The sequence below is a fragment of the Hafnia psychrotolerans genome (assembly GCF_014639435.1).
GTDB lineage: Bacteria > Pseudomonadota > Gammaproteobacteria > Enterobacterales > Enterobacteriaceae > Ewingella > Ewingella psychrotolerans.
In genome coordinates this window covers 115,343-173,013 of the sequence record NZ_BMFZ01000010.1, presented here as the reverse complement: position 1 = coordinate 173,013, position 57,671 = coordinate 115,343, and the positions used below count along the sequence as shown (strand labels likewise).

Annotated in this window: 49 protein-coding genes and 5 pseudogenes (2 of these 54 running past the window's edge); 24 read left to right on the top strand and 30 right to left on the bottom strand. The window is 49.3% G+C overall.

Annotation, left to right across the window (positions count from 1 at the left end; all coding sequences use genetic code 11):
- On the top strand, positions 1 to 294 hold the 3' end of the coding sequence (locus IEV89_RS17570; RefSeq protein ID WP_188474811.1) for an RNase A-like domain-containing protein. 582 nt of this gene lie to the left of the window's left edge; 294 of the gene's 876 nt are visible here — the last part of the coding sequence; its start codon lies off the left edge, out of view; its stop codon occupies positions 292 to 294.
- Positions 291 to 587 carry a contact-dependent growth inhibition system immunity protein gene (locus tag IEV89_RS17565; RefSeq protein WP_229746521.1) on the top strand — a complete coding sequence of 99 codons (297 nt, stop codon included), beginning with the start codon at positions 291 to 293 and terminating at the stop codon, positions 585 to 587. Before IEV89_RS17570 ends, IEV89_RS17565 begins: the two co-directional genes overlap by 4 nt.
- 34 nt (positions 588 to 621) lie before the next feature.
- Here the strand turns inward: IEV89_RS17565 and IEV89_RS17560 are convergent, their stop codons facing one another.
- Positions 622 to 966, bottom strand: a complete 345-nt coding sequence (locus IEV89_RS17560) for a SymE family type I addiction module toxin (RefSeq protein WP_188474810.1) — start codon at positions 964 to 966, stop codon at positions 622 to 624.
- 73 nt (positions 967 to 1,039) lie between these two features.
- Here IEV89_RS17560 and IEV89_RS17555 point away from each other — a divergent pair.
- Positions 1,040 to 3,226 (top strand): annotated as a pseudogene (locus tag IEV89_RS17555) (hemagglutinin repeat-containing protein); the annotation flags it as partial.
- On the top strand, positions 3,223 to 3,603 hold the full coding sequence (locus IEV89_RS17550) for a contact-dependent growth inhibition system immunity protein (protein WP_188474809.1): 381 nt from the start codon (positions 3,223 to 3,225) through the stop codon (positions 3,601 to 3,603). The pseudogene IEV89_RS17555 and the gene IEV89_RS17550, both read left to right, overlap by 4 nt.
- Positions 3,604 to 3,648: 45 nt before the next feature.
- On the opposite strand, the pseudogene IEV89_RS17545 reads toward IEV89_RS17550, so the two are convergent.
- From IEV89_RS17545 to IEV89_RS17510, 8 genes and pseudogenes are all read right to left on the bottom strand, one after another.
- Positions 3,649 to 3,816, bottom strand: a pseudogene (locus IEV89_RS17545) (SymE family type I addiction module toxin); the annotation flags it as partial.
- A gap of 91 nt (positions 3,817 to 3,907) precedes the next feature.
- Positions 3,908 to 5,935, bottom strand: a complete 2,028-nt coding sequence (locus IEV89_RS17540) for an acyltransferase family protein (RefSeq protein WP_188474808.1) — start codon at positions 5,933 to 5,935, stop codon at positions 3,908 to 3,910.
- Between the two features lie 576 nt (positions 5,936 to 6,511).
- Positions 6,512 to 8,014 carry a mannitol dehydrogenase family protein gene (locus IEV89_RS17535; protein WP_188474807.1) on the bottom strand — a complete coding sequence of 501 codons (1,503 nt, stop codon included), beginning with the start codon at positions 8,012 to 8,014 and terminating at the stop codon, positions 6,512 to 6,514.
- Between the two features lie 8 nt (positions 8,015 to 8,022).
- The gene (locus tag IEV89_RS17530; RefSeq protein ID WP_188474806.1) at positions 8,023 to 8,493 is read right to left on the bottom strand and encodes a NanQ anomerase/TabA/YiaL family protein; all 471 of its coding nucleotides are present in this window, start codon (positions 8,491 to 8,493) and stop codon (positions 8,023 to 8,025) included.
- Positions 8,490 to 9,515, bottom strand: a complete 1,026-nt coding sequence (yiaK, locus tag IEV89_RS17525; RefSeq protein ID WP_188474805.1) for a 3-dehydro-L-gulonate 2-dehydrogenase — start codon at positions 9,513 to 9,515, stop codon at positions 8,490 to 8,492. Before yiaK ends, IEV89_RS17530 begins: the two co-directional genes overlap by 4 nt.
- A gap of 10 nt (positions 9,516 to 9,525) precedes the next feature.
- Positions 9,526 to 11,058: an MFS transporter gene (locus IEV89_RS17520; RefSeq protein ID WP_229746520.1), complete on the bottom strand. Its 1,533-nt coding sequence runs from the start codon at positions 11,056 to 11,058 to the stop codon at positions 9,526 to 9,528.
- 231 nt (positions 11,059 to 11,289) lie between these two features.
- Positions 11,290 to 11,478 (bottom strand): annotated as a pseudogene (locus IEV89_RS17515) (bifunctional D-altronate/D-mannonate dehydratase); the annotation flags it as partial.
- 271 nt (positions 11,479 to 11,749) lie between these two features.
- Positions 11,750 to 12,637, bottom strand: coding sequence for a LysR family transcriptional regulator (locus tag IEV89_RS17510; RefSeq protein ID WP_188474803.1), 888 nt, complete (start codon positions 12,635 to 12,637; stop codon positions 11,750 to 11,752).
- 105 nt (positions 12,638 to 12,742) lie between these two features.
- Between IEV89_RS17510 and IEV89_RS17505 the strand changes: the two genes are divergently transcribed.
- Complete coding sequence (locus IEV89_RS17505) at positions 12,743 to 13,381, top strand: NADPH-dependent F420 reductase (protein ID WP_188474802.1); 639 nt, start codon at positions 12,743 to 12,745, stop codon at positions 13,379 to 13,381.
- A 259-nt stretch (positions 13,382 to 13,640) separates the two neighbouring features.
- Here IEV89_RS17505 and IEV89_RS17500 read toward each other — a convergent pair whose 3' ends face one another.
- The gene (locus IEV89_RS17500; protein ID WP_373283410.1) at positions 13,641 to 14,195 is read right to left on the bottom strand and encodes a GNAT family N-acetyltransferase; all 555 of its coding nucleotides are present in this window, start codon (positions 14,193 to 14,195) and stop codon (positions 13,641 to 13,643) included.
- Between the two features lie 178 nt (positions 14,196 to 14,373).
- On the opposite strand from IEV89_RS17500, the gene IEV89_RS17495 reads away from it, so the two are divergent.
- Complete coding sequence (locus IEV89_RS17495) at positions 14,374 to 14,799, top strand: bifunctional diaminohydroxyphosphoribosylaminopyrimidine deaminase/5-amino-6-(5-phosphoribosylamino)uracil reductase RibD (RefSeq protein WP_188474800.1); 426 nt, start codon at positions 14,374 to 14,376, stop codon at positions 14,797 to 14,799.
- A gap of 204 nt (positions 14,800 to 15,003) precedes the next feature.
- A pseudogene (locus IEV89_RS21970) lies at positions 15,004 to 16,921 on the top strand (methyl-accepting chemotaxis protein).
- Between the two features lie 69 nt (positions 16,922 to 16,990).
- Here IEV89_RS21970 and IEV89_RS17485 read toward each other — a convergent pair.
- On the bottom strand, positions 16,991 to 17,770 hold the full coding sequence (locus IEV89_RS17485; protein ID WP_188474799.1) for an L-threonylcarbamoyladenylate synthase: 780 nt from the start codon (positions 17,768 to 17,770) through the stop codon (positions 16,991 to 16,993).
- 519 nt (positions 17,771 to 18,289) lie between these two features.
- On the bottom strand, positions 18,290 to 18,514 hold the full coding sequence (locus IEV89_RS17480) for a YgdI/YgdR family lipoprotein (protein WP_188474798.1): 225 nt from the start codon (positions 18,512 to 18,514) through the stop codon (positions 18,290 to 18,292).
- 235 nt (positions 18,515 to 18,749) lie between these two features.
- Here IEV89_RS17480 and IEV89_RS17475 point away from each other — a divergent pair, with 235 nt between their 5' ends.
- A complete protein-coding gene (locus IEV89_RS17475) occupies positions 18,750 to 19,859 on the top strand; it encodes an AI-2E family transporter (RefSeq protein ID WP_188474797.1) in 1,110 nt (369 codons plus the stop codon).
- A gap of 98 nt (positions 19,860 to 19,957) precedes the next feature.
- Positions 19,958 to 20,284 (top strand): annotated as a pseudogene (locus IEV89_RS17470) (MFS transporter); the annotation flags it as partial.
- A gap of 157 nt (positions 20,285 to 20,441) precedes the next feature.
- Here IEV89_RS17470 and IEV89_RS17465 read toward each other — a convergent pair.
- Entirely contained in the window at positions 20,442 to 21,545 is a 1,104-nt protein-coding gene (locus tag IEV89_RS17465) for an ABC transporter ATP-binding protein (protein WP_188474796.1), read from the bottom strand.
- Positions 21,546 to 21,821: 276 nt separating this feature from the next.
- On the opposite strand from IEV89_RS17465, the gene IEV89_RS17460 reads away from it, so the two are divergent.
- The 6 genes from IEV89_RS17460 (at position 21,822) to IEV89_RS17435 (ending at position 29,075) form a co-directional block, all read left to right on the top strand.
- Positions 21,822 to 23,048, top strand: a complete 1,227-nt coding sequence (locus tag IEV89_RS17460; RefSeq protein WP_188474795.1) for an extracellular solute-binding protein — start codon at positions 21,822 to 21,824, stop codon at positions 23,046 to 23,048.
- A 166-nt stretch (positions 23,049 to 23,214) separates the two neighbouring features.
- Entirely contained in the window at positions 23,215 to 24,462 is a 1,248-nt protein-coding gene (locus IEV89_RS17455; protein ID WP_188474825.1) for a carbohydrate ABC transporter permease, read from the top strand.
- Between the two features lie 14 nt (positions 24,463 to 24,476).
- A complete protein-coding gene (locus IEV89_RS17450; RefSeq protein ID WP_188474794.1) occupies positions 24,477 to 25,328 on the top strand; it encodes a sugar ABC transporter permease in 852 nt (283 codons plus the stop codon).
- A gap of 5 nt (positions 25,329 to 25,333) precedes the next feature.
- A complete protein-coding gene (locus IEV89_RS17445) occupies positions 25,334 to 26,545 on the top strand; it encodes a glycoside hydrolase family 53 protein (protein WP_188474793.1) in 1,212 nt (403 codons plus the stop codon).
- Positions 26,546 to 26,612: 67 nt separating this feature from the next.
- Complete coding sequence (locus IEV89_RS17440; protein WP_188474792.1) at positions 26,613 to 28,685, top strand: beta-galactosidase; 2,073 nt, start codon at positions 26,613 to 26,615, stop codon at positions 28,683 to 28,685.
- A gap of 72 nt (positions 28,686 to 28,757) precedes the next feature.
- Positions 28,758 to 29,075 carry a PTS sugar transporter subunit IIB gene (locus tag IEV89_RS17435; protein WP_188474791.1) on the top strand — a complete coding sequence of 106 codons (318 nt, stop codon included), beginning with the start codon at positions 28,758 to 28,760 and terminating at the stop codon, positions 29,073 to 29,075.
- 271 nt (positions 29,076 to 29,346) lie between these two features.
- Here the strand turns inward: IEV89_RS17435 and IEV89_RS17430 are convergent, their stop codons facing one another.
- Positions 29,347 to 30,603, bottom strand: coding sequence for a maltoporin (locus tag IEV89_RS17430; RefSeq protein ID WP_188474790.1), 1,257 nt, complete (start codon positions 30,601 to 30,603; stop codon positions 29,347 to 29,349).
- A 280-nt stretch (positions 30,604 to 30,883) separates the two neighbouring features.
- On the opposite strand from IEV89_RS17430, the gene IEV89_RS17425 reads away from it, so the two are divergent.
- Positions 30,884 to 31,954 (top strand): LacI family DNA-binding transcriptional regulator, encoded by a 1,071-nt coding sequence (locus IEV89_RS17425; RefSeq protein WP_188474789.1) that lies wholly within the window; start codon positions 30,884 to 30,886, stop codon positions 31,952 to 31,954.
- 101 nt (positions 31,955 to 32,055) lie between these two features.
- Here IEV89_RS17425 and IEV89_RS17420 read toward each other — a convergent pair whose 3' ends face one another.
- Together IEV89_RS17420 and IEV89_RS17415 are read right to left on the bottom strand one after the other, a co-directional pair.
- Positions 32,056 to 32,883 carry a universal stress protein gene (locus tag IEV89_RS17420; protein ID WP_188474788.1) on the bottom strand — a complete coding sequence of 276 codons (828 nt, stop codon included), beginning with the start codon at positions 32,881 to 32,883 and terminating at the stop codon, positions 32,056 to 32,058.
- 18 nt (positions 32,884 to 32,901) lie between these two features.
- On the bottom strand, positions 32,902 to 34,380 hold the full coding sequence (locus IEV89_RS17415; RefSeq protein ID WP_188474787.1) for a SulP family inorganic anion transporter: 1,479 nt from the start codon (positions 34,378 to 34,380) through the stop codon (positions 32,902 to 32,904).
- Between the two features lie 651 nt (positions 34,381 to 35,031).
- Between IEV89_RS17415 and IEV89_RS17410 the strand changes: the two genes are divergently transcribed.
- Complete coding sequence (locus IEV89_RS17410) at positions 35,032 to 36,594, top strand: putative bifunctional diguanylate cyclase/phosphodiesterase (protein WP_188474786.1); 1,563 nt, start codon at positions 35,032 to 35,034, stop codon at positions 36,592 to 36,594.
- Positions 36,595 to 36,687: 93 nt separating this feature from the next.
- Here IEV89_RS17410 and IEV89_RS17405 read toward each other — a convergent pair whose 3' ends face one another.
- The 5 genes from IEV89_RS17405 to IEV89_RS17385 are packed head-to-tail and all read right to left on the bottom strand — an operon-like array spanning position 36,688 to position 40,776.
- Complete coding sequence (locus tag IEV89_RS17405; protein WP_188474785.1) at positions 36,688 to 37,278, bottom strand: PqiC family protein; 591 nt, start codon at positions 37,276 to 37,278, stop codon at positions 36,688 to 36,690.
- The gene (locus tag IEV89_RS17400; protein ID WP_188474784.1) at positions 37,275 to 38,870 is read right to left on the bottom strand and encodes a PqiB family protein; all 1,596 of its coding nucleotides are present in this window, start codon (positions 38,868 to 38,870) and stop codon (positions 37,275 to 37,277) included. Before IEV89_RS17400 ends, IEV89_RS17405 begins: the two co-directional genes overlap by 4 nt.
- Entirely contained in the window at positions 38,863 to 39,486 is a 624-nt protein-coding gene (locus tag IEV89_RS17395; RefSeq protein ID WP_188474783.1) for a paraquat-inducible protein A, read from the bottom strand. Before IEV89_RS17395 ends, IEV89_RS17400 begins: the two co-directional genes overlap by 8 nt.
- Positions 39,483 to 40,100 (bottom strand): paraquat-inducible protein A, encoded by a 618-nt coding sequence (locus tag IEV89_RS17390; RefSeq protein WP_188474782.1) that lies wholly within the window; start codon positions 40,098 to 40,100, stop codon positions 39,483 to 39,485. The genes IEV89_RS17395 and IEV89_RS17390 overlap by 4 nt, the downstream gene beginning before the upstream one ends.
- A gap of 13 nt (positions 40,101 to 40,113) precedes the next feature.
- The gene (locus IEV89_RS17385; RefSeq protein WP_188474781.1) at positions 40,114 to 40,776 is read right to left on the bottom strand and encodes a DUF3313 domain-containing protein; all 663 of its coding nucleotides are present in this window, start codon (positions 40,774 to 40,776) and stop codon (positions 40,114 to 40,116) included.
- 320 nt (positions 40,777 to 41,096) lie between these two features.
- Between IEV89_RS17385 and IEV89_RS17380 the strand changes: the two genes are divergently transcribed.
- Positions 41,097 to 41,708 carry a TetR/AcrR family transcriptional regulator gene (locus IEV89_RS17380; RefSeq protein ID WP_188474780.1) on the top strand — a complete coding sequence of 204 codons (612 nt, stop codon included), beginning with the start codon at positions 41,097 to 41,099 and terminating at the stop codon, positions 41,706 to 41,708.
- 90 nt (positions 41,709 to 41,798) lie between these two features.
- The gene (locus IEV89_RS17375) at positions 41,799 to 42,611 is read left to right on the top strand and encodes a siderophore-interacting protein (RefSeq protein WP_188474779.1); all 813 of its coding nucleotides are present in this window, start codon (positions 41,799 to 41,801) and stop codon (positions 42,609 to 42,611) included.
- Positions 42,612 to 42,823: 212 nt separating this feature from the next.
- On the opposite strand, the gene ytfE is transcribed toward IEV89_RS17375, so the two are convergent.
- The 6 genes from ytfE to IEV89_RS17345 form a co-directional block, all read right to left on the bottom strand.
- A complete protein-coding gene (gene ytfE / locus IEV89_RS17370) occupies positions 42,824 to 43,489 on the bottom strand; it encodes an iron-sulfur cluster repair protein YtfE (protein WP_188474778.1) in 666 nt (221 codons plus the stop codon).
- A 129-nt stretch (positions 43,490 to 43,618) separates the two neighbouring features.
- The gene (gene mtr / locus IEV89_RS17365; protein WP_373283409.1) at positions 43,619 to 44,857 is read right to left on the bottom strand and encodes a tryptophan permease; all 1,239 of its coding nucleotides are present in this window, start codon (positions 44,855 to 44,857) and stop codon (positions 43,619 to 43,621) included.
- A 393-nt stretch (positions 44,858 to 45,250) separates the two neighbouring features.
- Positions 45,251 to 45,664 (bottom strand): hypothetical protein, encoded by a 414-nt coding sequence (locus tag IEV89_RS17360; RefSeq protein ID WP_188474776.1) that lies wholly within the window; start codon positions 45,662 to 45,664, stop codon positions 45,251 to 45,253.
- Between the two features lie 1,134 nt (positions 45,665 to 46,798).
- On the bottom strand, positions 46,799 to 47,116 hold the full coding sequence (locus IEV89_RS17355; protein WP_188474775.1) for an RcnB family protein: 318 nt from the start codon (positions 47,114 to 47,116) through the stop codon (positions 46,799 to 46,801).
- 259 nt (positions 47,117 to 47,375) lie between these two features.
- Complete coding sequence (locus IEV89_RS17350; RefSeq protein ID WP_188474774.1) at positions 47,376 to 47,894, bottom strand: P-loop nucleotide/nucleoside kinase family protein; 519 nt, start codon at positions 47,892 to 47,894, stop codon at positions 47,376 to 47,378.
- Between the two features lie 201 nt (positions 47,895 to 48,095).
- A complete protein-coding gene (locus IEV89_RS17345) occupies positions 48,096 to 49,250 on the bottom strand; it encodes a Gfo/Idh/MocA family protein (protein WP_188474773.1) in 1,155 nt (384 codons plus the stop codon).
- Between the two features lie 318 nt (positions 49,251 to 49,568).
- Here IEV89_RS17345 and IEV89_RS17340 point away from each other — a divergent pair, with 318 nt between their 5' ends.
- Both IEV89_RS17340 and IEV89_RS17335 read left to right on the top strand, forming a co-directional pair.
- The gene (locus IEV89_RS17340) at positions 49,569 to 50,495 is read left to right on the top strand and encodes a glucosamine kinase nucleotide-binding domain-containing protein (protein WP_188474772.1); all 927 of its coding nucleotides are present in this window, start codon (positions 49,569 to 49,571) and stop codon (positions 50,493 to 50,495) included.
- Complete coding sequence (locus tag IEV89_RS17335; protein ID WP_188474771.1) at positions 50,492 to 51,622, top strand: ROK family transcriptional regulator; 1,131 nt, start codon at positions 50,492 to 50,494, stop codon at positions 51,620 to 51,622. The genes IEV89_RS17340 and IEV89_RS17335 overlap by 4 nt, the downstream gene beginning before the upstream one ends.
- 52 nt (positions 51,623 to 51,674) lie before the next feature.
- On the opposite strand, the gene IEV89_RS17330 is transcribed toward IEV89_RS17335, so the two are convergent.
- The gene (locus IEV89_RS17330; RefSeq protein ID WP_188474770.1) at positions 51,675 to 52,760 is read right to left on the bottom strand and encodes an ABC transporter ATP-binding protein; all 1,086 of its coding nucleotides are present in this window, start codon (positions 52,758 to 52,760) and stop codon (positions 51,675 to 51,677) included.
- A gap of 10 nt (positions 52,761 to 52,770) precedes the next feature.
- On the bottom strand, positions 52,771 to 53,373 hold the full coding sequence (locus IEV89_RS17325) for a GNAT family N-acetyltransferase (protein WP_188474769.1): 603 nt from the start codon (positions 53,371 to 53,373) through the stop codon (positions 52,771 to 52,773).
- A 556-nt stretch (positions 53,374 to 53,929) separates the two neighbouring features.
- Here IEV89_RS17325 and IEV89_RS17320 point away from each other — a divergent pair.
- The 3 genes from IEV89_RS17320 (at position 53,930) to IEV89_RS17310 (ending at position 57,040) form a co-directional block, all read left to right on the top strand.
- Entirely contained in the window at positions 53,930 to 55,279 is a 1,350-nt protein-coding gene (locus IEV89_RS17320; RefSeq protein WP_188474768.1) for an extracellular solute-binding protein, read from the top strand.
- 73 nt (positions 55,280 to 55,352) lie between these two features.
- On the top strand, positions 55,353 to 56,225 hold the full coding sequence (locus tag IEV89_RS17315) for a carbohydrate ABC transporter permease (protein ID WP_188474767.1): 873 nt from the start codon (positions 55,353 to 55,355) through the stop codon (positions 56,223 to 56,225).
- Entirely contained in the window at positions 56,225 to 57,040 is an 816-nt protein-coding gene (locus tag IEV89_RS17310; protein ID WP_188474766.1) for a carbohydrate ABC transporter permease, read from the top strand. Before IEV89_RS17315 ends, IEV89_RS17310 begins: the two co-directional genes overlap by 1 nt.
- Positions 57,041 to 57,277: 237 nt before the next feature.
- On the opposite strand, the gene amyA is transcribed toward IEV89_RS17310, so the two are convergent.
- Positions 57,278 to 57,671: the 3' portion of an alpha-amylase gene (amyA, locus tag IEV89_RS17305; RefSeq protein ID WP_188474765.1), read on the bottom strand. The gene runs 1,097 nt beyond the window's last position; only the last 394 of its 1,491 coding nucleotides appear in the window; the start codon falls outside the window, past its right edge; it ends in the stop codon at positions 57,278 to 57,280.

Here is a 57,671-nt window from a genome sequence, read left to right as displayed (position 1 = left end):
GATAGAGTGTCTACAGGCAATACAAAAACAGCATCTACATTTACTGATAGAGTTACAGCAGAAGCTGTGACAAGCAAAGTCATTGATAGCAATCAGTCGAAGATCCAGAGTTATTTATCTGGTAGCCAAAAGGGTTACCTGGAACTTGATTATCAATCTTCTGCTGCTATTGGTATTAGTGTTACTCGCGGGGCTACAAGTGCTGTTCCAGCTACAAATGCCAGAATTATCATTGGCAGAGATCCTTCAATGCCTGATGGGTATAAAATCATTACTGGGTATCCAACGCCATGAATATTAAAGAAAAGTATCCTTCTTTGTCATATCTGCTGAGGTGTTATTTTAACCAGGATTTTGAGGTGCTGTTTGGTAATGCGGATGAAACATTGGCAGCTTACAAAGCTACCGAGACTGCGGAGGAGCGGTTGCAGATGAAATCTGAAATAGATTATCTGCTGGCACTTTCTCTATCAGATGACGAATTACAGGACATCCTGCTTAACAAAATTGACTGTAGCTATTATTACCCTAATGAATGGTCTTCTTCTGAAGAGTGGTTGAAGCATATATATAAACAAATGAGCTGAAAAACTCCCGGCCAACTGGCCGGGAGCTTTGCTTCTACGCCAGAAATCCCTCAACTTCCCGCCGTTGCAACCGGATCACTCCGGGTGCGGCGGTGATCTCCAGTTGTGCCACATCGGTGATCCCGGACTCGATGATCCAGTCTCCGGCGATGATCAGTTCGCCGTTCTGCCGTACCCAATCCGCTCCCAAATCTTGCCGCTGCTGGCTGGCTTCACACAATGTGTTCCAGGTGGCCGCCTCGGTGACTGGGGTGATCCACAGTCCATCGGGTCGGAGCGTGAGCTGTAACGGCGTGCCGGAGGTAAAACCCAGCACGGCCAGCATGTCGCCGTCGATTGTCAGCTCCGGGATCGGTTCAGAGGTAAAGGTGATGTTCATGCTGCCCCCTTGTCGATATAGCGCCGGAAGTCGTCGCCCTCGAGGCTCTTGCACTGGGTGAAGTGGTTTACTGAATTTGGCCACCCATAGCGGTGACATTGCCATTGGGGGGAGCCAACTGAAGGCTGGTGGCAATACGTCTCTGAATGCGGCTAACGACATCCTGCTGACTGGCGCGGCCAACACGCAGGAAAGTACGGGTAAAAATAGCAGCAGTGGCGGCGGTGTCGGAATTAGCTTTGGTGTGGGCAACGGCAGCGCCGGACTAAGTATATTTGCCAGCGTTAATGGTGCAAAAGGCAATGATAAAGGCAATGGTACCAACTGGTCTGAAACGACGCTGGACAGTGGCGGCAACGTAATTCTTAGCAGCGGACGCGATACTTCATTGTCAGGCGCGCAGGTAAACGGCGAGAAGGTCACGGTTGACGCTGGCCGTGACCTGACTATTACCAGCCTGCAGGACAGTGATGACTATAAATCGAAACAAACCAGCTTCGGTGCGGGTGGCAGTTTCACCTTCGGTTCAATGAGCGGTTCCGGTTATATCAATCTCAGTCAGGATAAAATGAACAGTACCTACGACAGCGTCGTAGAGCAGAGTGGTATTTATGCGGGTAAGGGCGGGTTTGATATCAATGTGGGTAGTCACACCCAACTGAATGGCGGTGTGATTGCGAGTCAGGGAACGGCAGATGAAAATCTGCTGAATACTGGTACGCTAGGGTTCAGCGATATCGGCAATAAGGCAGATTATAAAGTCAGTCACAGCGGGATCAGCCTGAGCGGTGGCAACGGTGCCAGCGCGATGAGCAATGCCATGTCGAATGTCGGCAATGTTCTGGCGGGGCTTAACGGCCAAGGTCATGCAGAAGGTACCACGCAATCTGCTGTCGCTAACGGTACCCTTATTGTACGTGATGCCGCTAATCAGCAGCAAAACGTGGGTGATTTAAGCCGTGACACAGACCATGCGAATGGCAGTATCAGCCCTGTCTTTGATAAAGAGAAAGAGCAGAAGCGCCTGCAAGCCAGCCAGTTAGTGGGTGAGATAGGTGCGCAGGTGATGGATATCGCGCGGACGCAGGGTGACCTTAACGGGCTGAGTGAGGCGAAGAAAAAATACCCAGAAAAGAGCGCTAAAGAGTTACGTGAAACCGATGTCTACAAAGCCGAAATGGCGAAATACGGGACGGGCAGCGCCATCCAGCAGGGGTTACAGGCCGCGACGGCGGCGATACAAGGGCTGGCGGGTGGTGACTTGGCGAAAGCTATTGCGGGTGCCAGTGCGCCCTATCTGGCAGAGGTGATTAAACAGGTTGCGCCGGATGAATCCAGTCGTGTGATGGCCCATGCGGTGGTTGCCGGTGCGCTGGCAGCGGTACAAGGTAACTCCGCTGCTGCGGGTGCGGCAGGCGCTGCGACGACAGCCTTGATGGGGGAGGCGATAAAAAATGCGCTGTATGGTGATATACCGGTCAGCCAACTGAGCGAAGAGCAAAAACAGACGCTGGTTACGTTGGGAACCGCAGCGGCAGGGCTGGCAGGCGGTCTGACCGGCGGCAGTTCGGCGGATGCGATGACGGGTGCGCAGGCAGGGCAGAACGAAATCAGTAATAATATGACGAGTATCGGTGCTGTTCAGCAGATGCAGGCATGGGCATTGATGAACTCGGCAGCGGCGGCAGAAGCAGGCAGCGTAAACCCGAACGACCAGGCGGCACTGGCGCTGACAAAGGCGGCGAAGCAGGGGCTGAGCGCAGCATGTCTGGCAAACACCAGTTGTGTGATGATGGCGATCATTACGGCGCAGAGTCAGTCAGACTCAGACAAAGGCAGTACGCCGAATATTGGGAAAGATCTGTCAGATGCCGATAAAGCCGAGCTGGGTGGAACGGGATCGGGCACGGGTACTCCGCCTCCGCCAGAAAACGATCCTAAACAGCAAAGTGAAAAGCCTGCTGAGAATCTTAATCAGAAGCAAGAAAGTGCTATCAAGAAGATTGATAACACAATAAAAAATGCTCTGAAGGATCATGATATTACGGGAACTCTCAAGGATATGGATGGTAATCCTGTACCTAAAGAGGATGGTGGGTATTGGGATCATATGCAGGAAATGCAAAATACTCTGAGGGGGTTAAGGAACCATGCAGACACGTTGAAAAATGTAAATAATCCCGAAGCTCAAGCAGCATATGGCAGAGCAACTGATGCCATTAATAAAATCGAATCAGCACTGAAAGGACATGGAATATGATCACCTTCCGTAAACTGGTAGGAAACATCAATGTAGCCAAAGAGCCGAGTCAACAATCTCCGCTTGAACAATGGTTCGAACGAGTCATTGATATACCTATTGAAGATCTAACAGTGGAAGATCTCTGCCGTGCTATACGTCAGGAAGTGTGTATTGATCAGTTAATGCCAAAAGTGCTGGATGTTCTGACGAAGGATCCGCTGGCTGGGGAATATTATGATGGTGAGCTTATAGCTGCTTTATCGACGATAAAAGGTGATGCTCTAAAAGAGCAGAAAAGTAGTTTTATCCAAATAAAACAAGTTATAAACCAACTTGATCCTTCTGATGTTAATGATGACTTGAAAAAAGACATATTAAAAATCAATCAAATATAAATATAAGAAATCCCGGCCAAGTCGCTGGGATTTTACTTTTTATCCTTAGCCGCCAGCCTCAGCCCTGATCACCAGACACCCGTTCTCAGCCGTAATACTCACCGGCTGGCCGGTACTAAACCCCAACTGTTCCAGCCATTTACCTTTAATCGTCAGTTGTGGCGGTGGGTTCGGTCTGCCGCCGTTGGGGCGATAACCGACGGTGTAACGCCGGTCAGCGTTTCAACTAATTGAATTCCGACCGGTGGGCTTGCATTAAGCCAAGGGGATAATAAAGGAACAAATTTAGTGTGCCACTACAGTCTTATTTTAATGGATTACCGAATTTCTTGAGATAATCAAGGCCGAAATGATAAGAGGCGTAATCGGTAATATGGCCAACATCACGATATACCGGAATAGTGTTTATCTCACTAAGACAGCGCGCATCCGGACATTGGACGTCTTTCACATCGATTAACGTCAGAGTCGGATATTCCTTTTTCATCTGCGCAAAGAGATTATGAGTATAAACGTCATCTTCATTTTTTCTAGGCCTTGGTGTATCACAGGTACTTTCAGAGTAAGTCGCTCTAGCGATTGATTGCCTGCGGTGGCATTCAATATAGTCTTTAGGCATAGTGTAAACCGTTGTGATAATTATCGGCTTAGCACCCGAAGCGATGATATTGTTGAGGGCATCCTGCAATGCTTTTGTCATTCTTGATTTGGTTAGTGCATCTGAACGCTCATCACCCTCGTTATTGATGAGGTGTGAGCCGCTCGCATAGTTTTCCCAAACTTCACCAAGGATGACATAGTCATAGTGATTTTCTTTGATCAAGCGATAGTAGTGTTCGGTATGCTCATGACATTGCGTATAAGGCTCGTTACGATATTTCCACCAGTCGTACTGCCATACTCCAGGAAGCGTAAGGCAGGATGAGCTAGTGAGTGATTCCATTCGTATATGAGCACTCTGGGCTAACACATCAAAGAAACCCCAAAAATGGTTTGCATTTGAATCTCCTATTAGTAGCGACTTTTTATTGCTATTCAAATCTCCAAACTGGCACTGCGCAAGATCCTGATCTCCTTCAAGGCATTCTTCACGATTTGTTGCCATGGCACTGTATTTTTTGAGAGCGATGTACTCATTCGAATATTGCGCACCTAGGCGTTGAGGTAATCCTTCATAGCGGGTGGCCAATGCATATAGTGCACAGAAGAGTATGATCGGCAGGATTACTAGCTGCAGTACCGATATTTTGAGAGATGGACGCCGGCGACGTAGAGGGGCTTCAATGAGGAAGTAACTCGAAAGTGCCAGAGAAGATATAATCCCCAGGGCAAGGTAAAGCTGCACACCGGCAAGAGAAATGTTCATGTACCTGCAAAAAGCAAAGACAGGCCAATGCCAAAGGTAAAGTGAATATGAGAGTCTGCCGATGAATGCTACGGGAGGGGTTGAAAGCAAGCTTCCCAAGACCTTTTCGCGATAGTGACCGCAGAACAGAATAAGAGCGGCAGAGGCTGACACTACTAACGTGTAGCCATTCGGATAGATGTCGAGTAGACCAGTTTTCAACGATACTGCGATCATTATGATAAATGCAAAAAGGCTTAACAGGCTTGCAACTGGCCCTCGCACAGAAGAGAAAATTCGCGTCAGAAGAAATGCCGTTCCACCTGTGGTGAACTCGAATGCGCGTGCTGTTAGCAAGTAATAGGTTCCACCCGGATGAATTTTCGTAAATACCAGTGAAAAAGTAGCCAGCGCAACCGTTACAACCACCCAGATAGACAACAGAAAGCGATCATTCTGTTCCGTATTTTTGGATAGCGCCAAGCGCTTAGTCATTAGAGAACCGGCCAGTACGAAGAGTGGGAGAAATAGATACCATTGCCATTCGACTGAAAGTGACCAGGTGTGTAAAAGCGGGAAAATGTTCGTATCAGGCGAGGCATAAGTCGCCGACATCTTCCCAAAATACTGGTTAGAAAGGAAAAGGGAGTTATATTTAGCGCTTTTCAGAAAATCGATGAAGTCCACTGGCAAAAACAAGACTGCTGCAGCGGCAAGCGTTACCAGACTGACTGCTATTAAAGCCGGCTGGATCCTCCACAATCTATGCACAAAAAACTCTGAAAGACTAAATTCATCTTTGCGGATTTTATTCAGGATAATACCTGTAATGAGGTAACCAGATATCACAAAGAAGATATCTACACCTATAAATCCAGAGGGGAAAAGGTTTGAACCACTGTGGAAGAAGATCACTAAAAGAACAGCAATAGCTCGAAGTCCGTCAATATCATTACGATAATTTTTCTTTATTTCACTTATGTTCATTTTGTACGGATTGTGTATGATTAATGTAAGGTTTATTATAAAGAGAAAATCGAGTAGATGCATTGTAAAATTGTTAAATTAAATATTTATCTTGTAGATGTAACCTTCTCAGCATCAATCTCTGGAGTTAACTACGCTTGAGTCCTCCGAATTTGCCTACCCAAATAAAATTGATTTTTTTTCACTATGCTTTTACATCTACGCGATTTAACGCAGGGTGATCTAAATAATTATCTCAGCTATGATCTGCATTCCGAGGATAATATCAAGGCAAGTGACAATGAAGTATGGTTTGAATTAACTCATAGGTTAGAGGCCAGCGATGAAAAGTATCATGAAGACATTAATGGTTCTTACACTCTCGATTTGAATATATTCCAAAACATTTATACACCTATATTCAGGGATGATTACACAGAAAGAAGAATGTACTAAAGACAGGAGTAACCGTTATCATTATAGGTTAGGCGTTGGTTTGCGGAAAAATGATTTCACTATCAGATTATCAGTCTATTAATTCCCTCAGTTAAAAATAAAGGCACCGGAATAGAGGTGCCTTATGGGTGATTTCATTAATTAATGTAAAGAGAACGGGGATGAGAACCCTTGTACTAATTTAGCCACTGATTGACGCGCTCCATAGCTGATTAAATGGATATAAGCCTGAGTGATGCAATCGACAAATTTTTGGTTTTTCGGTAGTTCATTGCCAAACACTAAATCGAGTGATAATAAGGCATTAACCCGTTCCGGGCCGTCTTGACTGGCGCTCACCAAGGCTTGTAGTTGAGCAAGAAGCGGGTCACTGACTTCAATCGGGTAACCTTGCTCATCGGTACCACTCACATAGCGCATCCAGCCAGCAATCCCTAGCGCAAGGCAGTCGAAATTGCTGTTATGTTTCAGATGATAACGAACTGAGTCCAACATGCGTTGAGGCAGTTTTTGAGACCCATCCATAGCGATTTGCCATGTGCGATGTTTCAGTGCCGTGTTGCGGTAACGCTCAATCAATGAGTCCGCATAGGCGACCAGATCAACACCTTGAGTTCTGAGTGTCGGTGCCTGCTCATTCAACATGAGGTGATAGGCTGCAGCGACATAATTATCATCATGCATACAATCATTAATATGTGCATAACCAGCCAGATAGCCTAAATAAGCCAGAAAAGAGTGGCTACCGTTCAACATCCGCAATTTCATCTCTTCAAATGGCAAAACCTCTTGTACTAGTTCAACTCCAACTTTTTCCCACTCAGGTCGGCCATTAACGAAATTATCTTCAATCACCCATTGCCTGAAAGGTTCGCAGGCGACGCCTACTGAGTCATGGACCCCACCTAATTGTTGGGTGATTTTGTCCAGTGTCTCTGGTGTAACGGCAGGCACAATGCGGTCAACCATCGTCGATGGGAAGCTAACGTGATCCTCAATCCATTGTGCCAGTTCCTCACTTTGCAGTTTGGCTAAGCCCAGGATCACATTACGGGTTACATGACCGTTATCTGGCATATTGTCACATGACATCACCGTAAAGGCGGGTAGCTGGCGCTCGCGGCGTAAACGCAGTGCCTCAACAATCACACCCGGTGCTGATTTTGGGGATTGGGGGTGGGCAATATCATGCAGGATACCAGGATGATTTTCTTCGAGTTTTCCGGTTGAGGGTTGATGACAATAGCCTTTCTCCGTAATGGTTATTGAGACAATGGCAATATCTGGTTCTGCCATGGCTTCCAATACAGTATTGATACCATCAATTTCACCGTGAATGGCTCGTCGAACAACGCCCACCACCCGACTCGACCAGCCTTCAGGGGCCATTTCGGCAACAGAATAAAGGCGGTCTTGCGCATTAAGATCGGTAATTTGCTGCTCCCCACCCATCAGATTCACTTCGCAAAAACCCCAATCACTGCCAAATTGTGCAGCTAATTGATCGGCGTACACTGCCTGATGAGCGCGGTGAAAAGCGCCGAATCCCAGGTGTACTATGCGGGTTTTGAGTTGGTTGCGTGGGTAAGTAGGGACTATCGTCCCCGGAGCTAAGTATTGCAGATTTTCCTGTGACAGTTTCATTGGCTTCCTTAGCGAGAGGTCAGCAGGGTGATTGGGATTTTAGCCACAATTTTACGGACCTTTTGTGGGTGACCGACCTGGCACAATGGCGTGTGGATATCCCAGGGAAATAGTACGACAAAATCTCCTGCACTCAATAACAGTGCCTGTTCATCCCCCGTTTTTCCCTGATAGAAATAGTTATCCTGCTCAGGGTGAGTGTCAGTAGCGACATGCCCCTTAATGGGTTGATATTCCAAACCCTCTTGGCCTGATATAACAAACTGCACATCAATATTCTCAATGTGAGTTTCCGCAGTCCTTTCGATGGCGGGGGCGGTATCCGCATGGAATGTCTTATACACCACATTATGCTCGGTTTTTTCACCGTCTGGATGCAGACTGAAATCCCACTGGCTGATGGTATGTAACACTTGATAAATAGCAGTAGGGAGCTCCAGTTTGCTTTTTTCAAGTTGCTTTATATGACCAACAATCATTTTGTTCCCCCTTCAGCCAATGCAATGACCTCAGCCCAAACACCGTCATCAACAGGAATGCCCTGACTTAAATTCTCATTACGGGTTTTTACTTCCAGCTCTCCTGGGTAATAAACCGCAGTTTGTCCTTCCGCTGGCTCTGAAGTTTTTACGTAATCAGCCACACTGTTAGCCATTTGATTATTAAAATCACAGCCACCTAATTGGGTAGGATCGAACACCATAAATATCTGGCTAGCACCGGTACAACTGCCTTCCTGTATTTTATCGATGGCATTCGTCGGGGAGCCGGCTGAAAGTAATGCTGCCATTGCATCCAGTAATACAGCCATGCCAGAACCTTTCCAATAACCTGTAGGTAAAATACGCATGGATTGTTCAATTGGGCCGGGCTCATCGGTCAGATGGCCATCTTTGTCATAACCACCGGGGAAGGGCAGCTTTTCACCTTTCAAGCGTGTCACCTGGAGCTTACCATAAGCATATTGTGACATTGCCATATCGAGTACCAATGGGCCATCCTGGCGAGGAACCGCCATCACAAATGGGTTATTCCCCAGTCGTGAATTTTTAGCTCCCCATGCTGGCATGCACGATTCGGTATTGGTCCAGCAAATTGCCGCTAATCCTTTTTCTGCTGTTTTCCAGCCATAGGTACCGCCACGCATCCAGTGTGTTGTATTGCGTAATGCGACAATACCCATGCCATTTTCACGAGCAATAGCCGTTGCTTGTTCGACAGCAAAAAGTGCATTGGTAATGCCAATGCCTCGATTACCCTCATAAATTTCAATCGCACCCAGAGATTTAACTAAACTCGGTTCGGCATTGATATTGACCCATCCTTTATTGACGTATTCAACAAAACGTGCAACGCGATTTAATCCATGAGAGTAAATGCCGTCACAGCTAGATTCGGTATGAATCTGCGCACAAATATCAGCTTTCGTATCCTGTAAACCTGCATTCAGAAATGCCTGTTTTACTGTTTTTTTCATTTCATTAAAATTAATTCTTTGCATGGTATTTACCTCATTTACTTTCAGGGTTAAGAGCTGCGTCTATTTCAGTGTCATGAGAATTTCGGGCGATTTTATTATTGCCCCAAAGATATTCATAATCCCAACCAGTCAGTTTTTCTGTGACCCTTTTTGTTTCCACGGTCACGGCTGCTTTACTGCCTCCCGATTTTAATCTGTTTATTTCATCAACAAGGATGGAGTGGTTAGCTCTTGTTAGGCTAAATTGCAGAGAGCTAACAATTCCAAACACTAAGAATATAATTGAACCTACGGCAAAGATAATGACAATGCCATGAATGGCATCAGCTGATTGGGCCGCACTTTTTGCTGCAAAACCATAGTGCTGTAAGACTAAGCCTACAATGAATAGCGCAATGGCTTGAACGGCTTTACGAACAAAAGTCATGACTCCAGCAAAAATACCTTCTCTGCGTTTTCCAGTAAGCATTTCATCAACATCAGGAATGAAACTGTAAATATTCCAGCAAACATAATAAGTGCCTGAGCGACCTACTCCCATTAATAAGGCTGCAACGTAAATTAATATGATCGTATTCGGTAGGTTGAAATAATGAATGGCGACAAAGAGCGCTACACTGGACAACATGAACGCTTGGGCAATCTTGTACGACAGCCCATTACCAAACTTCAGACATAATGTGATGAATAAAGCGACGCAAAGGAATTGAACCACTGTCATCAGTGTTAAGGCGTTAGACGCGTTAACAGTATTTTGCCCCAGAACAAAGATAATATAGTAGGCCAGGACTGCACCTAGTACATCTAATGCAACATAAGCGCCAAGATACATCCCCACATGTTGACGGAATGTTCTTACCTGGAATGTCGATACTAAAGATTTGAACAGTTGATTCATATCGCGTTTAAATGACATTTTAGGCATGTCAGGATTAATGGCAATAGGTCGTTCCCATGTAAACATATAGAGGCAGGCGATAACAATAGCGAATAATGCCCCAAAGATGACCCCCATATATAAAAATGAAGAAGAGGAATCATTGCCAAGGAAATCGATAATACGTCCGGGTAACCACGCCGCTAATATTCCGGCACCAGTGGAAAAATACATGCGTACACCGGTTAATTTTGAACGGATTTTAAAATCTGTCGTCATTTCAGCGGCGAGTGTTTCATAAGGAACAATAACCAGTGTATAGGCCACATAGAAGAGGATATAAGTAGCTAAGTAATAGCCAAAACTCATTCCACTGACCCACATTATCACATAGGTAATAAAGACTAATGGCGCACCAAATAAGAAGAAAAACCCTCGGCGTCCAAATCGTTGTCCCACTCTGGTACGATAAAAATTATCTGTCACGTAACCCATTAATGGATCGAAAAAAGCATCCAATAGGCGGGCAATAGCAATAACGGCCCCCGCTTCAGCGGGACTTAAACCCGCATAAGTCGTATAGAAAAACATGATCCACAGGCCAAGTACGGCAAAACTGCCACCGCCAAAGAAATCGCCGCCACCATAGGCGAGCATATTCTTAAATGTTAATGGCCTTTCTTTCATATGATTTATCATTAAAGGACCTCGTTAAATATTTTATATATATTTAATAGGGGGAGAGCTATTTATATATTTGTAGGGTTATACAGGAATGGCTTCTTCTATTTGCGCGAGTGGAAAATAGTGGGTAACGCGTTTTTCCGGCGCAATTAATCCCCGGGTTAGCCAGTCAATAACGGTTGGAAAACGGTGGCGGTTAAGGCGTGACGTGAACAGCGATATTTTTTTACTGGTCATTGCTGAGATAGCGGACATTGTCACCGGCCCACGGCGCCAATAAGCCCCTTTGTAAAAGAACTGCCAGATATCTTCAATTTGGTGTGCATCACCGACACCATACAATCCTTCATCGGTGGTGATTTTGACCGTAATAAAGTGATGTCCTGGACAAGTTACAGAAACTTCAGCCTTAACGATTTTCATAGTCCTCCCATCCCGGCGATATTTTTTACAGCAGATTCATGCTTGAAAGTGGATTTAAAATACGTCAGGGATTACTACCATACAAGAAGTGTCAGTGCGTTTTCGGTGATTAAATACTCAATCTGTGATTGATATCACTTGATATGATCGATGAGGAATCGCTTATTTTTTGTTCTGAAGGGCGGTGGGAATTGAACATAGGGAACGAAGACTTTATGTCAATCTCCCGTCAAAACGGCACCGTTGGGGAACAGGCCATGCAAAACGTCGGTTAACCAAAGGTTTCTGTAACCGCTTTGATAAAGCTGCGTATTTTGACCGTTTGCCGTAAACCCGCCGCCGTGAGGACATGCATTTGCCGCGAGGGACATTGGTAGTCTGGCAGCACTTGTACTAGTCGTCCGGCGCTGATTTCATCCTTCAATACATCCGCCGGGCCCAGCGTCACACCGTATCCTCTGACGGCTGCGTGCAAAAGGGCTCGCCAGTCATTGGATCGAAAACGCCCTTCGGGCCGAACTTCCTGCGTTTTTCCCTCTTGAGAAAATAGCCAGCGGCAGGGTGACTTTGGTGACCAAACCCCGTAAACCAGGCAGGAGTGAAGCGCCAAATCGGCAGGTGTTGCAGGCATGCCATTTTGCTCAAGATAACCTGGCGATGCACAGGCAATCAGCCGGTAAGGGCGCAGCGGGTAGGCAGTCATCGTACTGTCGTTCAGTTCGCCAATACGCAGGATAACTTCATAGCCTTCTTCGACGGGATCGACGAAACGGTCGTTCAGTGTCAGCTCAACTTGTGTGTCGGGGTACTTATCCAAATATTGCGTTATGAAAGGGGCCAGCATTGAGGCACCAAACGTCACTGGGGCATTGACCCGGATTATGCCGGAGGGCGTGGCTTTCATATCGAGTGCGATGGCATCGGCGGCCTCTGCTTCTGCCAGCACAATTTTACAGCGTTCATAGTAGCGGTGGCCTATATCGGTCAAGTGCTGACGGCGGGTCGTCCGGTTCAACAGCGCCGTACCCAACCGTGATTCCAGCCGGGCAATGTGCTTGGCCACCATCTGCGGGGAAAGGCGTAATGCCTCCGCCGCTGCGACGAAGGACCCGAGTTCGGCGGCTCTGACGAAAACATTCATGCTGGTGAGTCGGTCCACGATTCACTCCTATTTGTTGTTTGTCTATGCTGTTGAGGCGTATTTATCAATAATGAGTGTCGAATTATTCTTAACCTTCTGACAGATAATTGAAAGGTGAGAATCATGAAAATAGGCATTATTGGCGCAGGATTTGTAGGGCGCGCAGTGGCGAAGCTGGCGATAAAGGCCGGACATCAGGTCATGCTCAGCAATTCCCGTGGGCCACAGACGTTGTTCAGCCTGAAACCGATGATTGGTTGCGAAATCGGCACTGCGATGGAGGCTGCTATCTTTGGCGACATCGTGATGATCGCCGTTCCGCTTACCGCCTTGGGGCAGTTGCCGGTGGCACAGCTTGCCGGGAAACCGATTATCGATGCCGTCAACTATTACCCTGAGCGTGACGGACAAGTGACAGAGCTGGATCAGCAGACGAAGACGACCAGTGAATATCTGGGCGGTTTCTTGCCGCAATCGAAAATAACCAAAGCCTTCAATGCCATTCAAATGACGGATCTCGAAAGCGATGGCCTACCTGCGACAGACCCCGCGCGTCGTGCATTGCCGCTGGCTGGAGACGACGAGGACACGAAAAAACTTATCGTTGGTCTGTACGATGCTTTTGGTTTTGATGCCGTGGACGTGGGCGCGCTTTCTGACAGCTGGCGCTTCCAGCGGGGAATGCCGAGTTATTGTGTTCGGATGACGGAGCGTGAGTTGAGGGAGGCCTTAGCCGGATCGCATCGGCCTGAGCCGGTTTGACGTGTTCGCCCGAGTAATGTTCAGGGGACAGAAAAAGATGCCAATCCGTGATGAAACATTGCGGTAAATATTACGGGAGGGGTTGCAAAACCCTCCCCAATCAACAGAAAACGCCGCTGGGTTGAAATCGCCAGATGCATTGTGTCCTGCAATGATGACCGATTGTTAGTAGACCCCTTTAGGGAGCGCTACATTGTAGATTTTTCTTTCTGCTGATACCGGTAGAAGAGACATGACGGGTCTGACATTAATCATTTCCCTACCTTGCGTTGGTTATTTTCGTCGATTTATTGTTCCATTCCTCGCGAGTGAGCGTAAACAGCAAGCTCGGCGGTGCATTCTGCACATCAAGAATTTCTCTTACATACCGAAGCCCTGCTTTAGTCAGGACCTTTTGAGATACAAGGTGATTCTTCCGCACTACCGCCGATATTTCAGCCAGTTTTATGTGATCGAACCCATGCTTAATGGCGTATTGAGAAAACTCTGTCGCCAGGCCATTTCCCCATGCTTCTGTGGCAAAACGATAACCAAGGTTGTTAATAGAGATATCAGCAAAGTGACTAATACTGAGGCCGCCAAAACCAAGCGTCTTTTCTGGTGTATCCCGCAGCGATATAGCCCAGTTGCCGAAACCGTTGAGTTCCCAGTGGCTAATCCAGCGCGCCAGGACCATTTTCGCATGGTGAATGTCTGGATAAGGTCCCGCAGGATTAAATGTGTTAGTGGCTGGATCGCCATAAATTTCGAACAGTCTGGCGGCATCTAATGCTATTACGGGACGAAGATGCAGGCGTTTCAGTGTACTTTGCAAAATCACCTCTTAACTTTTGGGTTTGTTAAATTAATTATATATTTGTTTTATGAGTGTAAAAGCTAAAGTTCACCACGCTGCTGGTATGGCGGAGCGCTCCGAGCTGCTCCGATCAGACTTTACTCTATCGAATTAAAAATCTGTTTTTCCCTGCTTTAAAAGATGAAGAGCATATCAAATGGACAAGAAATTTATGGCAAGGGCGCTTTTGATTTCACAAAAAGCGCTACCAGATTGTCAGCCGAATCCGCCAGTTGGATGTGTCATCGTTTGTGATGGTGAAATAGTAGCGGAAGGATATACGCGTAAGCCTGGTGAATATCACGCAGAAGCTGATGCGTTATCACGTTTTGCTGGGGATCTCAGCGAGTGCGATGTGTATGTAACTCTTGAACCTTGCTCATTTACCGGGAGGACTCCCTCATGTGCCAAAGCATTAGCCAGCAGGAGACCCAGAAGAGTCATCGTCAGTATCCTTGATAGTGACCCGCGCAATCAGGGCGCGGGTATACAGATTTTACAGTGTGCAGGCATAGCGGTCGAAACAGGAATACTGGCCGATGATGTCAATATATGGCTTTCTTCTTACCTTTATCAATGCTGAGATTTCACGTACAGGCTCATTGGCTGCGGACTGGCATGGGATACGTTATCTAAAATTCGATTCATTCAACCAATCCGCATAAAGATTGCCCAAAGATTGCCGATAGATTATTCAAATGGACATCCACCGACAGGAAGTTAATCGCGCTTCATCGCTTACACCGGGGAAATCTCATTGCATAATCTGCCTAAACCAAAACGAAAAATGAGCACACGTACACTGATGCTCCTGACCGGAGCCCTAACCATCACACTGGGCTTCACTATCACCATCGGTTTACTGAGCTGGCAGTCGAGCCAGCAGCAGCGCAGGCTGGCAGAAAACTATCTGGGCAAAATTGCCGAGAGCAACGCACTTCATGTGCAGAAGGTTCTGGAGTATGCCCGCACGGTAGCCAAAGACCTGGGACAAAGCCTGATTGCTCTGCCTGCGGCAGGGATCACCGACCGAAAAGTCGCTGAAGAGATGATGAAGTACTCCCTCAAGCAGAATCCTGATTATCTGTCGATGTCGGTAATTTTTGAGGAAAACGCCTTTGATGGTCGCGATGCCGAGTTTGCTCAATTGCCGGACTCTGCACCGAAAGGTCGCTTTGCCCGCTTTGTCGATCGCGCAAGCGACGGCACCTTCAGCCTGCATAACCTTGATTCCATCTTCAAACCGGGACAGGGCGACTACTATTTGATCCCGCAGAAACTGAAAAAAGACGTGCTCACCGAGCCCTACAAGCTACGCCTACAATGGCGTCGATACTTTGCTGACCTCTGTCGCCGCCGTGGTGATTGATGACAACAAGCTCAAGGCAGTGATCACCTCAGACATTTCCCTCGCATCATTGCAGAAAACCGTTGGAGCCATTAAACCCTGGGATGGTGTGGGCTACGCGGTGCTGCTGTCCAACACGGGCCTGGTAGTGTCCAGTCCTGACAAAGCGATGGCCGGTAAGCCTTATCAAGGCCCGACCGACAAGTTTACTCAGCAAGTGGTGGAGCATTTTGACAGTACGCTGGGCGAAAATGTACTGGAAACCTGGCGGCCGATTATCGTCGGCACCAGTACCCTGCCGTGGTATCTGGGCGTGGTCACGCCGGTAAGTGCCGTGATGGCGGCGGCGAACCGGCAACTGATACATGCCCTAATCATGATGCTGCTGAGCATTGTGATTGTCTGCACGGTGCTGGGTCTGCTCTTTAGCCGCAAGATTTCCAGACCGATCGGCGGTGAGCCCTCTCAGGCAGCAGCCATCGCGCTGGGCGTTGCTGAAGGTAATCTCGCTGCAGAGATCCCCGTGGCGGCCAACGATCGTCAGAGTATTTTCTTCGCTATGCACACCATGCAACAACAACTGAGAACCATGGTGGGAGAAATTATCTCTGCCAGCGACTCGGTGCGGCAGGGGGCAGAAGAAATTGCTTCCGGGAACCTCGATCTGGCTTCGCGTACGGAGCAGCAGGCTGCCGCGCTGGAAGAGACCGCCGCCAGCATGGAACAGTTGACTGCCACGGTGAAACACAACGCAGACAACGCCCATCAGGCTACGGCGCTGACTGAGAACGCCACTGATATTGCGCAACGTGGCGAGAATTTAGTGCAGCAAGTTGTGCAGATTATGCAGCAGATAGATGACAGTTCACGAAAAATAGGGGCCATTACCAGCTTAATCAACGGCATTGCCTTCCAGACCAATATCCTGGCGCTGAATGCGGCCGTAGAAGCTGCACGTGCCGGTGAACAGGGTCGCGGTTTCGCCGTTGTGGCTGCCGAGGTTCGTAGCCTGGCACAGCGTAGTGCCAACGCGGCGAAAGATATCTCAGCCTTAATCAGCGAATCCACTGTGCGGGTCGATCAGGGTGTTTCGCTGGTGGAAGATGCAGGCAGGACCATGCAAGAGATGACGACGGCGGTGAATTCGGTGAAAACCATCATTGGCGAAATCGTTCATGCTTCGGATGAGCAGTCACAGGGCATTGGTCAGGTCACGGTCGCCGTCAACCAGATGGACGGTGCCACCCAGCAAAACTCGGCGCTGGTACAACAGATGTCCGCTGCCGCCGCATCATTGGAAGACCAGGCACAGCAGTTGGCCCAGACAGTGCAAATCTTCCGTCTGGACGGTATGTAAGATCAGGCATCCAACGGCATGAACTGTTTCTCTCACAAAGCGGGTGCTATGGGCACCCGCAAACAGAACTTAATAGTAGTTGCCTTGACGATAATCCCAGGTCAGGAAGATGTCTGACATCATGGACATGATTTTATCTACGTCCAGGCCTTTACGGATGAGCATCGGACAAGGTGTTACGTTACGTTGACCTTTCTGCTCAGGGACTAATTTGCCATCCGCATCAACCATTGACACCATTACGCCCTGTTCGTAGCGCGTTTGTTCGCTTTCGTTTGGCTGGATAGAGGTGACATACTCATCGGCGGCGATGATTAAATCTGCGTGTTCTTCAATACGTTCGCCGATGCCTTCTACCTTACCGCGGTTGCCTTTACCGGAGGGGTTTGCTGAGCTGGCAAAAGAGAACTTATTGTAATTTTCCCACAATTCTTTTGCCAGAATCTCACCCGGTTTACCAAATTTTATGACGAAGCAGCTGGTATCACGGGAGTCCATCATCATCGTTTTGGAACCGTCATCGGGAATACGGGCTTTTGCCTCTTCTTGCCAGGGCAAGATACAACCCAACAAGACATCTTTATCCCAGTGCTGTTGGTACAACTGTTCGATTTCAGGATTTAACTGAGCCAGTTGCTTCAGTTGTTCCATCGAACTGCATAGCACCACGCCCGGTTTATTGCGGTTTCGCTCTTTCGCTGAAAATTTTCGGTCCAGGCCTTTGGCGTCAGACGTCATGATGATATAGCCCACTTTTGTCGGGCAGACGATCATACCGCCGTCTTTGGATAAGATATCGATAGCTTCTTGCTGCAAGCCACCATTCCACTGTATTTTTTTGCTCATCATTTTCTCACCTTTTGTGGGTAATCATTAACATTGTCGGGAAGCTGGCCTATGCGTTCATCCTATAAATATAACTATGAGATTACTCATCACTCATTCCACAGGTCTTTTTCCTCTGCGGCATTAAAACAGTAAGGTGGATAAAAAGAATTTTGAATAATCTTAAAATGAAATGTCAGAGAGTCATTAATTTATTAATTTCGCTGCGGTGAATTAATAAATTAATATTAATGTCATGCTTTTTTAATATTAATCAGAATGTGAAAGAATAATGATACGGTATGACCCTAATCATTGGATTGAAACGACTCAGGATATTATTTTGTTAACAACGACAAGGATGCTGAAACGGTATAGTCAATCACCCGTAGCTCAAAATCTCAGAGTGATCGATTAATAGAGAGGCGTGGTGAGATTAACGAGGGCGGTTCACATGGGCGGTGGCAAGTCATAGTGACGTTGATAAAAAGTCCATAAACAGGGCGCAATACGTTGCGCCCTAATGTCTGAACCACACATTGATTATTTACCGATCTCAGACATCACTTTTACGTCGGTCTGGGCGATCTGGCGCTCTTTTCCCCAGGCATCTTTGTACTTGATAAGGCCAGTATCCCGGTCCATCTTCGGTTTACCTTCACTGACTATCGTCCGCCCGTCATTGGTTTGAATCGCATAGTTACTGGAGCAACCCGCGAGTAAGGCTGAGAGAGCGATTGCTGATGCTAAAAAATAACCTGTTTTCATATAACCTGCTCCTTGTCGTTAAGCCTGTTTAAGGTTTAGCACAAGATGAAAATTGAACCAGTTAATCGATGCATTTACTCGCTCAAAGAGGGATGCCCACGCTGAAAAAATTTACTTCATCCTTGTCCGACGCGCTTGTCCGACAACTTCCCCTCATTTGTATTCGACGCCGCCCACAGTTTCATTATTGTATCTATACTCTCTCGATGGAAAAAGTGTGCTTTGAGGAATTAATATGAAGTTTGCAGGTATTTCAAAAGGATTTTTTATCCTGATCCTTTTCATCGTAACCGTGGCTTTTCTGGATGTATTGGGGCCTTACTATTCGTCTGTCCTTTGGGCTATTATACTGGCTGTTATTTTTCATCCAATGAGCAAACGCATAAGACAGTATCTCGGTGAGAAGAACGGGCTGGCCTCGTTTCTGACGGTGATCGTCATTTGTCTGATTGTCTTTACTCCGCTTGCGATCATTGGCTCTTCCCTGGCCATTGAACTCAATCTTCTCTATACCAAATTGCAGAACAATAATACGCAGTTGCCTGCTGTTCTGGCTGATGTGTTGCAGCATCTTCCCGCGTGGGCACGTCAATTCATGATCGAACACGATTTAGACAGTACGACCGAAATCCAGCAGAAGCTGTCAGCGGCAGCACTTAAAGGCGGGCAGTACTTTGCCGGTAGCGTCTTTGTGATAGGGAAGAGTACCTTCAGCTTCACGGTAGGTTTCGGCATCATGATCTATCTGCTGTTCTTTCTGCTAAAAGACGGGGCGTATCTGGTTAACCTGACCATGCAATCTCTGCCGCTGTCCAAAGACATTAAACACCATCTGTTTGTGAAGTTCGCCGCTGTCGCCCGTGCCACGGTTAAAGGCACGGTGGTGGTGGCCATCGTGCAGGGCTTTTTAGGGGGTCTGGCCTTTTACTTCACCGGCATAGAGGGAAGTCTGTTGTGGGGAGCGCTGATGGCTTTCCTGTCGATCATTCCAGCCGTAGGTTCTGCCATCATCTGGGTACCGGCTGCTATCTATTTCTTCGGTGCAGGTATGCTGTGGAAGGGGATCTTCCTGGTCGCTTTCTTTGTCGTCATTATCGGGCTGGTTGACAACATTTTGCGTCCGTTGTTGGTCGGCAAAGATACCAAAATGCCTGATTACCTCATCCTGATTTCAACGCTGGGTGGCATGGAAATTTATGGTATTAACGGCTTCGTTATTGGTCCTCTGATCGCCGCGCTGTTTATTACCTGCTGGAATATTTTCTCTGGACGCGAGCATCATGGAAACATGGACGAGATTGACGAAGCGTTTATCGAAGAGGGCAATAATCAGCGCGACGCCTGATACAACCAGGGAAGATAGTCATATCTTCCCTTTCTTTATGACCCGGATTGCTGCGTGTTATTTAGCGAACTCCACCTGCTACCCGTAATGCCCGACTGATATCCCCAATCCCCTTCGTGCATGACACGACGTTCAGTATCGCGCTACTGTCAATGGGCTACTTTTTCTCGCAATTGCCTCAGGGCGTGATCTGGACGTTAGCTTCTGATATCGCGCCCAAAGAACAGGTTGCATCATTGGGCGCAATCCAAAACTTTGGCGGATTTCTAGGCGCTGCTTGTGCACCGGTCGTCACCGGCATTATTTTAGACGCGACCGGACAATTCACCAACGTGTTCTTCCTCGGTGCTGGTTTATTAATGCTGGGGGCACTCAGCTACGGCTTATTCGTGAAGAAACCTATTTTGGTGACAATGCAGAAATAAGCGCGACCATGCTAAAACAATACCGCGCTACTCTGGTTTCAGAGCAGCGCGGTACGATCATGTGGTGACGATATAGGTTTCAGGGGATAAGAAGCCATGTGACGGTTTTTTACCGCAGGCTTTGGATAAACCGCCCGCTAAAAGGCGGTCTGGATCCTTAATGCAGATGAGACAGGCTGGCCGCACTGATACGTAGACCGGCGTCGTTGAATACCATGCAACGTTGCGCATCAAACCATGTGGTCAGGCTCTGGTACGGATTAAATGCCATGTCGCCCGGCAGCAGCATTTTGAACCCGTCGGTGCCATAACACTGACCAAACAGGTAAGTACTGTTGCCCAGCCGCTCGACCACTTCACAGTTAAACTCCAGCTGATTTTCCGTTTCTTGTGACAGCAAATGCTCTGGGCGGATCCCTAGTGTGATTTTATCACCGGCCGCCAGTGGGCTGGTGCTGAGTGCCAGTGTGAGTATTTTCTCCGGCGTCAGGCGCAATGCCAGCCGGTCCGGTTGCCAGGCAATCACTTCTGCGGGCAGGAAATTCATCTTCGGCGAGCCGATAAAACCGGCTACAAACTTATTCATCGGGTTGTAATACAAGTCCATTGGCGCGCCCGTCTGTTCGATTTGGCCGTCATTCATTACCACAATTTTATCGGCGAGCGTCATGGCTTCGGTCTGATCATGGGTGACATAGACCATGGTGGTTTTCAATTCCTGATGCAGCCTGGAAATGTGCAGACGCATCTCTACGCGCAGCTCGGCATCGAGGTTGGAAAGGGGTTCATCGAACATAAACACTTGCGGATTGCGGACAATCGCGCGGCCAATGGCGGTGCGCTGGCGCTGGCCGCCGGAGAGCTGCTTCGGTTTTCTGTCCAGCAGATGGGAAAGCTGTAAGGTTTTGGCGACCATTTCAACCTGATGACGGATTTCTTCTTTCGGCACACCGTTCACTTTCAACCCGTAACCCATGTTTTCCGCAATCGTCATGTGTGGATAGAGCGCATACGACTGAAACACCATCGCCACGCCGCGGCGTGAGGGATCCACATCATTCACCCGCTGCTCACCGATATACACATCACCTTCAGTAATCTCTTCCAGCCCGGCAATCATGCGCAACAACGTGGATTTCCCGCAGCCTGACGGCCCGACGAACACCGTGAATTCACCGTCTTCAATATCAATATTGATGTTATGCAGCGTTACGGTCTTATCGAAACGTTTCACCACATTCTTAAGTCTGATGCTGGACATGTTTGGCCTCATAAAGATTCATACAGCTGATGTTTTGGACTATAACCACCTTGTGTAAACGTTTGCACAGGGCGGTTCGAATTTTGGAGAGGAGATCACACAATACACATCTTTTGGTAGTGATTTTGCTATTCAAAGTTTAACGTGTAACACGAATTGATGAACGACATTAATCACCGTGCTTGCAGGTTTTGAAGGGTTTTATAGCATGAGTTGTTGATGGGTTGTCGTCAGGTTCCACACAAAAATGTTATACCTTCACATCCAGGAGCAACAATGAAAATTACCCACCTTACTGCCTTGGTACTGATGTCATTAAGCCTTAGCAGCCAGACCGTCCGGGCAGCCGAGGGTCAGTTACTTATTTGGGAAGATATTAAGAAATCTTCCGGTATATCTGATGCCGTTAAAGACTTTGAAAAAGAGAACAACGTCAAAGTGGTGGTGCAGGAAACACCCTACACACAGCAAACCGAAAAACTGCGTCTTGATGGCCCGGCAGGGATCGGCCCGGATGTGATAGTGATCCCCAATGACCAGGTCGGCACCGCCGTCGTTCAGGGGTTGTTAACGCCATTGACGCTCGACAAAGCCTTCACCGACAGCTTCACGCCGTCTGCCATCAAAGCTTTTCAATTGAAAGGTCAGATCTACGGCGTACCGAAAGCGGTCGAGACGCTGGTGCTGATTTATAACAAAGATTTGTTGCCGAAGGCACCCGACACACTGGACGAGTATTACACCTTCTCCAAACAGGAAATGGCCAAAGGAAAATACGGCCTGTTGGCCAAATTTGACGAAGTCTATTACGCCTATGGCGCGATTTCTGCGATGGGCGGTTACATCTTCGGTAAAGATGCTAAAGGTGACATTAACGTTGAAGATATCGGCCTCAACAAGCCGGGCAGCGTTGAAGCCGTCACCTACCTGAAAAAATTCTATAGCGAGGGTTTATTCCCGGCGGGAATTACCGGTGATAACGGCCTGAACGCTATCGATTCCCTGTTTACCGAGAAGAAAGCCGCGGCGGTGATCACCGGCCCGTGGGCGTTTCAGCCCTATGAAGCGGCAGGTATTAACTATGGTGTGAAACCGTTGCCGCTGTTACCGAATGGTAAACCGATGGGCTCATTCCTCGGCGTGAAAGGTTATGCGGTATCCACGTACAGCAAACAAAAACCCTTGGCGGAGAAATTTATTACTTTCATCAATCAGCCGAAGTACGCCAAAGTTCGCTACGAAGTGACCAAGGAAATTCCGGCGCTAACCGTACTGATGAACGATCCGATGATTAAGAACGATGAGAAAGCCAATGCTGTTGCGCTGCAATCTACGCGCGCCACCGCCATGCCAGGTGTTCCTGAAATGCAGGAAGTCTGGGGCCCGGCCAACAACGGCATTCAGCTCGGCGTGACCGGCAAACAACCGGTGCAGGCGGCATTAAATGACGCGGTGAAAAACATCCAGATGCAAATCGAAGCAGCAAAAGTCAGCAACGAGTAGTCCGCAATCCGTCAGTTGCCATCAATGAGTCGTCAATAACACCCAACGACTGCGGTCTGAAAAGAGGGCGTGATTTCATGCCCTCACCAGTGAAAGGAATATCTTTGTGTCTACGCGTCTCCACGAGGAAAACCACGCGCCAGCAACGGCCAGCCATCATGCATTGATGGCATTGGCTGTGGCGTTAATTCCCGGTTTTGGTCAGTTCTATAACCGACAATGGGCCAAGGGGATTCTGTTTTTCATTATTCTGTTTTGTTTCGCCGGTGTTTTTTATGATTTCCTGCAACAGGGATTATTAGGGCTATATACGCTGGGCGAAGAGGTCCCGCGTGATAACTCCATTTTCTTATTAGCTAAAGGGATTATCAGCGTACTGATTGCCGCGTTTGGTGTCGGGTTTTATTACTGGAGTCTGCGTGATGCGTGGGCAAACGGTAAGCGACGTGACCGGGGCATGGAATTACCCAGCGTCAGAAAGCAATATCACCTGCTGCTGCGCGAAGGCTTCCCTTATTTGATGATCACACCGGGCTTTATTTTGCTGGTGTTTGTGGTGGTATTTCCGATTATTTTCGGCTTCTCCATCGCGTTTACCAATTATAATTTGTACCACACGCCACCGGCTAAACTTGTCGATTGGGTCGGGTTCAAGAACTTTATTAATATCTTCACGTTGAATATTTGGCGCTCAACGCTGCTGGACGTTTTGCAGTGGACAGTCGTTTGGACAGTGCTTGCCACCACGCTGCAGTGCACCGTGGGTGTAATGTTGGCCATTCTGGTCAATCAGAAAGATCTCCGCTTCAAACCATTAATTCGCACCATCTTGATCCTGCCGTGGGCGGTACCCGGCTTCGTGACGATTCTGGTGTTTGCCGGAATGTTCAACGACACCTTTGGGGTGATCAATAACGGGATACTGGCGGCACTCGGCATTGAGCCTAAAGCCTGGATGACCGATCCGTTCTGGACTAAAACCGCACTGATCATGATGCAGACCTGGCTGGGTTTCCCGTTTGTGTTTGCCATGACCACCGGTGTATTGCAGGCGATCCCGAATGATTTGTATGAAGCCGCCACCATGGACGGGGCCAGCACCTGGACGAAATTAAAAACCATTACGTTGCCGCTGGTGTTGTATTCCATTGCACCAATCATCATCACGCAATACACCTTCAACTTTAATAATTTCAATATTATCTATCTGTTTAATAACGGCGGGCCAGCGGTGGCCGGATCGAATGCGGGAGGGACGGATATTCTGGTGTCGTGGATCTATAAATTAACCATGTCATCTTCGCAATATGCCATTGCCGCGACCATTACGATTTTGCTGTCGATATTTGTTGTCGGTATTGCGCTGTGGCAATTCCGTTCAACCAATTCATTTAAACAAGATGATATGGCATAAGTGGGAGCAAGGTGATGAGTAAGAACAGCAGTATTAAGAGAAGCCGGTTAATCCGCCTTTCGCTGAGTTATTTCCTGTTACTGATCGTGGCGGTGATGATTATTTATCCGCTGATCTGGACCGTCGGTGCGTCACTGAATGCCGGTAACAGCCTGCTCAGCACGTCGATTATTCCGGAAAATATCTCATTTCAGCATTATAAAGATCTGTTTAACGGCAATGTGAATTACGTCGGCTGGTATTGGAACTCGATGAAAATCAGTTTCCTGACCATGATTCTGACGCTGATTTGCGTCAGCTTTACCGCCTATTCCTTCTCGCGCTTTCGCTTTAAGGGTCGTAAAGACGGGCTGATGTTGTTCCTGCTATTGCAGATGATCCCGCAGTTTTCGGCGTTGATCGCCATCTTCGTGCTGGCGCAGTTGTTGGGGCTTATCAACAGCCATCTGGCGCTGGTGCTGATTTATGTCGGCGGGATGATCCCGATGAACACCTATCTGATGAAAGGCTATCTGGACGCCATTCCAAAAGATCTGGATGAGTCAGCGCGGATGGACGGCGCGGGCAATTTCCGCATCTTCATCGAAATCATCATGCCGTTGTCAAAGCCGATTTTGGCGGTCATCGCGCTGTTTTCCTTCACCGGGCCGCTGGGAGATTTCATCCTCTCGAGTACGATTTTGCGTACGCCGGACAAATACACGCTGCCAATTGGCCTGTACAACCTGGTTTCACAAAAAATGGGGGCGAATTACACCCTGTACGCCGCGGGTGCAGTACTGATCGCGGTGCCCGTCGCCATTTTCTATCTCGCCTTACAAAAATATTTCGTCTCCGGCCTGACCGCGGGCAGCACCAAAGGATAATCATCATGACTTTCTTGAATACAAAGATTTTCAATAAAAGCACGGTTGCCTGTTTATTGCTGGCGATGTCGTTTTCCTGTTCGGCCGAAAACATCACCATTAAGAAAGTCGCCAACGTGCCGGCAGACTTCATCAAAGGCGCGGACATTTCCACGCTGATTGACGTAGAAAAGCACGGCGGCAAGTTCTACGACCAGAACCACAAGCAGCAGGACGCCATGGTCATCCTCAAACAAAACGGCTTCAACTATGTGCGTCTGCGGTTGTGGGTCGATCCGAAAGATGCCCTGGGGCATCCGTACGGCGGTGGCAATAACGATCTGGCGACCACGTTGGCGCTGGCGAAACGCGCTAAACAGCAGGGCTTCAAAATCTTGCTCGACTTCCATTACAGCGACTTCTGGACCGATCCGGGCAAACAGTTCAAGCCCAAAAGCTGGGCCAAAATGGATTACCCGCAGTTGAAAGTCGCGATTCATGATTACAGCCGTGCGGTGATCGCGCAGTTCCGCCAGCAAGGCGTGCTGCCCGATATGGTGCAGGTGGGTAATGAAATGAACGGCGGCATTTTGTGGCCGGAAGGCAAAAGCTGGGGCGAGGGCGGCGGGGAGTTTGACCGTTTGGCTGGGTTGCTGAATGCGGCCATTTCAGGCGTCAAAGCCGATGAGAAAGATCCGTCGAAAATTAAAATCATGCTGCATCTGGCCGAAGGCACCAAGAACGATACCTTCCGCTGGTGGTTTGATGAAATCAATAAGCGCAACGTGCCTTATGACGTCATCGGCCTGTCGTTCTACACCTACTGGAACGGCCCGATTTCCGCACTGCAAACCAACATGGACGACATCAGTAAACGCTATAACAAAGACGTGATCGTGGTGGAAGTGGCATATGGCTACAGTACCCAAAACTGTGATGCGGCCGAAAACAGCTTCACCGAAAAAGAGGCCAAAGACGGTGGCTATCCCGGCACGGTACAGGGGCAGGCTGACTTCCTCAGCGACATGATTAAAAGTTTGGTTGCGGTGCCGGACCACCGTGGTAAAGGCCTGTTCTACTGGGAGCCGACCTGGATACCGGTGAAGGGTGCAGGCTGGGCGACACCGGCCGGAATGACCTACATCAATGACCACTGGAAAGAGGGCAACGCCCGCGAAAACCAGGCGCTGTTCAGCTGTGACGGTCAGGTTTTACCTTCCATCAACGTCTTCAACTGATTCTCTTTCCCCCGGTCGCCTTGACCGGGGAGTGCTGACTCATTTTTAAGGATTTAAAGGATTAAGCATGACGAAGTTTCCTCTTTTGAGTAATAAGATCTCCGGTCTGCTACACGGCGCGGATTACAATCCCGAGCAATGGTTGGATCACCCCGACATTCTGGTTCGGGATGTCGAAATGATGAAAGAAGCGCGCTGCAACGTGATGTCAGTGGGGATTTTCAGTTGGTCAGCGCTGGAGCCTGAGGAAGGTCACTACCAGTTTGATTGGATGGACCAACTGCTTGACCGGCTGCACGATAATGGCATTTTGGTGTTTCTCGCCACGCCAAGCGGGGCACGTCCGGCGTGGATGTCGCAAAAATATCCCGAAGTGCTGCGCGTCGGGCGCGATCGCGTCAAAGCGCTGCACGGTGGGCGTCACAATCATTGCATGAGTTCACCGGTTTACCGTGAAAAAGTGCAGTTGATGAACAGCGCACTGGCAAAACGCTACGCACACCACCCCGCGGTGATTGGCTGGCATATTTCGAACGAATACGGCGGTGAATGCCATTGCGATACGTGTCAGGCCCAGTTTCGGGACTGGCTGAAAGCGCGGTATGTCACGCTTGATGCCCTGAATAAAGCCTGGTGGAGCACTTTCTGGAGCCATACCTATACCGACTGGTCGCAGCTCGAATCGCCGTCGCCGCAGGGAGAAAGCGGCGTTCACGGCCTGAATCTCGACTGGCGACGTTTTAATACCGATCAAGTCACGCGGTTTTGCAGCGAAGAGATCCGGCCACTGAAAGCGGAAAATCCGGCATTACCGGCGACCACTAATTTCATGGAGTATTTCTACGATTACGATTATTGGAAGCTCGCCAGCGTGCTGGATTTCATCTCCTGGGACAGCTACCCCATGTGGCATACCGGTCAGGATGATATTGGCCTCGCGGCCTATACCGCGATGTATCACGACTTGATGCGCACTCTCAAGCAGGGCAAACCCTTTGTGCTAATGGAATCGACGCCAAGTTTCACCAACTGGCAGCCGACCAGCAAACTGAAAAAACCGGGGATGCACATACTGTCCTCGTTACAGGCTGTCGCGCACGGAGCAGATTCTGTCCAGTATTTCCAGTGGCGCAAAAGTCGGGGTTCCTCCGAGAAGTTTCATGGCGCGGTGGTGGATCACGTGGGGCATATCGATACCCGGGTTGGCCGCGAAGTCACCGAGCTCGGTTCGATTTTATCGGCGTTAGCGCCGGTGGCTGGCAGCTGTGTGGAAGCCAGGGTCGCGATTATCTTCGACTGGGAAAGTCGCTGGGCGATGGACGACGCCATGGGACCGCGCAACGCCGGGCTGCATTACGAAAACACTGTGGCGGAACATTACCGTGCGCTGTGGGCGCAGGGCATTGCAGTCGATATCATTAACGCCGACGGTGATTTACAAGGCTACGATCTGGTGATTGCGCCGATGTTATACATGGTGCGTGAAGGTGTCGCTGAGCGGGTCGAGCAATTTGTTCAGGCGGGCGGATGCTTTGTCGCGACTTACTGGAGCGGCATCGTCAACGAAACCGATCTGTGCTTCCTTAATGGATTCCCGGGGCCATTGCGTCCGGTGCTCGGTATCTGGGCAGAAGAGATCGACAGTCTGACTGATGAACAGCATAACAGTGTCGCCGGTGTGGAAGGCAATGCGCTGGGATTACGTGGTCCTTATCGCGCCACACAGCTGTGTGAAGTGATCCATCTGGAAGGTGCTGCTGCGCTGGCGACTTACCGCGAGGACTTCTATGCGGGTTCTCCGGCAGTGACCGTTAATCTGTACGGCAAAGGGCAGGCGTATTATGTTGCTTCGCGCAACGACCGGCAGTTCCATACAGATTTCTTCACCATGCTGGCGAAGCAAATGAATCTGCCGCGTGCCATGGAGACACCGCTGCCGGAAGGCGTGACAGCCGCGCGCCGCACCGACGGTGAAAGCGAGTTCATCTTCCTGCAAAACTACACCGTGGATAGCCAGACGATCGTCTTGCCGGATGACTATCAGGACATGGTTCACGGAGGAATTTTGCCACGTAAGGTGACGTTGCCAGCGTTTGGCTGCCAGATTCTGACGCGGCGTTCTTCAGCGTTAAATAAGTAATGTTTTATCGAAGGCGTGCAACAGGGTACTCTCTGTTGCACGTTTTTTCATTCCTGTAGGAGAGTATTTATCATGGTAAATATAAAAGACTTTATGCATGTGTTCTCGACTAAGAATAAAGACAGCAAAGTTGACGTTCCGCCAGCAACGGATGTCACCTTATTAATTGATGCGCTCGGTGGTCATGATAATATTATTAACGTCGATGCTTGTATTACTCGTCTGCGCGTGAAGGTCAAAGAACTGAAGCGCGTTAACTCCGGCGCTATCCAGGATACTGGCGCGATTGGTGTGGTGATCATCGGTCATGAAGTTCATGCGATATTTGGCAAGCAGTCCGACAGCCTAAAAAAACTGATGACCGAGAAGTTTGGTTTGCCGAGTAATTAACTGAGTGGTTAAAGTGAATTGGCATTAACGATAAAGCGAAATAATAAAAAGGCAGCCATATCATCTGGCTGCCTTTTTATTTTTCCTTTACTCTGTTATTCAATAATAACGATGCTGCTGTGCGGGCACAAAAAACGTCACGATCCCCTACAAGAGAAAATACGTTAAACCCTGAGCATAGATAACAATGAGGTTATTTCTTTATTTAGACACAGATTTATTACGATACTTTTTTATTTCAGACACAGCATTTATTTCTGGGACAAACAATTTACCACCAGGTCTCTACCTGAACTCCAAAGTTCCAGGTGTCGGATTTGGTGTGATCTTCAAACGTATCGCCGTGCTCTGAATCGTTCAGGTACGATGCATACACGCGCAGCTCAGGACGTGACATAAACTCAGGACCGGCTGCCAGACCCATCGCCAGGGTGTACTTTTGGCCGCCTTGCTTGTAGCTGGACCCGTTCTTGTAATCATCTTTCTGATAGAAAGTCCCCACTTCACCAATGGTACGTACGTAATCCGTCCACTGATACTGGGCCCGGCCAACCAAAGAGACCAGTTCGGTCGTGTCAGTGTAATCCGTGATGTTTTCTGCATGACCGTAGGTCAGCACGTGGTTGAGACTGAATTTGCTGGTGATGGGAATCAGACCTGTGATGATACCGCGGTAACCCGTTGCGTCATTAGTGTAATTCCACATGTCATACCAGCCGCCACCCTGTGAAATCATGTTCTGTGCCAGACCTTTGTTGGCGTACTGTAAAACCAGTTTGTTGTAGCCGCCCCACATGTCCTGGCTGATTTCACTGGTCAGCATTACGCCATTATCTGCGTCATACAGGCCGCCATATTCTTTCTGATCGTGCGTTAGATTAGGCATGGCGTAGTCGGCACCGATTTCCATCCATGCGCCGTTCCACGGTTTGATACCGGCATAGCGTACGTCGATGTAGTTGATGTTGACGTCATTATCACCGTCGACGCGGTAATCAACGTCATTGGCATCGCCACGGATCCAGGCGACAGACAGTGCACCTTGACCCATTTTTAAGTTTTCTACCCCGGCACCGGCGCCTGAGATGTTCCAGTATTTGGTATCGATGATATGTAAATCATGGCGTTGGTAATAACGTTTACCGCCCCAGATCACCGCATCTTTATCCCAGGGTACCAGCCCTTTGATTTGCAGATTCAACTGACGCAGGCCGAACTGGGCGTCGTCGTTGAGGGTACTTTCGTCATCATTTGAGCCGTCTGACACCATGCTGATCATGGAGTCGACATAAAAACTGACATCGTCTTTTTTGTAGACTTCGCTGCCCAGTTCGATTTCGCCGTAGGTGTCGTTTTCGTTACCCAGACGACCGACTTTGTTTTTCTGAAATTGTTCTACGCTGCCACTACCGGAAACACCCAGCCCGGAACGCAGATAGCCATGAAAATCAATATCGTTTGCCACTGCAGGACCTGCCGCGATGGCAAGAGAAACCGCCACAGCCAAAGTGCGTAAGTTGTGTTTCATTATTTTCCCCTTTGTTTGTACGACGTTCACATTTACGGAATCTATAAGATACCCAGAAACAATAATGATCAATTTTACACATTCTGAATTGTGAGTTGGATCCATAAGTTGTGGTGTATAAGTCAGAGGGTAGTGATTTAAATCACAAGATTATGCAATGTTAACGTATAACTTATGCACTATAAGACACTCCAGATTGAACTTTTAGATGAGATCCCGTAGTTTGAGTCAACTGATGTGGGGGTAAGCTACGTTCACAGGTTCCAGGCAGGGAAAGAGAATGAAATCGAAAAGCTCGACGTTAGAAGATGTTGCCCGCTACGCCGGTGTGTCTTACCAGACGGTTTCTCGGGTTTTGAATAAGTCCGCCAACGTTTCTGACGCCACCCGCTTGAAAGTTGAACAGGCGATTAGTGTTCTGCGTTATGTGCCGAACCGTCTGGCACAACAGCTGGTGGGTAAGCAGAGTTTCACTCTCGGGCTGGTGACCACCTCACTGGCGCTCCATGCGCCTTCGCAGATCGCGGCGTCCGTCAAAAAATATGCCCATCAGGCCGGTTATCAGGTGCTGATTTCGATGATTGACGAGGATGTAAATCAGAGCATTCAGGATTCCATCAACGAACTGAAATCCCAGCGGGTGGATCGCGTGATCATCAATATCCCGCTGGAAAGCGCCGAGGCGGAGCAGATTTACGAGAACAACCACGACATTCTGTGCCTGTTCCTCGACGTCGACCCGACCAGTACGGTGTTTAACGTCTGCTTTAATCCGGCCGACGGCTCACGCGCCAGCGTGGAATATCTGCTGGAGTTAGGTCATCGTGAATTTGCATTACTGGCGGGGCCGGAGGATTCTGTGTCATCACGTCTGCGCCTGCAAAGTTGGCAAGAAACCTTGATGGAGAAAGGATTGCAGGCGATAACAGTGGTCCACGGCGACTGGAGTGCGCAAAGCGGTTACTACAACGCGCTGCAAATGCTGCGTGAGACGCCGCAGTTCACCGCGATGTTGGTGGGGAATGACCAGATGGCGCTCGGGGTGATCAGTGCACTGCATCAGCACAACGTGGCCATCCCGCAGCAGGTTTCGATCATTGGCTATGATGACACCTACGACAGCGCATTTTTCCATCCGGCGTTGACTACCGTCTCGTTGGACCTCGATTTGCAGAGTAAAGAAGCCGTAGAACGATTACTGGCGACGAAAAATGACGTAACGGCATCCAAAATCTTACCGGCAAAGCTGGTCGTGCGTAACTCAACCCGCGCGCGGGGAGAGCAGGACAAAGATCTTAATAAGATTGCTGATCAGTTGGATAAGCTAGCTGCGCAGTTGCGTGGCCAGTGAGCGGTGAAACCTTGTCACTCAACATCGTTATGCCCCTGTTTCATCACCCCATTGATGAGAGATGGCCTGCCTTGACAGCAGAGCCATCTATGGGGAATGTATTATCTCAGCATTAATAGTGGAAATGGCGTTTTTTCCAACATGGTGCTGGTGTTACTGCCGATAAAAAATCGACGTAATGACGAGTGACCATAAGCGCCCATCAGGATGAGGTTAATGCCATTATCACTCGCATGCTGACAGAGCGCATCGGCCACGGAAGTGCCCTCCAATAAATGGCTTTCGGCGTGAATGTTCGCTGTTTGTAGAATTTTCTGCGCCTCTTGCAGAGCACGGGCATCGCCCTTAACCATGACGATGTGGCAGACCAACCCGCTCAGTAGCGGGCTGAGTGTCAGGCGCGTCAGATTTCTGCGGCTCTCTTCACTGCCATCATAGGCAAACATGACTTTTGACGGCGGCTGGAAGGACTCCGGCACGATCAAAACCGGTTTTCTATGCAGACGTATAATACTTTCCAGATGGCTACCGACCGGGTTCTGTGTACCACGGCGACCCAGTACCATCAGGCGAATATCCCCCAGATCTGCCAGGATTTCATCCAGCGTACCGTGCTTTTGCAACAACGTTACCTCTGAGTGACCGGCCTGATTTAAGATTTCAGCACAGTCGTTCAGTATGATTTTGCCCTGCGCCATTAATAGTCTGCTTCTTTCCCCTTCAACTCTCACCAACGCTTGGGTAAGGTGTGCCTGACTGTCAATACCAATGCTCCCGGTCAGATCTGATACGGCAGGATGAGTGTCCTTTTCCAGGACATGCAGCAGGGAAAGCGGAATGTCCAGCAAACGGGACGCCCAGGCTGCATACTCGCAAACCGGTCGGGTTGACGGTGAGCCGTCAACGCAGGCAATAACGATGTTCTTCATTTTGTTTTCTCCTGACTGTTAATGGCTGTCCATCAGTTTTTCAACGTCTTCCGGTTTGTCATATACCCCGAAGCGGTCAACGAGGGTTCGGGTGGCTTCATTCATTCCGCGTATTTCCACATTCGTCCCTTCACGACGGAACTTGGTCACGACTCTGTCGAGCGCGCTGACGGAAGTAATATCCCAGAAGTGCGCATAGGTGACGTCGATGACGACGCATTCCAGTGCTTCACGGAAATCGAAGTGGCTCATGAACCGATCAGCAGAGGCGAAAAATACCTGCCCGATCACCGTATAGGTGCGCGTTGATTCCTGGATGTCGGATGAGACAGTCATAAAGCGGGCCACTTTGGTGGCAAAATTCAATGAGGCAATCAGCACGCCGGTTAGCACGCCAAACGCCAGATTATCTGTAGCCACGACCACGACGACCGTCGCCAGCATTACCACGCTGGTTGATAGCGGGTGGCTTCGTAGGTTAGTGATCGAACGCCAGGAGAAGGTACCGATAGAGACCATGATCATCACCGCGACCAGCGCCGCCATCGGAATTTGTGCTACCCATTGACGCAAGAAAACAATCAGGCAGAGCAATACCACGCCTGCGGTGAGAGTAGAAAGGCGTCCCCGACCGCCAGACTTCACGTTAATGACCGACTGGCCGATCATGGCACATCCGGCCATCCCGCCAATGAATGAAGTACAGACGTTGGCAATGCCTTGCGCCTTACACTCCCGATTTTTGTCGCTTGGCGTGTCGGTCATGTCATCCACAATGGTGGCAGTCATCATCGACTCAAGCAGCCCGACGACGGCCAAACCGGCAGAATAAGGCAGGATGATCAACAGCGTGCCAAGATTCAAGGGGACATCCGGCAGCAGGAAGATCGGCAGACTGTCCGGTAACTTGCCCATATCACCGACGGTGTGTACATCCAGATGTAACCCCATAGCGAGCCCGGTCAGTACCACGATGCAGACCAGCGGCGAGGGGATCGTTTTATTAAGGTAAGGAAAGAGATAGATAATGGCGAGCCCGCCGGCGGTCAGAGCATAAACCTGCCAGGTAACGTTAGTCAGCTCCGGTAGCTGCGCCATGAAAATCAGAATAGCCAGCGCGTTCACGAAGCCGGTGACCACGGAACGCGAGACATAACGCATCAGGCTACCCAGCTTCAGATAACCGGCTACCAACTGAAACAACCCGGTTAATACCGACGCTGCCAGCAGATACTGCAAGCCATGGTCTTTCACCAACGTCACCATCAGCAGCGCCATGGCACCGGTAGACGACGAGATCATGGCCGGACGACCACCAAAGAAGGCCATAACGAGGGGAATACAAAACGCGGAGTAGAGCCCAACTTGTGGATCAACGCCAGCGATGATGGAAAAAGCGATCGCTTCAGGAATGAGCGCGAGCGCGACAACAATACCGGCGAGTACGTCACCCCGGACGTTACCCAGCCAGTCCTTACGTGTCGAGGACAGCAACATAATATTTTCTCAGTTTTGGAATTCAGTCAGCCCGTGAGGCTAAAAATTTTAGATACAGCAAAGTACATCCGCAGATGGGATGCTAGCGCGCGCGTGCTGAGGGTCACTCAGTACGGCATAGGGAGGATAAATAACTCAGGGTGGCGTAATGCGCATGGACGTTTTTATTACTCCTTGACGGTAGGTGTACACCTTCAGGGATCAGATAAACCAGATGAACGCTATTGATTCAACGCTGGCCGCGAATGTTGTAAATATAAATCGTCCATTACTATAAACAAAACTGAAATAGGGTCAACCCTGTATTCAGCATCAAGTAAAGTATACCCCGCGTTCAGTGACAGGGCAGAAAGTGTTTTTTAGCAAAAGCCAGGAGCTCGTTATAAATATTAAGTTATTGTAATTTAATTCTATTTTTTCATCACGTACGTATGCTTGCTTGAATCACCATGCTGGACTGAACATGCCTTACTTCACAAAAAGCTTAGGTTATCCTAAAATTTCTACAACAAAACTCAACCTTACGGACATTGCGCCGATAACAGTGTTATGGGTCAAATGAGAGCTTCATCGTGATATGTGTTTATTCACTAGCTGAATGTCTTGCAAGAATTTATACGCCGGAAAGGTGTATTGATGTTAAGGGGTGAGATGTTGAACATATCTCGGCATTATTTCAGAGTTTCGATGCTTGTGGGTGCAGTGATTTTTTTATCTATTTATTTTCTTTCGCTTGTTTTAAACGGCAGGGAGTATCTTTTTTCGCTTTTTACATCAAATGAACATTTTAACGTAGATGAAATCTTTGTCGCACTGATCATCACCGGCCTGTTGAGTCTGATTCATTCTTTCTTTCAAATAAACAGAATGTCGAAAGAGATAGCAAGACGCGTTGAAGCAGAAAAAAATGTGCACTGGATCTCGACCCATGACCCCATCACCATGCTTCCTAACTATAATATGTTGGATTCGTTTATTTCACGTAGGCTGGAGAACGGCAGTGAAAGTAATTACGCCATCTTTACTATAGAAATCAACACATTTAGGGACATCAATGAACTCCTCGGTTATGACAACAGTAATGAAGTATTAAAACGGGTAGCCCAGCGACTTCTCTACTTGTTTCCCGGCCATGTTTACAAGCTTAGAGCCGATGATTTCCTGATTATAAAGCTTAACAAAGGTAATACCGACCTGCTTGCGCTTTCTGCCCGCATTTTGAGAAGCATTTGCGCCCCGATCTACATCAATGGAATTTCCATTAGTATTGCCGCCAATATTGGCATTGCGCAGTGCCCCGAAGACGCTATTGATCCCAAAAAAGTCATTCAGAAATCCGATTGTGCTATGCACGTGGCTAAAAAGCTCGGTAGGGGGCGGATTAAGGCATTTTCTCCCATTATGCAGGATGAACTCTTAGCAAGAGCCCAGCTTGAACAGGATTTTCAACACGCCTTACAGAACCGAGCTATTTCAATGTATTACCAACCATTGGTGGACTTGAAATCCGATAACGTCGTAGGTTATGAATCGCTGGCACGATGGGAGACGGCCTCAGGAAAATTTATTTCGCCCACTCAGTTCATCCCGCTGGCGGAAGAAACAGGCGCGATCACGGAGCTAACCGAACAGTTGTTACGCCGGGCCTGTCTGGATGCCCTTGAATGGCCAGCCCATACTTTCCTTTCTTTTAACATTTCGCCCACGCAACTGTGTGACAAGAGACTGAGTGCAAGAATTGTCAGCATATTGGATGAGGTGGGGTTTCCATCGGATCGCCTGGAGGTTGAAATCACGGAAAGTGCGCTGTTTTTGGATGCTAATGCTGCCAGGTATACACTTAAGAAGCTCAGCGATGAGGGGATTAAAATTGCTCTTGACGACTTCGGCACAGGCTATTCCAGCTTATCCCAGTTGTGTAACTTCCCTTTTGACAGACTAAAAATCGATAAAAGTTTCATCGACACTTTTCTGCATAATGACAAGCAAGACAAAATTGTGCGCGCAATCATTTCACTTGCCAGCGCCCTTGAGGTGAAGGTGACGGCTGAAGGCATTGAACACGTCAGTCAGCTAATGCGTCTGAAGGAATTGGGGTGTGATACCGGGCAAGGTTATTTGCTCGGCAAGCCTGCGCCCAAAGCCAGCCGGCAAAACGTTGTGCCCTTGCATGCCGAGGTGACTTTTTTGCCCAAAATCGAGAAAACGAACTAAAAGCACGGTGAGGCTTTATCGATAAAAGCAGAATGCCCCTTTATTCTGATGGTTTTTATGAAGCTCAGGGCATTGTGCGTAAACGTGAGCTTGTCAAACACACCTGTGTTGTTTTATCGATGTTGCAATATCTTGCGCGACCTCATGCATCAGCGCTTGCTGCGTGGCCACGAGTCCCGGAATACCGCCGCGCGTCGCCTGTTGATGTTGCGCCCGACAGGTGAGTAACAATTCTTCTGCGGTGCCTGCCTCAAAACTCAACCGCCAGGTGACTTCCATGCTTGCACGACGCTCCGGCCACGCATCGAACCGCTGAACCGCCATGCTAATACCGACCACGGGTTTGTCCTGCGTCGGGGTCAGTCCTGTGATTTCGACGGTATTCAGCGCGCGTTCTAACTGCTCTGAGAGTGCGCTGCGCATTTCTTCCGGCAACGGTGACGCCCAAAGGGCGTTGTCGGGCATGACGATTTCACCATTGTCTCTACGGACCACCAGCTGTGGCTGATTTAATTGTTCAGGGATGGATACCGGATGCAACCGGATCACAAATGGCGCAGCAACCAAGATGGGCGGCGTGCTCTCCGATGCATTAACCAGCGTGTAATAGTGCGGCGTGGATGAGGCACAACCGCTTAACAACAGCAAAGAGCAGGCAGTGTTGATGAAAGCGGTGAGGTTCATGGTTGTTCCTTATAGTGTTCATTTCTGCCGGTCAGCAGCGCCTGTGGCTGGCGGGTAAGTAATCCGGTAAGCGTGCGCAGGGAATACAGCGTGCGCTGGAGTTCGGTCAGGGTTTGCAACAGCGGAGAGTCCGCTGCGAGTAGGTTCTGCGCGCTGCCCATCGTCTTATCCAGTTGGCGTAAGGTTTGGGTAGTTTGCGGCAAGACCTGGCCATTCACCTGAATCAGCGTCTGATTGAGATTCCCCAGCGTGGCGTTGAGGTTGTTACCGATCGACTCAATTGGCATTTTCGATACTTTGCCGATCAGCGTCGCGACCTGTTCCTGTAGGTGTTCAAAGCCACTGTTCAGCGTGGGAATGCGCAAAGGGCGTGCGTTGAGGTCGAAGGGAGCCGGTGCCGCGTTGGGGACAAAATCGAGGGAAATATACAGTTGTCCGGTGAGCAGATTGCCAGCACGCGCCTGTGCCCGCAGGCCGTGTTGTACGAGGTCACGCAGGATACCGGCAGCCTGCTTCTGACCCTCTTTCTCAGGCTTCGGAAATTTCTCCAGCACGCTGCCTAAACGGTTCGGGTAAATCTCAATGGTAACCAACGAAATAAACCGCGAACCAGAAGGTTCGAAATCCAGAGCAATTGCCGTGACTTTGCCGAGTTTGACGCTCGAAAACTCAACGGGTGCGCCGATTTGCATCCCGCGCAGCGACTGCTGAAAACGCAACTGAAGAATTTGCGGTGTGCCGTCCAGCGGTGCCATTGCGGAGGTCTGATCGTCGGCCAGCTTAAAGGCGCTGTGGCTGGGGGCGGATTGATTGGCGTTGATCGTGGGAGGATTGGCGAACGCAATACCGCCAGTAATGACTGAGGCCATAGTTTGTGTTTTCAGCTGTAAGCCTTCTGAATTCAGCGATAAATCTATGCCGCTGGCATTCCAGAAACGGCTGGCGGGGGTGACAAACAGATCGTAAGGTGCGTCGATGAAAATATTCACACTGACGCCTTGGCCATCAGGGCGCAGCGCATAGGAAGAAACACGGCCGACCGGTATCCTTCGGTAGTACACCGCCGAGCCGATATCCAGCGAACCGAGGTCGTCGGCCAGCACTTCAAATTGTTTACCGGGCATGCCGTTAATCACGGTGGGAGGTGTTTCTAGTCCCTTAAAAGTAGACCCGTATTTTTCAGACGCCCCGGTATCCAGACTGATGTATGCGCCGGAAATTAGAGTGTCGATCCCCGATACGCCGCCCAGGCCAATACGCGGACGCACCACCCAAAAACGGGTGTCCGTTCTTGCCAGATCCTCCGCATTTTTCATCAGTGAAACGGTCACCAGTACGTGTTGGCTACCGGGGCTTAAGACGATGGATTTCACCAATCCGATGGTGACGTCTTTGTATTTCACTTCGGTTTTACCGGCTTGTAATCCGCTGGCGGTCTGAAAGGTAATGGAAATTTCCGGTCCTGAGGCGGCCCATAGCTGAATCAGCAAAGACAGGCCGATCAACGCCGCGATAGCGGGCACCAGCCAGATCATTGAAAGGCGTAGGTGACGGGGAAGGACCTCCGGTGACAGTGCGTCGTATTTATTCATTCTTGTTATTGTCCCAAAGCAAACGCGGGTCGAACTTCATTGCTGCCAGCAGGGTGAAAATCACTACTGCCCCAAAAAAAACAATGCCGATGCGTGGTTCGGCGGTACTGAAACCGGGGAACTGCACCAGCGCGGAGATCAGCGCAACGACCATGACATCGAGCATTGACCAGTAACCGATATGTTCAGTCAGGCGAAACAGGCGTGAACGTCCGACTCGGCCGGAAACATCGCGCCTTTTTGTGGCGATCAGTAGCCAACTCAGGATCCCAAACTTGGCACATGGCACCACGACGCTGGCGATGAAAATCACCACGGCGATACCTTGAGATCCGGACGACCAAAAGCTGGCGATGCCACCGATGATGGTACTTTCGCTGCCGTGGCCTGCGTAGCTGTTGTACATCACGGGTAATAAATTGGCGGGCAGATACAGCAGCAGCCCGGTCAGCAGCAGCGCCCAGGTTTGGCTCAGGCTGTCCGGTATGCGCGGATGCAGTGCGGCGTGGCAGCGTGGGCAGGGTAAATCATGCACTCCCGCCACATGTTCACAGACCAGTCCGCAGACATGACAACGCACAACCCCCTGAGATAACGCCTGTTTGACCTGCATCATCTGGATCTCTCTTTCAAGGTTTTCAACATCCATAGCGAGTGGAAATCTTGATGGTTAATCACCGGCAATAGCATACAAAAACCGAGCAGCGCCCAGGTGCCGGGACCAGTGGTGATTTGCACCAGACCGGAAAGTTTGATGGCGGCGATCAAAATGCCCAGCAGTGCCACCTCGGCCATGCTCCACGGCGCCAGCCCGGCTAAAAGCCGCATCGCGGTGGCAAACCCCGGCGCAGCTCTTTTCCGGCAGGCATGATAGAGCACCCAACCCAGCAGCAGGATTTGCAGACAAGGGCAGACGATGATCAGCAGTGCTACCGGAATGGCCAGCGGCGAGGCGTAGCTGTGTGCCAGCGCCATGGCGGTTTCTGCTAATGTCGCTGCCTGCGATTGTCCGTGGAACTGGATTTGCAGTACAGGAAACAGGTTGGCGATGATAAAAAACAGTCCCGCTGTTACGGTTAAGGCCAACCATTGTTCCAGACTCAGCCAGCTTCCCCGGTACAGCACTGCGTGACAGCGCTGACAATGCGCCGTCTCACCGGGTTGCACGTTTTTTCGGGTATACAGACTGTCACAGTGTTTGCAAATCATCTGCTGCGGATAGATTTTCATCGCGGAGTCCTGCTTATTTCAGCTGTTCTTGCAACTGTTCTGCGCCTTTATCCAGGCCGGTTTCTGCCGCACTCAGCGCGCCCCAGTTGACACCGATATTTAGCGAGTTTGGGTACTGCTTAGAGATATAGGCTTTAAGTAACTGGTTGGTCGTGGCATCGTAAATCTCCACCGCATAACTTACTGACCCGGTAAATGAGCCCTGTTTGCCACGGATGGACTGCACGATGTTGTACGGCCCGCCCACCAGATCAAACCTGGACAATCCCCCAATGACTGGTGTGGTAGTTTCGGCCCCGGTGAGCGTCAGGCGAATACGCAATGTGCCGGGCGTGATTTTGTTGGTGAGCGGAAAACGCTCGCCAACAGTTTTGCCGAATTGCTGTTGCATATAGTTCGCCAGTTGTTGCTTTTGCCCGGGAGACACATCGTCAAACTGCGCATCGGTTCCCTGATAAATCACTACCGGATCCATGATCGTGCGGGAGTATTTATTCCAGTCGATCGGGACGTTATAGCTGTAAGCGATATGTCCTGAATCATCCTGAGTATCCGGTTTCATTTGAGAGGAAGAAGCGACTCCAGTGTAGGGCACGGGTTGAGTACTCGTGCATCCAGATAAAAAAACAAATAAAATCAATGAGAAAAGAAAGTGACGGTTCGTTAATACAGACATGTGTCTTACCTTATGTAGAAAATATCAGCGGGTCGTCGGTTTGTTTTTATTTGAAACCGTACGGTACGGTACGGTACGGTATATTTATGAAGTAAGACTTTTAGCATGTCAAGGAAATGTACACCTTGGTTCATTTATGCAGGAAATACGTACACCGATAATCTACTGTGGAGTCAAATGAGCAGCACCAGAGGCATCCTTTACAACCCACAAACCCACGGTTAGAGTGGATATACACAAGAACTGTACGGTACAGTTTATCGCCGGATGATATTTTTTATGCTGGCTGCCGGAGCCAAAAATGTTAATCAGGAGTTAGAATGAAGGTTCGTACCGAAGCTCGGCGGGAAGCGATCGTTGCTGCTGCCGCTGCACTGTTTAAAGAAATGGGTTATGAACGGGCTTCAATGAATGAGTTGGCCAGACGCCTGGGCGGTTCCAAAGCCACACTTTACAACTATTTTCCATCGAAAGAATCGCTTCTGGTGGCGGTGGTCAAGGCTTTCAGCACTGGGCATCTTTCCGAAGCGGTGAATGGCCTTGCTGTACCGTGCCCTCATCTCGATTTAGAAGCTGTGCTGACCCGTTTCGGCGAAAGAATGTTGTTGGTGCTTACCAACGATGGTACCGCGCTTGAGGTATATCGCATGGTGATCGCTGAAGCCGGGCATTCCGACATCGGCATGTTGTTTTATGACGCCGGCCCAAGTGAATCGATCGATGCGCTGGCTGCGTTTCTGTCGATTTCGATGGATAAAGAGCAACTGGCGAAGGCTGATGCGCACCTGCGGGCGCTGCAATTTCTGGCGCTGGTGACCGCGGAAACTAATATGCGTATTTATCAGCAAAACCCTGCACCGATGGATCTCCCAGAGATCCGTCAGATGGTTAATAACGCCGTGGAGATGTTCCTGCGTGGCGGCATGCGGTAGAGAAATGTTATTGAATGTTTGTGATTACTTTTTCAGGGTTGTTTAAGATATCTCTTTCATAGTAACTCCTTTCCTGAAAGAGAAAAAAAGATGGCACAACATCGTACAGAATCCCCTGCTGCCAAACTGGCTGTTCGGGTGAATAATGCGCTCACTTTCCGCGATCTTACTGTTAAGGGCAGCGAAAATATTGCCGGTTGTTTTAAGCGAATTGTTCTTAGCGGCGAAGATCTTAAAGGCTTCAATTCCCGGGGCTTTGACGATCACATTAAGTTGTTTTTCCCGGCTAAACCGGGTGATGCGATCACTTTGCCTACCATCACCGAAGGCGGCATTCTTTGGGGCGAAGGCCCGCGTCCGATAAACCGGGAATACACACCGCTGCACTTTGATGCACAAGCCAACGAATTGACGATTGATTTCTATATTCACGACGGCGGCATCGCCAGCGAGTGGGCGGACAATGTGCAACCGGGTGACAAGCTGATTATCGGTGGTCCGCGCGGCTCTTTACTGATTCCTGTCGACTATCAATGGCAGCTCTATCTGTGTGATGAAACCGGCCTTCCGGCGCTGAAGCGACGTCTTGCTGAACTGAAAAATTCAGCCTCTACCGCTAAAATTATCGTGCTGGTCAACGTCAAAGAAGACAGCTGTATCCGCTACTTAGAAGATGACGCTGCGTTCAACATCGAGTGGGTGGTGAGCAATGGATTGCAGGGCGAACAGGAAAAAGATGCCGTGTGGCAAAAGGTGAAAAGCTTGCCTCTCCCGGAAAGTGATTACTACATTTGGGCAACGGGCGAAGGCAAGCTTGTGAAAGGTTTGCAAGATTATTTCACGGTAACCAAAGGCCTGGATCCTGCGTATGTGCGCTGTGTCGCTTACTGGCATCATAAGTGATGTTAATGAGCAAACATCGGCGCGAAAGAAGAGTTATGTGCACGCCGAGGGTACAGAATCGCTCATACCATACAACATGAGGAATGGTTGGGTAGGGCGATAGAACGGCTGCATTCGCTGGCAATATCACCCAATAATCGCCGCATACCTGAAATGCAAAGCGCGATTATTGCTTTCCTGTCGCGAGGGTTGCCGAACACGTTGCACTACCCTTATACCCCACGCAGTGCTCGAGGGAATAGCAGGTTATTTTCCAGATGAATGTGTTCCATTAAATCGGTGATGAACTCGTTGATTCCGGCATACAGCGCGCGCCAGGTAACACACGCGCCTTCTGGTGGCGTCACGTTATTGGTCAGGCGTTGGATTTCTTCCAGAATTTTGCCAGCGCTTTCATGTTCGCTTTCCATCACAGAAATCGGACCGCTGGCATGACTGCCCATACCCGCTCGGATCATCGGGAACAGAATCTGCTCTTCTTTCATCATGTGACTGCTTAGCTCATCGAGGATCCGTTGCAACTGCACCGCCAGGCCATGCGGGCAGGGGGCTTTGTCAGCATGCACGCGTTCGACTTTTTCTGCCATTAGCACCAGTTCAGGCAATTCTTTGCGGTGGCGGTCGTGAAAGCGCGGGATGATAAAATCAATCAGGTCAGCCAGTGGGGCGGTTTGCCAGTTGGCAGACGTCTCTGGCTGTGCTGCAATCTCAGCAATTTGCTGCTCAATCACATCAATATCCAGATCTTTTTTAGTGACAGCACGGAGCAAGGTTTGTTTTCCCCCGCAGCAAAAATCGAGATCGTACTGACGGAATAAACGTGTAGCGCGGGGTATATCAACAGCCAGAACACCAAGAGGTTGGTCGCGATAGGTCATGATAAATCCTCATTAAATGAATAATCCTATAACATGTATTATATATGCATGTTATAGGTGGCGCTATAGCTCAAACGAGGTATGAGAGTTAAATATAGGGAAACGGACTTGCTGGCAGGAGCGGAAAAGTCAGCGGTAAACCGGTAACATATTGAAGCTGAAGATAATATGCACGGCGGCATTGAGCAAACCAAACAGCAGTACCAGCATAATCATTTTATTGCCGCCCCACACCTGGTAGCGCGGGCTGCCAAAGCGCTGGCGCGAGGCGCGAGCCATCAATGCAGGAACAATCACTGCCCACACGGTAGCGGCCAAACCGGCAAACCCGATGGCGTAGATGAAACCATCCGGATAGATCACACCACCGATAATCGGCGGAATGAAGGTGACTAGCGCGGTTTTAAAACGGCCCATCCGGTTATCGTCGAATTTAAACAGGTCAGCCAGATAGTCAAATAGCCCCAGCGTCACCCCAAGAAATGAACAGGCGACGGCGAAATTAGAGAAAAGAGTTAGCAACAGATCCAGCCTTGCGCTGTTGAGGACCTGACTGAGTGATTGCACTAGCACGTCAATATTACCACCGCGTTCGGCGATACCTACAAATGCCTGGCGAGGAATATTGCCCATCGTCCCTAGCATCCAAATGACGTACAAACCCAGCGCCATCAGCGTGCCGAGCAGCAGGCATTTTTTAATCATCTGTGGATCTTTGCCGTAGTACTTCATCAGGCTTGGCACGTTACCGTGATAACCAAATGATGCCAGACAGAACGGCAGTGTCGCCAGGACATAAGGCGCGTAGCTCGGGTTGTGCTCCACACTGTTGAGTAAATTGACCGGCTTGATGTGCCACAGTAAACCACCGAAGGTGAGGAAAAATGCGATGATCTTCGCCCCCAGCACGATGGCTGTCATGCGGCTCACTGCACGGGTACTGAGCCAGACAATAAAAGCGACGGCAAGCGCAGTCATCAGGCCGCCGAGACGCGGCGAAAAATCGACCGACATTTCACGCAGGGTGTGTTGAATCACTGAGCCGCTGGCCGAGATATAAGCATAGGTGAGGATATACAGAACGAAGGCAATGGTGATGCCATTGAGTATATTCCAGTGGTTACCCAGCAGATCTCGCGTCACGGTGTTAAAACTGGAGCCGATCGGGTAATTAAGATTCGCCTCTAGAATCATCAGACCGGAGTGAAGCATACAGAACCAGGTAAACACCAGTGCGGCCACTGACCAGAAAAACCAGGCACCTGACATCACCACGGGCAAAGAGAACATCCCCGCACCAATAATCGTTCCCCCGATAATCATTGCACCGCCCAGTAATGAGCGTTGCGGAGCATTTATTGTATGCATAGTTATCATGCCACTCCTCGCGTGGCTTAAAGCATTATTGACCGATCAAAAAGGACAGAGGTTAATCGATTAAAAACCCGTGTTTATCCTGTGGAAGTGTCCTTAAGCGCGGCAATATAGTGCATATGTGTAATAATGTATAGGGTTGACTAGTTCGCTAGTACAAGAAAAAGTAAGCAATCCCATTGGTTGTGGCGCTGGCGTTAGTGCTGTGAGTACGCTCGCTGTCGGGCGGAAGGAATGAGATAAGAGGGTGATCAACGGCATTTGGCGTGACTGGCCGGCATTAGCCGTGACGGCTGCATCATGATGGCCGGCCTTACCGATGCGGTGTAAGAGCTTGTTGAGCAGCGTCACTCAGTGTGCCCTCGGCATCAGGCAAGGCCGTAAGCGTTATGCTGGTGGTTGCTGCTGAGCGGGAGTCGAGTCTGAAGGCAGCTCTGAAAACGACGGTTTAGTCTTGGTCACACTGTAGGCGACGTGTTTTACGGCGTCAGCGGTGGTGGTGATTTTCACCGGCGCAATCGTGACACGTCCAATCAGCGTCCGGGCATAGCCGCCGACCTGATGCGGGCCTGCGGGAACGTGTAAATCGACGCTTTGGCCCTTTTTCAGTGCGGCTGCATCAGTACCGTCAACGGTAACAAAGACCGTGGTGCCGTCGTCAGTTTTGCCAGAGATATGGGCCACAGTCACCAGCGTGTCGCCGCTGGCGAAGTTGGCTGCAGGTTCACCAGTAGGATGCTTGGCGCATCCGGTCAGCGTAATGGCGGCCGTAATGACGGCGAGGGTGAAACAGTGAGTCATAGTACGACGTTATCCTTTAGCGAGTTATAACCTGGAGCAGTAGTGGTCAGGCGATAATATAACTGATATCGCTGCCGTGATGAATGCACCGGGTGAGAATCTCAGAGGAATCGTCTTACAAGCGTGACAACGAGGGCAGATAAGCCGAGTCCTTTGACCTTATCCCGATATCCTGCTCCAGGCATAACGGCCATGCCAGCGTTCATGGCGTCGAGTATTGTGTCGACCACTCGACGCGCCATGATAGAAAGGGAACCAGCTATTTTTATTATTACTGAACATAAAAACATGTGCTTAAAAACAGTGTTGACACTGTGCTAAGAACGAGTAGATTAGAACTCAGCACCGACGCAAACGACAGAAAGATGTTTATTAACTCGGTGTTTTAACTAACTGAAAATTAGTTATACTTTAGAAATAAATAAGTGCGATAAAGGCCACGATATATTGTAGTTTGGGGTAATCGATAGTGAGTCTTAACTCTTATCGGTGAAGCTCTCAGGCCATGCAGCAAATCTGTAAAATCGCATGTTGGGTCAACCGCGATGATGTAAGGCCTTGTTGTTAATAGTTATGTTCGCGATTTGGGTACGTTAAGTATGAAATCGAGAATGTCGCGACGGAAGTAAGGCAACGCATCAAAAGTATATATCGCGAGGGTGATGTACTCATTATGTTATATCTGCGCGAGGTAACATAATAAAACATACAGGATCACGACCTTATTCCATTAAAATATCGGAGGACAGCGTTAGAGAAAGCAATCATATATCCTGTAAAAATATGTACATCTTTTGAAGTAGTATAAATTGAGTAGTATAAAGTTATTAAGTTGATTAATGTTAATTATTAAAAATGTAGTTCCTTAAAAGCCCTGGCACAACGTTGTCAGGGCTTTTATCATTTAAGGACTACGGCAGCAATGGCTTAACCCACTTTCCCTTTGCATCCCCTTACGCTTTGATATCACTCATCAATATTGAGATGCCAGCATGCTGCAGGAAACGCCTATGCCAAGGGGGCGCGGACCTGACAGCGCCGCTTTCCCGCAATCGTCAGATAGCGATGAATATGAGCGACAGTTCTCACGTTTTTTAAGTCTCTAAAGGTTAGAGAATGGTCCTGACTTTAGGGTTATTCGAAAAAGATATCGCCAGATTCTGCTTTGATAATTTTGCCCTCTGCGTTGGTGATCAGCGCATAGCTGCCGCCGATGTAGGTCCAGTGGCTCCCCGCTTCGGGTGCAGGCAGATTACGTTTTTGCCACTCGTCGATCTCATAGGGTTTAGTCCGGTAAAGATCGGGTACTATGCTGCCTAGCGTATAAAGTTTTGAGGCATCGTAGAATGATTTTATTTCATGAGAATTTGTTGCCGCAAAGGCCGTGCCGGTCATCGGAAGTGCAAAGGAAAATACAAAAGCCGACAATATTACCAATTTTAAATGACGCATATTTTTTCCCGTCTAAAACGATCAACTTATAGCATGCTTCACGGCCCAGTTAGGTGCGCCAGCAGCACAGTGAAGCCTGTATCGTGACTCCAGGATAAATGATAACGAGAAAACGCCGTCAAGTAGGCGAGATTTATTGTGTCGAAATGCAAACATCCTTGCAAAAAAGCCTACATCAGCACGGTTTCTGCGTGCATTCTGCACCGTGTGTATCATGTAAAACAGCATAACCATTCCCTTTACCTTGTTCCTTCGCCCTTTAGTTATATTGAATAATATTGAAACCTTCTTCCGGCTCTGGCTCAGTAAAGTACTGCGATATCAATTCAAACTGCTCATCCGTCACCACAAAATGGGATGCAGCTGACTGATTACGGACTTGCAACCGGGATTTACATATCTCAGTGGAGACATTGAGGTAATGCAGGATATGATCTGCACATGATTCATTGATAATACTCATCATCCATTTACGGTTCGCAACGGTATTGGCTGGAAAATCCAGGACAACAGACACACCCGCTTTGAGCAAGGAAATAACATGGAGTTTCATGGCATTTTTAAGCTTCGCAGAGCAGCGAACGTAATCTTCGATCGTGTTCATTTCATCTCCATAACAGAGAAATAGCCACTGATCTTCACTTATCACCACCGTGATGGGCGATGAGGCTAATGATGATGAAAGCGTTGATTTTCCAGACGCAATTTTCCCACACAAGATATGTAATATAGGTTTGCCTTGGTGTATCACCGCGTCAGCCGTCACGGCTTTTGTCATTCTTCACCTCAAAGATTGATGTGGTTACGGGGAATGCCTTTTATTTAACATAATCAATGTTATGCGCACCAAGTTTTGTGGCAGCAAAGTTGAAGTATCACGCTCATTTCCAACGTTAAAATACCGCCCCCAGACAGCGATATTACCTTTAGTTTTTGAGCGATTTTGTCGTAAATATTTCGCTGATAAAGGCAGAATAATTTATGGCTGGCGTCCTAACTGCTGGTCAAAACGCTGCCAGCTTTCGGTCAGATCGATCACTGAACGCGTTTTTCGCGCTTGGTCGATTTTAATCGCCGTTAAGCCAGCCTCTAACGCATCAATCACCGAGACATTCAGTGGACTGCCGGTTTTAAGATGTTTAACAACGTGCTCCGCCATTAAGGCATCAGCCCCGTAGTGGCCGTCATAGGCATTACCTTCATACTCGGTTGAGGTGATCTTTTCTCCCGAGCGTGCGTCATGCACACGGAAGAAATTGCGCACAAAGTCCCCCTCGGCCATTCCTTTTGCTCCGATGACACAGAAACGTCGGAATTCGTCGGGAACGTTGAGGTTGGCGTGAAAAGCCAGTGTCGCGCCTCCGCTATACTCAATCAATGCGGTCTGATAATCCACGATGTCCGCATCGCTGGTAAACACCGCGTCGGTGCTCGACCACCCGCTAGGTTTGGTATGGTAAAGCTCTGCGCTGGCGTTGAACTCACCCTGAGGCTCCTGTTCAGGAGTGAAAGACTTGCGTCCACCAAAACTGGCTACCCTTAATGGCCTTTCCCCCATCAATCCCTGATAGAGATCGATGTCGTGGCAACATTTTTCCAATATATAAGGACCCGCGTACTTTTCGTAACGGCGCCAGTCTCGTTGGAAAAACGCGCCGTGGAAGGGGCGAATGTGCTCGGTGGCTTCAATTGAGGCTATGTCACCCAATTGCCCTTGCTGTTTAGCGTGCATCAAGTCAATGAACAGCGGCGAATAGCGCAGCACCAGACCGACGATAATGTGGTCTGAACCGTACTGCCTGACCAGGGCGGCCATCGCCATCGTTTGTTCTTCGTTAATCACCACCGGTTTTTCGGTAAACACCCTTTTGCTGGCCTCAAGACCGGCTTTGACGTGCTCCAGATGAAGATAATTAGGTGAGCCGACCATTAGCAAATCGAAATCGGCGTTTTTCAGCATGTCATCAAGAGACGCAAAGGAAGGTCCCGGCTCGATACCAAACGTGTGCAGATTAGGTAAACCGGCGGGTGCAGGATCAACATAACCTGCGATGTGGAATTCCGGATCAACTTTATGAAACTCATTAACCACGTTGGACATACGAAAACCGAGACCGACAATGCCTACTTTCATGTTTTATCCCCTGCTGTCTTTATAAGGTGAGCACGTTGCTGACGTCTACGCCGGAAGCGTGTCCACCGGCATGTCATTGTCTAATGATTAACCATCAACTTATTACGGTGACAAAAGTAATGTCAATAAACGGCACCGACATTAATTTGCTTATTTTATTTAATTACATGATATGTATGCATTTAATATTATAATTATTTTCAATGTTTTTTTACTATTGCGATTTATGTTTTTTTGACCTATCTTTTGGCTCATCACAGGTCATGGACTTCAATCGCTTTAAAGGCTTGTGCTGCGGCGTCAGACAGGAGGAAAATTTTGCAACCAGAATATTTCGTTGGAATTGATGCCGGTGGAACCCAATGTCGAGCACGACTTATCGATAGACAGGGCCAGGTCTTGGCAAACAGCAGCACGGGTTCAGCCAACATATTCAGCGATTTTGATGGCGCGATCGCGGCGGCATTAACCGCAGTTGAAAACTGCTTCCAAATAGCCCAGCTACCCACAGAGAAATACCATAAAACGTCCGCAGCCTTTGGTTTTGCCGGGGCTAACGTGAAGCACATACGCCAGCAGGCGCTGGACTGGCCCATGCCTTTTTTGCAGCAGCACATCGCCTCTGACGTTGAAATAGCCTGCCTGGGCGCGCACGCCGGTAAGCCTGGTGCCGTGTTGATCGTCGGCACTGGAAGTCAGGGGGCGGCCTTCGACGGGCAGCATTTTCATGCTGTCGGCGGGTGGGGATTTGCACTGTCAGACGACGGTTCTGGTGCTCAATTAGGCCGCAGCGCGCTCCGGCTAGCCCTACGCTGCCATGAGGGGCTTTCTGCACCCTCACCACTAACGCAAACCCTTATGGCGCACTTCTCCAATACCCCTGAAGCGATGCTTGAATGGACCCGCTCCGCCGCGCCCGCACAGTGGGGAGCATTCTCTCCGTTAATATTCGAGTATGCGGCGTTGAAAGACGTCAACGCGTTGTCTCTGGTCAAAAAGCTGGTGGCGGATATCGAAATGATATTGTCTTTTCTGGTTAAAACCAGCCAGGCAAAGGTTTGCCTGATGGGCGGCATTGCCCAACCCGTCATCCGCTATCTTTCACCCGAATTGCAGCAGAAACTCATGGCACCGCAAGGTGATGCCTTGCAAGGCGCGTTGTTATTTGCAGCATCTAAACAAGCGCTTGTGGTAAATTTACCGGACAGGGACCTTCACAAAAAAGATGACCGCCTAAAACTATGACTGCCGCCAAAAAAATTGCTCCCAACGTCTCGGCGCGTCTACTGCGCCTGATTGTCGAAAACTCACCGATTAGTCAGTCTGATTTGAAAGTGCGGAGCGGGTTGAGTATGTCGACCGTTTCTCAGGCAACCAATCGACTGCTGGCGAAAGGCATCATTCATGAGCTTGGGCTGCGCCGTGAGTCGATAGGCAGACCCAAAATTTTGCTGGGACTCGATCCCGATCAGGCCGCGGTGGTGGGGATTCAACTCAACGCCGAACGAAACCTGATTGTGATGACTGACCTTAACGGCAAACTGATTGGAGAGCAGCAGATCCCGAGCGGGGCCATGACGCCAAAGCAGCTCAGTGACGCGCTGGCCAAATTTTTAAAGACCGTTGATGCCGACAAGGTGGGGGCCATTGGACTGGCGTTATCCGGCATTGTTGACCCCGACAGCGGCTCGTGTGTGCGTTCCAAGGTACTTGACTGGACCAACGTGCCTATTGCTAACATTCTGGCTGAACGCTTCAACATTCCGGTATATATAGAAAATGATGCCAATGCCATGGCGTTGGCAACACTCGTGTTTGGTCAACTGGGCAGTGCACAGTCGGCGATTATCGCCACCTACGGTAAAGGAATTGGCGCAGGCATTATTATCGAACGCCAGCTCTATCGCGGCAGACACGGCAACGCCGGTGAAATTGGCAATGGGTTGATCGGCGACGGTACCTCCACCAATCTGGAAGAAGTCGCATCATCAAGCGCCATTCTGAGCGCGCTGGCGGCTCAGCATGTTGATGCGCTAGCCATCACCCATCTGCTGGATATTGATCAGCACCCTTCTCCTGCGGCACTCGACATTTTGGCCAGAGCCGGTCACTACCTTGGCATCTCGCTGGCCAACCTCTCCATCGCGCTCGATCCCGATGTGGTGTATCTGGCGATGGAACCCTCGATGGCCTCACGCATCCTGCTAGAAAATATCACCATGAGTTTTCAGGTAAACCGTCTGAAACTGACGCCACAGCTAACGCCGCTGATGTTCCTGACCGATTCTAATCGTATGTGGGCGCTGGGAGCAGCAGGGTTTGCTGTGAATAAGCTGATTGATATTTTAGCGGCGTCGGCAGACGAAGAGTAATTTAGCGTCACCTCCTCCGGGCAATCAGGAGGAGGTGGAACACTGGAAAAAACTAGCGAATTCTTTCACCACTCTGTGCAAATAACAGGCTCTGTTGGGCGTTAATGCCAAAAGTGACGCTGTCACCATTTGTGTGTTTTTCAAGCTCTCGCTGTTCAATCACCAATGTTTTTTCTTGGTCATAATCCACATAAAGATAATTAGTGTGTCCCAGATGTTCGGCGAACGTGAGTGTGCTGCTGAAGTGACAGTCTGCGCCGTCTGCAGAAACAAAATGCTCTGGTCGAACCCCCAGCCACACCTTTTCTCCCTCATTCAATCTTTGCTGTACCGTCATAATCAGGCTATCAATCGCCAGCTCCTCGATGCGAAGTTGAACCTGTCCTACCGTGGTCGCTACGACGTCTGCCGCCATAAAGTTAATGCGGGGAGATCCAATAAAACCAGCAACAAACATATTGTCGGGATTATGGTAAAGCGCCAGCGGCGCCCCAACCTGCTCAATGACGCCCTGTCGTAGCACGACCATTCGGTCCGCCAGAGTCATCGCTTCGAGCTGGTCGTGGGTCACGTAAATCATGGTGTTGCCCAATGACTCATGTAGCTTGGCGATTTCAATCCGCATTTCCAGACGCAACTCGGCGTCAAGGTTAGACAGTGGTTCATCAAACAGGAAAATGCGCGGCTCGCGGATAATCGCCCGACCAATGGCTACGCGTTGGCGTTGCCCTCCTGAAAGCGCACGGGGCATGCGGTCGAGCAACTCATTCAAATGCAGTTTTTGCGCGGTCAGTTCCACGCGCTGTTTGATCTCAGCCTTAGGGCGTTTCGAGACCTCCAGCGGATAACTCAGGTTTCCGCGCACGGTCATGTTGGGGTAAAGAGCATAAGACTGAAAGACCATGGCGATACCACGTTCAGTCGCGGGCTGATGTGTCATATCGACCCCATCAACCAATAGATGCCCCTGTGTGATCTCCTCCAAACCGGCAATCATGCGCAATAGCGTTGATTTACCACAGCCTGATGGCCCGACGAAAACAACGAACTCGCCATCTTTTATTTCAAGGTCGATGCCGTGAATGACATTCACGTTGTCATAGGACTTCTTGATTGCTTTGAGCTGCAGATTAGCCATAAGCCCTCTCTTATAAGATTAAACCCATGTAGATGGCATTGCTGCGCATCAGAAATTTGAATCCCAGTTTGGAATAGAAGCCGCAGACCTGCTCGTTTTGCAGGCTAACGCCAAGGTGAACGCCCTTTACGCCGGCTGCACGCAGCGCATTCAACTCGGTTTCGACCATCCGGCGACCGTGACTGTTCTTTTGTGCCGCCGGTAAAATATTAATGTGCAGATGCGCAGGATAGTCGGTGGTCAGTTCTGCAGAGGTGTGGGAAGGCTGGCGAATCGCGTCGAGCACCTTGTCGTCGAGCGCCGCTACCGGCTGCCGTTCCGCAAACTTCTTGCGCAATTCAGGCCACCACTGCTGTTCAAGACGCTGGTTAAACGCCAGGGTATCGCGAGTGCCAACCACATACCCCAACACCAGGTCATCCTGACACAGCACAAAGGCTAATTCGGGTTCAAACACCGCATAAGGCACGGAAAAACGCAGTCCTGGGTAGGTCGGATCGCTGTAAAGCGTCGTGCCATCTTGACCGGCATCGGAGGTTTTCAAACAGATAGCCGAAAGGGCTTCGAGGTCGCCAGTTTCAACCTGGCGGATAATAACAGACGACGTTGGCATAATAAGTCCCCAGGGTTGTACAAAAAACCTGCCTTTAAACTAAAGAATGAATACTTAGTTTGCAATATATAATAATTCGTATTTTTTAGAATTATCCAACCTATGACACTGATCACAGGTTTAGCCAAAAGGAAAACTGATTGCAGGTTATTTCTCCGTACACGACATATCCTTTGCTGCAGTACTGAATCAAGGGAGAGACTCGCTGGTATCTGCATCAATACATAACTTTATCCTATAGATGGCAATAAGTTATCGGCATCATGCCTGATCGGGTCATTCACGCAAGCACAATAAGGTTTATCAAAACAAACCCCTTTCTGTTGGTCTATAGCTCAGTGTTTAACCATGCTTTTGATCTCCTTTGGTAGTGGTATACCGGGTTCTCATGATGATTTGAACAAGAGGAAAAGCTGTTTGACTTTATTTTATGATTAAAGTAAGTATTGGTGGTCGTGCAAATTTTAAGCCAAAAAGCCAATGCAAAGTGCCGGATGTGCTTTTGCTGCCAGAGAGAAGGATGCCTGTTTGTGTCGGATGAGAGGAATACGCCACCATGTCTAAAGCCTTACATGCACCACGTCATTTTCGCAAAACCACCGGCAATCGTGCGCCACGCACACTGCTATCTCTACTTGCACTTACCCTCGGGTTGAGCCTGAATCCGGTCCATGCCGAGACCATCGCTGCGTGGGATATCTATAACTATCCCTCACAAACGGCGGTTATTGATCAGGCGATCAAGGATTTTGAGGCGCAAAACCCGGGAGAGAAAATCAGCCGAACGGTTCACTCCTTCGACGATACGCGCATTCCGCTCAAGCTCGCCCTTTCTTCAGGTGAAGGCCCGCAGGTTGCACAAGTTAATCAGGGCGGCGGTGATATGGGCGCATTGGTGAAAGAGAAGCTTCTATTGCCTATGGACGACTACGCAAAACAGTACGGCTGGGAAACACGTTTCCCAAGCTCAATTCTGAAACGTAACCGCTGGTCAGATAAACAAGATTTTGGCAGTGGTCACCTTTACGGTGTTGCCAGCCTCGGCGAAATGGTGGGTTTGTATTACAACAAGGCAGTACTCGATAAAGCCGGGATCGCTGTCCCTAAAACCCTGCCGGAGTTTGAAGCCGCACTGGCGAAGCTGAAACAGCAAGGTACCGTACCGATAATGCTCGGCTTGCTGGATGGTTCAGTCGGCGCGCAGCTGCTTTCCACGCTGTGGGAAGAACAAATTGAGAGCAGCGACCGTAAAACGCTGGATGACCTGATTTACGACGTTGGCGGTACCTTTAAAGACAGTAAGCTGGTCAAAGCGGCACAAACCATGCAGGACTGGAATAAAAAAGGGTATTTCTTCCCCGGCTATCAGGGTATGGGCCGTGATGACGCGGCATCGCTGTTCCAGAACGGTCAGGCCGCCTTCTTCATTAGTGGTACCTGGTACATGGGGCAGTTCAAACCGAACAAAGATATTCACTTCTCGGCGATGCCCGCCGTGCCAGGTGTAAAAGCACCGCTCATGGTCGGGGGCACCGACTTACCTTTCTCCATCACGATTACGGCTAAAACGAAGGAGCAGCAGGATATTGCAGCAAAATACATTAATTATATTGTTTCCGATAAGGTGGCGACTGCCTGGCTTAACGCCGGTTTTCTGCCTGCTTCGGCTGACAAAAATGCCAAACTTCCTGCTGACAACCCACTGCTTGCCGACATCTATAAGGTCTGGACCACGGTCAATACCAATGATGGATTGGGTCACTATGTCGACTGGGCAACGCCGACCATGGGTGATGCGCTAAATGCCAACGTTCAACTGCTTTTGGCTAACAGACTCACCCCTCAGCAATTAACCGAGAAGCTTGACGAAAATTACCAGCAGTATCTGAAAACCCTTAAACACTGAATCGACGTACGGCGAGGAACGTGGCGATATGCTCGCGGGCATATCGCTAATACTGTAAACACGAGGCGTATCTATGCTCAATAAATCAACGCTGAAAAATATGCTTTTTGTTTTGCCGTCTCTTCTTATTTACGGCGTTTTTTTGCTGATTCCCCTGCTGTTTTCAATCTGGGCGAGTTTTACCGCCTGGGACGGTACTTCATGGCCAGTATTCATCGGTTTGCAAAACTTTGTCCACATGTTTGCCGATACGACGTTCTGGATATCGATTGCCAACAACGCCTTGCTACTGCTGTTTTATACGCTTTGCCCGATCATTATCGGCCTTGCGCTGTGCAGTTTTCTTAATGACACTCGTCGCCACGTTGAGCGCAGCTTACTGCGTATCCTGTTTTTTCTGCCATACATCATGCCGATGGCGGTGCTGGGCGTAGTGTGGCGTTGGCTTTACAACCCGGCTTTCGGGCCTATCGACCAACTGCTGCGTGCCATAGGCCAGCCGCAATTAGCGATAGCCTGGCTGGGTGACTTTGACTGGGCGCTCCCCGCCGTCGGTCTGGTGGCGACCTGGTACTTCTTCGGTTTCTGCCTGGTACTGTTTATGGCCGGTTTGCAGCGCATGGACCCATCACTGCTTGAGGCCGCTGAACTTGACGGCTCAAGTCGGCGGCAGAAGTTCATGCGCATTACCCTGCCTGGGCTTAAGCCTGAAATCCGCGTTGCCCTGCTGCTGACGGTGATTGCCGGCATCAAATCCTTCGACCTGGTTTATGTCATGACTCGAGGCGGCCCGGGCACGTCTACGCTAGTGACTAACATTTATATGTATCAGCAGGGCTTTGACTTACGCCATTTCGGCTACGCCTCTGCGGTGGCGATTATTGGCATGGTCATGGTGTTTATTCTTAATTGGCTGATTCATCTTGCACTCAGGGAGCGTCGTTAATGCGCAGCACTTCTCTTTTCTCTCGCGCCTTGATCTGGTTGATTGCGGTGATGACTATTTTGCCATTTTTGCTGGCCCTGATGACCTCGTTCAAAACACAGTCGGAACTGTTTGCAGGGGCATTTACCCTGCCCGGTAGCCTACAGTTGGGAAATTATGTTTCAGCCTGGCGTGAGGGGCATTTCAACGTTTATTTTTTAAACTCAATCCTTGTCGTGATACCCGTTATCGTGGTGAGTCTTTTCGCCGGGATATTGTCTGGGTTCGGTTTCGCGTTTTTACGCCTGCCCGGTAAGAAGGTTTTGGCATTTCTGCTGGGGTTGGGCATGGTGCTTCCTTCAGAAGCCTTTATCATCCCGCTCTATCATGAATTGCACTGGATGGGTCTGACCAATACCTATCTGGCACTGATAATCCCACAGATCGCGCTCTCCATACCTTTCAGTACATTGATGGTCGCCACCGCGTTTCAACAAGTGCCCAAGGAACTGGTTGAAGCTGCCGTGATGGACGGTTCGAGCCGTAATAAAATTTTATGGGGTATTCTGGTTCCTGCTATCCGGCCCACTCTGTCAACGCTGTCGCTGCTGCTGTTTATTTGGACCTGGAATGAGTTCTTAATTCCGCTGATATTGGTCAATAAAGATGAACTGCGTACGCTACCGATCGGCATGATGTTTTTCCAGAATAAAAATACCCTGAATATCCCTGAGTTGATGGCTGGAGCCATGATCGCTATCCTGCCGATCGTCGCAGTATTTCTGGTTTTCCAGCGGAAATTTATCAGCGGCGTGACCGAAGGTGCGGTGAAATAGTCATTAAATACCGGTTGGAACGTGAAGCTATCGTGCAGTTAGAGCGGTAGAAAAAATCTCACAAGATAGGACGCTGATCGTTCCAGACGATGACCATGCTGGTTGGCCAACTGCGGGATCATCCAACACGGTGCGCATTTTATGCCCAGGGAAAAGAGCTATGGCGACATTTGCATGAAACCTCTGTCGCCATCTCCCCTTGCCAATGGTACCTGCTTGACCTACCTACGGGTGATCTCAGCAGGATGATTCGCTCACAACCCAGACGCTGAGACTGCCCGCGTTGCATCGGAAAACTGCGGTGCCCTGATCGTCTGATTCGACGTATTCCTGACGGTTGTCGAGCAGATCATGCCATTTTTTACCCGCGTACCCATCGCCCAGTGTGACGGACTTTTCTCCCTCTTCGCCATTGGACATGACAACAACGCAGCCCGGATGCTCTTCGGTGCCGCTGCGGCTGAAAGCCAGACAGTTGGGATGATCGAAGTAGTCTGTTTGTATTCCCCAGGCATAGGTTTGGCGTGCCTTAATTAAGGTCTCGAGATGTGGAACAATGTGTAACTCCACTTCATGAGTATTGCCGTCATTGCCTGTGTCTTCATAAGTTGCACCGAACAGACCGGGATAA

Bases quoted from the DNA above. Each gene is read 5' to 3' on its own strand.
- IEV89_RS17565 (WP_229746521.1), top strand. From the start codon at position 291: ATGAATATTAAAGAAAAGTATCCTTCTTTGTCATATCTGCTGAGGTGT.
- IEV89_RS17560 (WP_188474810.1), bottom strand. From the start codon at position 966: ATGAACATCACCTTTACCTCTGAACCGATCCCGGAGCTGACAATCGAC.
- IEV89_RS17550 (WP_188474809.1), top strand. From the start codon at position 3,223: ATGATCACCTTCCGTAAACTGGTAGGAAACATCAATGTAGCCAAAGAG.
- IEV89_RS17540 (WP_188474808.1), bottom strand. From the start codon at position 5,935: ATGAACATAAGTGAAATAAAGAAAAATTATCGTAATGATATTGACGGA.
- IEV89_RS17535 (WP_188474807.1), bottom strand. From the start codon at position 8,014: ATGAAACTGTCACAGGAAAATCTGCAATACTTAGCTCCGGGGACGATA.
- IEV89_RS17530 (WP_188474806.1), bottom strand. From the start codon at position 8,493: ATGATTGTTGGTCATATAAAGCAACTTGAAAAAAGCAAACTGGAGCTC.
- yiaK (WP_188474805.1), bottom strand. From the start codon at position 9,515: ATGCAAAGAATTAATTTTAATGAAATGAAAAAAACAGTAAAACAGGCA.
- IEV89_RS17520 (WP_229746520.1), bottom strand. From the start codon at position 11,058: ATGAAAGAAAGGCCATTAACATTTAAGAATATGCTCGCCTATGGTGGC.
- IEV89_RS17505 (WP_188474802.1), top strand. From the start codon at position 12,743: ATGAAAATAGGCATTATTGGCGCAGGATTTGTAGGGCGCGCAGTGGCG.
- IEV89_RS17495 (WP_188474800.1), top strand. From the start codon at position 14,374: ATGGACAAGAAATTTATGGCAAGGGCGCTTTTGATTTCACAAAAAGCG.
- IEV89_RS17485 (WP_188474799.1), bottom strand. From the start codon at position 17,770: ATGATGAGCAAAAAAATACAGTGGAATGGTGGCTTGCAGCAAGAAGCT.
- IEV89_RS17480 (WP_188474798.1), bottom strand. From the start codon at position 18,514: ATGAAAACAGGTTATTTTTTAGCATCAGCAATCGCTCTCTCAGCCTTA.
- IEV89_RS17475 (WP_188474797.1), top strand. From the start codon at position 18,750: ATGAAGTTTGCAGGTATTTCAAAAGGATTTTTTATCCTGATCCTTTTC.
- IEV89_RS17465 (WP_188474796.1), bottom strand. From the start codon at position 21,545: ATGTCCAGCATCAGACTTAAGAATGTGGTGAAACGTTTCGATAAGACC.
- IEV89_RS17460 (WP_188474795.1), top strand. From the start codon at position 21,822: ATGAAAATTACCCACCTTACTGCCTTGGTACTGATGTCATTAAGCCTT.
- IEV89_RS17455 (WP_188474825.1), top strand. From the start codon at position 23,215: ATGGCATTGGCTGTGGCGTTAATTCCCGGTTTTGGTCAGTTCTATAAC.
- IEV89_RS17450 (WP_188474794.1), top strand. From the start codon at position 24,477: ATGAGTAAGAACAGCAGTATTAAGAGAAGCCGGTTAATCCGCCTTTCG.
- IEV89_RS17445 (WP_188474793.1), top strand. From the start codon at position 25,334: ATGACTTTCTTGAATACAAAGATTTTCAATAAAAGCACGGTTGCCTGT.
- IEV89_RS17440 (WP_188474792.1), top strand. From the start codon at position 26,613: ATGACGAAGTTTCCTCTTTTGAGTAATAAGATCTCCGGTCTGCTACAC.
- IEV89_RS17435 (WP_188474791.1), top strand. From the start codon at position 28,758: ATGGTAAATATAAAAGACTTTATGCATGTGTTCTCGACTAAGAATAAA.
- IEV89_RS17430 (WP_188474790.1), bottom strand. From the start codon at position 30,603: ATGAAACACAACTTACGCACTTTGGCTGTGGCGGTTTCTCTTGCCATC.
- IEV89_RS17425 (WP_188474789.1), top strand. From the start codon at position 30,884: ATGAAATCGAAAAGCTCGACGTTAGAAGATGTTGCCCGCTACGCCGGT.
- IEV89_RS17420 (WP_188474788.1), bottom strand. From the start codon at position 32,883: ATGAAGAACATCGTTATTGCCTGCGTTGACGGCTCACCGTCAACCCGA.
- IEV89_RS17415 (WP_188474787.1), bottom strand. From the start codon at position 34,380: ATGTTGCTGTCCTCGACACGTAAGGACTGGCTGGGTAACGTCCGGGGT.
- IEV89_RS17410 (WP_188474786.1), top strand. From the start codon at position 35,032: ATGTTGAACATATCTCGGCATTATTTCAGAGTTTCGATGCTTGTGGGT.
- IEV89_RS17405 (WP_188474785.1), bottom strand. From the start codon at position 37,278: ATGAACCTCACCGCTTTCATCAACACTGCCTGCTCTTTGCTGTTGTTA.
- IEV89_RS17400 (WP_188474784.1), bottom strand. From the start codon at position 38,870: ATGAATAAATACGACGCACTGTCACCGGAGGTCCTTCCCCGTCACCTA.
- IEV89_RS17395 (WP_188474783.1), bottom strand. From the start codon at position 39,486: ATGATGCAGGTCAAACAGGCGTTATCTCAGGGGGTTGTGCGTTGTCAT.
- IEV89_RS17390 (WP_188474782.1), bottom strand. From the start codon at position 40,100: ATGAAAATCTATCCGCAGCAGATGATTTGCAAACACTGTGACAGTCTG.
- IEV89_RS17385 (WP_188474781.1), bottom strand. From the start codon at position 40,776: ATGTCTGTATTAACGAACCGTCACTTTCTTTTCTCATTGATTTTATTT.
- IEV89_RS17380 (WP_188474780.1), top strand. From the start codon at position 41,097: ATGAAGGTTCGTACCGAAGCTCGGCGGGAAGCGATCGTTGCTGCTGCC.
- IEV89_RS17375 (WP_188474779.1), top strand. From the start codon at position 41,799: ATGGCACAACATCGTACAGAATCCCCTGCTGCCAAACTGGCTGTTCGG.
- ytfE (WP_188474778.1), bottom strand. From the start codon at position 43,489: ATGACCTATCGCGACCAACCTCTTGGTGTTCTGGCTGTTGATATACCC.
- mtr (WP_373283409.1), bottom strand. From the start codon at position 44,857: ATGCATACAATAAATGCTCCGCAACGCTCATTACTGGGCGGTGCAATG.
- IEV89_RS17360 (WP_188474776.1), bottom strand. From the start codon at position 45,664: ATGACTCACTGTTTCACCCTCGCCGTCATTACGGCCGCCATTACGCTG.
- IEV89_RS17355 (WP_188474775.1), bottom strand. From the start codon at position 47,116: ATGCGTCATTTAAAATTGGTAATATTGTCGGCTTTTGTATTTTCCTTT.
- IEV89_RS17350 (WP_188474774.1), bottom strand. From the start codon at position 47,894: ATGACAAAAGCCGTGACGGCTGACGCGGTGATACACCAAGGCAAACCT.
- IEV89_RS17345 (WP_188474773.1), bottom strand. From the start codon at position 49,250: ATGAAAGTAGGCATTGTCGGTCTCGGTTTTCGTATGTCCAACGTGGTT.
- IEV89_RS17335 (WP_188474771.1), top strand. From the start codon at position 50,492: ATGACTGCCGCCAAAAAAATTGCTCCCAACGTCTCGGCGCGTCTACTG.
- IEV89_RS17330 (WP_188474770.1), bottom strand. From the start codon at position 52,760: ATGGCTAATCTGCAGCTCAAAGCAATCAAGAAGTCCTATGACAACGTG.
- IEV89_RS17325 (WP_188474769.1), bottom strand. From the start codon at position 53,373: ATGCCAACGTCGTCTGTTATTATCCGCCAGGTTGAAACTGGCGACCTC.
- IEV89_RS17320 (WP_188474768.1), top strand. From the start codon at position 53,930: ATGTCTAAAGCCTTACATGCACCACGTCATTTTCGCAAAACCACCGGC.
- IEV89_RS17315 (WP_188474767.1), top strand. From the start codon at position 55,353: ATGCTCAATAAATCAACGCTGAAAAATATGCTTTTTGTTTTGCCGTCT.
- IEV89_RS17310 (WP_188474766.1), top strand. From the start codon at position 56,225: ATGCGCAGCACTTCTCTTTTCTCTCGCGCCTTGATCTGGTTGATTGCG.